This is a genomic window from Pseudoalteromonas sp. PA2MD11 (genome assembly GCF_017808125.1).
Taxonomy (GTDB): Bacteria; Pseudomonadota; Gammaproteobacteria; order Enterobacterales; family Alteromonadaceae; genus Pseudoalteromonas; species Pseudoalteromonas simplex.
This window is the reverse complement of the sequence record NZ_JADKNF010000023.1, coordinates 1-57,671: the sequence shown is the minus strand read 5'-3', so window position 1 is coordinate 57,671 and position 57,671 is coordinate 1. Positions and strand designations below refer to the sequence as shown.

Sequence of the window (57,671 nt, the reverse complement as noted above, 5' to 3'; positions counted from 1 at the left end):
TTTAGGCACAAAAAAGCCCACATTAAGTGGGCTTTTCGAAAACCGAGTAGGCTTACTTTTTACGTAATTGTTGAATTACGCGAAGTTGAGCGATTGCTTCAGCAAGTTGCACTGCAGCTTGTTGATAATCTAACTCAGCAGTTGACGTATTCGCCATTTGCTCTTCAGCATCACGTTTAGCTTTTTCAGCCGCTTGCTCGTCTAGGTCTTCACCACGTACTGCAGTATCTGCAAGAATCGTGATGCGATCCGGTTGAACTTCTAGCGTGCCGCCAGCAATATACATCACGTCTTCGTGACCAAATTGCTTAACTAAACGTACCATACCAGGTTTTAGGGCAGTTAATAATGGAGCGTGACCATAGTTAACACCAAGGTCACCTTCACTACCACTCACTTGAATCGATTCAACCAGACCAGAGAACAAGCTCTCTTCTGCGCTTACTACGTCAAGATGTACAGTCATAGCCGCCATACTACCCTCCTAATTACATGCTTTTGGCTTTTTCTTGAGCTTCTTCAATAGAGCCAACCATGTAGAACGCTTGCTCTGGCATATCATCAAACTCACCGTTTAAGATACCTTTGAAGCCAGCAATTGTGTCTTTAAGTGACACGTATTTACCAGGCGCGCCTGTGAATACTTCAGCAACGAAGAACGGCTGAGATAGGAAACGCTGGATTTTACGTGCACGAGATACAACTTGCTTATCTTCGTCAGAAAGCTCGTCCATACCTAGGATTGCGATGATGTCTTTAAGTTCTTTATAACGTTGAAGAACTGTTTGAACGCCACGCGCAGTATCGTAGTGCTCTTGACCGATTACTAGTGGGTCAAGTTGACGTGAAGATGAATCAAGTGGGTCTACCGCAGGGTAGATACCAAGTGAAGCGATATCACGAGAAAGTACTACTGTTGCATCTAAGTGAGCAAACGTTGTTGCTGGAGATGGGTCAGTTAAGTCATCCGCAGGTACGTATACCGCTTGGATTGAAGTGATTGAACCCGTCTTAGTAGATGCGATACGCTCTTGAAGTACACCCATTTCTTCAGCAAGAGTTGGTTGGTAACCTACTGCTGAAGGCATACGACCTAGAAGTGCTGATACCTCTGTACCCGCTAGAGTATAACGGTAGATGTTATCAACGAAGAAAAGTACGTCACGACCTTCGTCACGGAACTTCTCAGCCATAGTAAGACCAGTTAACGCTACGCGTAAACGGTTACCCGGTGGCTCATTCATTTGACCGTATACTAGAGATACTTTATCTAGTACGTTTGAGTCGTTCATCTCATGGTAGAAGTCATTACCCTCACGAGTACGCTCACCAACACCTGCGAATACTGAGTAACCGCTGTGCTCGATTGCGATGTTACGGATAAGTTCCATCATGTTTACGGTTTTACCAACACCGGCACCACCGAATAGACCAACTTTACCACCTTTAGCGAATGGACATACAAGGTCGATTACCTTGATACCAGTCTCTAAAAGTTCTACTGAACTTGATTGTTCTTCATAAGAAGGTGCTGCACGGTGAATAGACATACGCTCTTCTTCACCAATTGGACCAGCTTCATCAATAGGGTTACCTAATACGTCCATGATACGACCTAGTGTCTTCGTACCTACTGGAACGTGGATTGGCTGACCTGTACCTTCTACTGCAGTACCACGACGTAAACCGTCAGTAGTACCAAGTGCGATACCACGTACCACACCGCCACCTAGCTGTTGTTGAACTTCTAAAGTTAAACCAGCTAAGTCGCCATCTGTTACTTTTAGTGCGTCATATACGGCTGGCACGTTGTCTTGTGGAAATTCGATATCCACAACGGCGCCGATAATTTGGACGACCTTACCTAAACTCATGTCTATTCCTCTCATTAAACTTTGCCGAAGCGTTAAACTGCTGCCGAACCGCCAACAATCTCACTAATTTCTTGTGTGATTGCAGCTTGACGAGCCTTGTTATAAACAAGCTGTAACTCATCCATAAGGTCGCCAGCGTTGTCAGTTGCAGCTTTCATTGCAACCATACGGGCAGCCTGTTCAGAGGCAGCGTTCTCAACTACACCTTGGTATACTTGAGACTCAATAAAGCGTACTAACAGAGCTTCTAAAATCGCTTCTGGGTTTGGCTCATATAAGTAATCCCAAGAATGTTGAGATACTTCTTCTTCAGCTTTTGGCAAAGGGAGTAACTGATCGATTGTTGGCTCTTGCTTCATAGTATTAACGAACTTGTTAAATACTACGTATAAGCGGTCAATTTTACCTTCAGAGTATGCATCTAGCATTGTCTTTACAGGACCAATAACGTCTTGTAGTGAAGGTGTATCTCCTAAGTTCGCTTTTTTAGCGACTAACTTACCGCCAAAACGTTGGAAAAAGCCAGCTGCTTTGCTACCTAAAGTAGTAAATTCAGCTTCAACGCCTTTTTCTTTCCACGCTTTAACATCTAGGGCAACTTTTTTGAACTCGTTTGAGTTCAAGCCACCACATAGACCACGGTCAGTAGAGATAACAATATAACCAACTCGTTTTACTTCACGCTCTTCTAAGAAAGGGTGAGTAAAATCAAGATTCGCTTGAGCAACACGACCAATCACTTGGCGTAAGTTTTCAGCGTATGGACGGCTTGACGCCACACGTTCCTGCGCTTTTTTCATTTTAGACGCAGCAACCATTTCCATTGCGCTGGTGATCTTTTGAGTATTCTTGATACTCCCGATCTTGCTTTTAATCTCTTTTCCGCTGGCCATGACTCTCTCTCCGAATCAGGTGGGCTTTAGTTGCCTAAAGCTCACCATTCATAACTAAATTACCAAGTTTGCGTCGACTTGAACTTCTCTAGAAGTTCTTTAAGTTGAGCTTCAATCTCAGCGTTGTAGTTACCAGTTTCATTGATTTGAGCCATTAGCTCTGCGTATGTGCTGTTTGCATAAGAAATTAGGCCAGCTTCGAAATCCATGATTTTCGCGATTTCGATGTCTTTTAGGTAGCCTTTTTCAGCAGCAAATAGCGACAGAGACATTTCAGCAACAGACATTGGTGCGTACTGTTTCTGCTTCATTAGCTCTGTTACGCGCTCACCATGCTCTAATTGAGCACGTGTTGCATCGTCAAGGTCAGACGCGAACTGCGAGAACGCAGCTAATTCACGGTACTGAGCTAACGCTAGACGGATACCACCACCTAGTTTCTTAACGATTTTAGTTTGCGCTGCACCACCAACACGAGATACCGAGATACCAGCGTTAACAGCTGGACGGATACCTGAGTTGAATAAGTCAGTTTCTAAGAAGATCTGACCATCGGTGATAGAGATAACGTTTGTCGGTACGAACGCAGAAACGTCGCCGCCTTGAGTTTCAATGATTGGCAATGCCGTCAATGAACCTGTTTTACCTTTCACTTCACCATTAGTGAACTTCTCAACGTAATCAGCGTTTACACGTGATGCACGCTCTAGAAGACGTGAGTGAAGGTAGAATACGTCACCTGGGTATGCTTCACGGCCTGGTGGACGCTTAAGTAGTAATGAGATTTGACGGTAAGCAACAGCTTGCTTAGATAAATCATCATATACGATTAGCGCGTCTTCACCACGGTCACGGAAGTATTCACCCATAGTACAACCAGAGAATGGTGCTAGGTACTGAAGTGCCGCAGATTCAGAAGCAGATGCAACAACAACAATCGTGTTTTCTAATGCACCGTGCTCTTCTAATTTACGTACTACGTTAGCGATAGTAGATGCTTTTTGACCAACTGCAACGTACACACACTTAACGCCTGTACCTTTTTGGTTGATGATAGCATCGATTGCTAATGCAGTTTTACCAGTTTGGCGGTCACCGATCACAAGCTCACGTTGACCACGACCTACTGGGATCATCGCATCGATAGATTTATAACCAGTTTGTACTGGCTCATCTACTGATTGACGTTCGATAACGCCTGGTGCGATTTTCTCAACAGGTTCAAAACCGTCGTTATCTAAAGCGCCTTTACCGTCGATAGGTGCACCTAGTGTGTTAACAACACGACCAAGTAGACCACGACCAACAGGAACCTCTAGGATACGACCAGTTGATTTAACTTTTACGCCTTCTTTAAGGTCAGCGTAAGGACCCATTACTACAGCACCTACTGAGTCACGCTCAAGGTTTAGTGCGATAGCATAACGGTTGCCAGGAAGCTCAATCATCTCACCTTGCATACAGTCAGCAAGACCGTGGATGCGGATGATACCGTCAGTAACAGATACGATAGTACCTTCGTTACGAGCTTCACTTACAACTTCGAACTGCTCAATACGTTGTTTGATCAGATCTGAAATTTCAGTGGAATTAAGTTGCATGCTCTTTTTCCCAATTACGATTGTAGTGATGTAGCTAAGCGGGCTAATTTGCCACGTACTGAGCCGTCGATTACAGTGTCACCCGCCTTAATGATAAGACCGCCAACAACTGTAGTATCTTCACTACAATTCAGCTTAACTTTGCGTGCGAAACGTTTTTCAAGTGCCGCTACCAATGTTGCTTGCTGCTCAGCAGCAAGCGGTGTTGCAGAAATCACGTCAACGTCGATTTCTTTGTCGTAGTCCGCTTTAAATTCAGCGAATAACTCAGCAACAGCAGGCAGTGCAACTAAACGTCCATTTTCAGCCATCACCTTGATTAGGTTCTGACCTTGTTCGTTGAGCTGCTCTGCACAGATCTTGATAAACAGATCTGCTTGTTCAGTAGCAGTAGGCAATCCAGCTAGCGCGGCAGCGGCTTGCTCGTTGCTGGCAACATGGCCAGCAAAGAACAGCATGTCGTTCCAACTTTCAACAGTGCCTTTTTCAACGGCAAGTTCAAAAGCCGCTTTAGCGTATGGGCGAGCGATAGTAGCCAATTCAGACATGCTCATACCCTCCTAATTACAGCTCAGCGACAAGTTTTTCAACGATGTCACTGTGTGCGGCTTGATTGATTTCGCGCTCTAAAATTTTCTCAGCACCAACCACTGCCAGCGTCGCTACTTGTTTACGTAGTTCTTCTGTTACACGGTTACGCTCTGCTTCGATTTCAGAGTGCCCTTGAGCAATAATTTTTTCACGCTCTTGTTGACCACGAACAGTTTCTTCGTCAACGATTAGCGTGGCACGCTTTTTAGCTTGTTCAATGATATCAGCCGCTTGAGCTTTTGCCTCTTTAAGCTGCTCAGCAGCTTTCTTTTGCGCAAGTTCTAAGTCTTTTTCGGCTCTATCAGAGGCAGCTAAACCATCTTCGATTTTCTTCTGGCGAGCTTCAATTGCACCATTTAGTGGTGGCCATACGTATTTCATACAGAAAAGTACGAAAACCGTAAATGCAATTAATTCACCGATAAGAGTGGCTGTTAAGTTCACGACCGCTCCTCCTTAAAATAGTAAGCTGTTCAAAAAATAATATTAAAGTACGAACAACAATACCATTGCGATACCAACACCGATCATAGCTACGGCATCGATTAGACCAGCAAGGATGAACATCTTAACTTGTAATGAAGGTGCAAGTTCAGGTTGACGAGCACAAGCTTCTAGGAATTTACCACCCATGTTACCGAAGCCGATAGCAGTACCGATTGCACCGAAGCCGATAAGTAGAGCAACAGCGATATACTTAAGACCTAATACTAGTTCCATTTTTTTCTCCAAAGTTTCAATTGTAAATTAAAATTAAATTTTAAAAGTGTAAAAAATTAGTGATTATCTGAGCTTGCCATGCTTAGGTATACGATTGTAAGCATCATGAATACGAATGCTTGCAGTACGATTACTAAGATGTGGAATACAGCCCAAATAAAGTGCAACGGTAGTTGCATTAAACCAACTGCGCCGATCAAGATGAAAATCAACTCACCAGCATATAAGTTACCGAATAAACGCAGTGCTAACGAGAACGGCTTAGCAACTAAAGCGATTGTTTCTAGTAATAAGTTACATGGGATTAAGAACACCATCGCTAGCTTGTTATTAGAGCTGAACGGGTGAAGCGTTAATTCAGCTAAGAATCCGCCAATCCCTTTGATTTTGATTGCGTAACCGATCATCAGAATGAATACACCAATAGCAAGTGCAGCAGTCATGTTGATGTCTGTGGTAGGTACAATCTTCATGTAAACGTCGTGAGAATCCATACCAAATGCTTGCTCGCCAACGAAGCCAGCGAATGCAGGTAGGAAATCAACCGGAATCAAGTCCATTAAGTTCATTAAGAACACCCAAACGAAAATCGTTAGAGCTAATGGAGCGATTAATGCGCTTTTACCGTGGTATGTGTCACGTACGTTGTCGCCAACGAACTCAACGATCATTTCAATGAAACACTGAAATTTACCAGGTACACCGGTATTTGCTTTCTTAGCGGCACTACGGAAGATCCATAAAAATACAAGACCTAGACCGATTGACCATGCGAGGGTATCTATATTCCATGTCCAGAAACCACTGTCTGCACACGCTTTGTTGAAGGCAAGACCAGCGTCGGTCGAGCACATCTTAGCGTTAGTTAAGTGGTGCTGAATATGGCTTGATAGAGTTACTTCTTCTGCAGCCATGTTATATCCCAAAAGTTAATGATTAAAAAAAACGGGCGCAAACAATCCGCTAAATAACACCAATACATAAACACAGAAAAACGGTAATAAAACGACCGTGTAAGACTTCAGTATCAGTGCAAACAAAACGATTGTTAGCATAAATTTTAATCCGTTGCCGCGCTTTAGCGAGGCATACACTTGATTTACTCGACTTGCACCCATATAACGGAATGCATAGACAGCAAATACAAAATTAGGGAGTAGTGCAACAGCTCCGCCAGCAAGCGCTGACTGGCCGGCATTGACTCCCCAACCTATAAAAACAATTACTGCAGCGATTAATGCTACGATACCCTGAAGACAAATTAATTTAAATGCGGCAAGCCTATACGGCCTTGCTAACCTATTAGTCACGTTTTGTTAACCTTTAGAACGTTAAATTGTCAGGGTATGAAAACTGGCGAAATTATACTGATTCCTACCAGTTTTGCAACTTGAGTCGACCCTTTGTAGTGCAAAAACACCACAAATGTCTCTTTTTGGACATGTTATTAATTAATGACGGGAATAGTCTTAATTTATACGGCTTAAAATGCCATCTAGCTCATCAAGTGTTGTATACGAAATAACCAGCTTTCCCTTACCTTTTTTATTGTAGTTTATTTCTACTTTGGCGCCTAAATTTTCAGCAAGTTTTTGTTCTAACTGTTTGACATCAGGATCTTTTTCTTGCACTTCTTTTTTTGGCGCTGGTTCTAAAATAGAACGCACTAGCTTTTCGGTTTCGCGAACAGTTAACGCTTTAGCTACTGCTAGTCGTGCTGCATCTGATTGCGCTTCACCTTCAAGGCCTAATAAACAGCGTGCATGGCCCATTTCAATATCACCATGCTCTAACAAAATTTTTACATCTTCATTTAAATTATTTAAGCGAAGCAAATTTGTTACTGTTGTACGAGACTTGCCAACCGCTTCGGCGACCTGTTGATGGGTAAGTTCAAACTCATTTAGCAAACGATTTAATGCAATCGCTTCTTCCATCGCATTTAAGTCTTCACGTTGAATATTTTCAATCAATGCGATTGCAACGGCTGCTTCATCTGGTACATCTTTGATGATACATGGAACAGCATCTAATTTTGCAAGTTGAGCAGCACGCCAACGACGTTCACCAGCAATAATTTCATATTTGTCTGCACCAATTTGGCGCACAACAATTGGCTGAATGATGCCTTGAGCACGAATTGAGCTGGCTAACTCTTCTAGCGCTTCTTCAGACATGTCTTTACGCGGTTGATATTTACCCGATTGTAAAAACTCAATCGCTAATTTTTGCAGCTCACCTTTGCTTTGCTCTGCAACAACTTCAGAAACTTGCTCTGGTGTTGCTGTCGCTTGTTGCTGATTATTTGCACTTGGGGCAGGTTTTGATGAACTTAATAAAGCGTCGAGTCCTCGGCCTAAACCGCGTTTTTTAGCAGACATGTTATTTTTTTACCTCGAAGTTAGGCTACTGCTGAAGATGTTTTCTCTTTTCTACGTAACATTTCGCCGGCTAGGGCTAAGTAAGCTTTAGCACCACTTGATGCACGGTCATAATACATGGCAGGGGCACCAAAACTCGGCGCTTCTGCTAAACGGACATTACGTGGGATAACGGTACGATATACTTTATCGCCAAAATGTTGTTTGAGTTGTTCTGATACATCATTTGCAAGGCGATTGCGCGGATCATACATGGTGCGCAAAATCCCTTCAATTGTTAACGCAGGATTTACTAGCTTAGATAGCTGAGTAATGGTATCCATTAATGCCGTTAAACCTTCAAGGGCATAATACTCACATTGCATCGGAACTAAAATCGAATCTGCGGCAGCCATTGCATTAACAGTAAGCATGTTAAGTGAAGGCGGGCAGTCGATAAAAATGAAATCGTATTGATCTTGAATTTGTTCAAGCGCATTACGTAAACGCACTTCACGCGCAAACAATTCCATTAGTTTAACTTCAGCGGCAGTCACATCGCCATTAGCAGCAATTAAGTGATACTCACCTGAGGTTTCTTTATTGATCACTTCATCGATTGGTGTTTCTTCAATCAATAAATCGTAAATAGTCGCAACATCACCGTATTTATCGACACCACTACCCATGGTAGCGTTTCCTTGCGGATCAAGATCGATTAATAACACTTTACGCTTCGTCGCGGCCATCGATGCCGCGAGATTCACAGCGGTGGTTGTTTTACCAACACCACCTTTTTGGTTTGCTAATGCGATGACTTTTGCCACAGTGCTCTGATCCCTAGTCTTTAGATAGAATGATTAGATGTCTTTGCGCATCTAACTCAGGTACTTCCAAGCTGATTTTTTCATCAAACTTAATACCTTTAGGTAATGAGTCTAGTTCTTCGCTCGGAAATACGCCTTTTAAGGCGATAAATTTACCTGAATGATCAATCAAGTGCGCACACCAGTCAACCATATCTTGTAAAGAGGCGAATGCACGACTTAATACACCATCTAATTTAACACTTGGTTGATATTCTTCAACTCTAGACTGCACTGGGGTTACATTTTCAAGGCCAAGTGCATGTTTTACCTGCATCAAAAAGCGTACGCGTTTACCTAAACTATCTAACAATACAAATTGTGTTTCAGGTAAAGCGATGGCTAATACGATACCCGGTAAACCAGGACCCGTACCTACATCAATGTAATGTTTGCCTTTAAGGTGTGGTGCAACAACTAAGCTATCCATAATATGTTTAACCATCATTTCTTCAGGTAAACGAACAGAGGTTAAGTTATACGCTTTGTTCCACTTGTCTAATAATTCAACATATTGCACAAGTTGTTGTTGCTGTTTTTCTGTTAGCGCAATATCAGTTTGCGCTAACAGCGAAGTTAATTGTTGTTGTAACACTGTATTCCTCACCAACTACGCAGTCTTGCGCAGTAAGCCTTGCTTTTTCAGATAGACTAATAATAGCGAAATAGCAGCAGGGGTGATACCTGAAATACGTGACGCTTGGCCAATTGTATCTGGACGACTATCAGTAAGCTTTGCGATAACCTCATTTGATAAACCAGAAACAGTTGAATAATCAAAGTCTTTTGGTAATACAGTTTGTTCATGACGTAGCTGCTTATTGATCTCATCTTGCTGACGAGCAATATAGCCTGCGTACTTAGTATGGATCTCAACTTGCTCAAGTGCAGCTTGATTATCAAACTCAGAACCTAAACCATCAATTGCCATTAAATCGTTATAACGAATTTCAGGACGACGGATCAGATCTTCAAGGCTCGCTTCACGAGTCAGTGGTGTTTTTAATAACGCGTTTACTTGATCAACAGCAACGTGATCTTTGTGGATCCATGTTTCTTTTAAACGTTGCGTTTCTTTTTCGATGATTTCCATTTTTTCGTTAAAGGCAGCCCAACGAGCATCGTCAACTAAGCCAAGTTCACGGCCTTTCTCTGTTAAACGAATGTCGGCATTATCTTCACGAAGTAATAAACGGTATTCAGCACGGCTAGTAAACATACGGTACGGTTCTTTAGTACCTAATGTTGCTAGGTCGTCAATGAGTACACCTGTGTATGCTTCATCACGACGAGGTGTCCAAGACTCTTTGCCTTGTACTTGTAATGCGGCGTTCATACCCGCAATTAAACCTTGTGCGCCTGCTTCTTCGTAACCGGTTGTACCATTGATTTGGCCTGCGAAGAATAAACCATTAATAAACTTAGTTTCTAATGATTGCTTTAAGTCGCGCGGATCAAAGAAGTCATACTCAATCGCATAACCAGGACGACAAATATGTGCATTTTCAAAACCAGTGATTGATTGCACAATTTCAAGCTGTACATCAAACGGTAAGCTCGTTGAAATACCATTTGGATATAATTCGTATGATGTTAAACCTTCAGGCTCAACAAAGATTTGATGTTTGTCTTTATCAGCAAAACGTACGATCTTATCTTCGATTGAAGGGCAGTAACGTGGACCAATACCTTCAATTACACCTGAATACATAGGTGAGCGATGTAAGTTATTGCGGATCACTTCATGTGTTTTTTCATTTGTATAAGTGATGTAACACGGGATCTGCTGTGGGTGATCCGATTGTTTACCCATAAATGAGAATACAGGCGTAGGGGTATCACCAGGCTGTTCTTGCATCTTGCTAAAATCAACAGTTCGCGCATCAATACGAGGAGGCGTGCCTGTTTTTAAGCGATCAACACGGAAAGGTAGTTCACGTAATCGCTCTGCAAGTGCAATTGAAGGTGGATCACCGGCACGACCACCTTTGAAGTTCTCTAAACCAATATGGATCTGACCACCTAAGAAAGTACCTACGGTAAGAACCACAGAAGGCGCACTAAAACGAAGACCCATTTGCGTTACAACACCGATTACTCGATCACCTTCAACGATTAGATCGTCACATGATTGTTGGAAGATCTTTAAGTTTTCTTGATGTTGTAAAGTGTGTTGAATAGCTGCTTTATACAAAGCACGGTCAGCTTGAGCACGTGTAGCACGTACTGCAGGGCCTTTAGATGAGTTTAAAGTACGAAATTGAATACCGCCTTTATCAATAGCCTGAGCCATTGCACCACCAAGTGCATCGATCTCTTTAACTAAATGGCCTTTACCAATACCGCCAATTGCCGGATTACAAGACATTTGACCAAGGGTATCCATATTATGAGTTAGCAATAGGGTATTCATGCCCATGCGAGCAGATGCTAATGCAGCTTCAGTACCTGCATGTCCACCACCTACAACAATAACATCAAAACGTTCGTGAAAAATCATTTATGGGATCCTACTTAATCGACCAGCAAAACTTTGTAAAGGGAGCGTATTCTACCTAGAAATTTAGAGAAGATAAATGATTAAACAGTGCTCAAGATCTAAGTGGGTGATCTCTAATAATATAAAGGATCTTTTAAAGAGATCTTTTATTACTCTTACTACTAGTAACGGCTAGATCTGTTGATAATGTTCGCTTTACCATTTAAAACATGATCTTAACGCAGATCTAAAGGTGTTAATATGATCGGATCTTCCCGCGTAAAAGCTTTGATCAAAAGGGCTATTTATACACAGGGCAATATCGATTGGATCTTATCCAATGGATAAACTAGGTTAAAATCGCAGTTAGATCAGTGTTTATCCACAATCCGATCTAAATTATCAGTAAATTGTGGGTAACTTTTATAACAACGATCAACACCGATCGGCTTAATTGAGCCCTGCTGATTCGATCCAGCTTGGTAACCAGGCTAATGCCGTGTCTTCTGGCAATGCTTCATCAAGAATATTTAGCTCTAAGCGATCTGCCACGCGGTTTGCGCCTTTATTAGCTAATAACTCATCTAGATTACGACCTGCATAGTTATAGGTGTCGTAACTAGTGTCACCTAATCCGATCACACTGTAGTTTAATCCTTTAAGATCAGTCTGTTGGTTAATAGACTCAACAAATGGCAGTAGGTTCTCTGGGTAGTCTCCCGCGCCGTATGTAGAAGTACATAACAACCAAATAGTATCTTGCTGATCAATATCATCAAATACAGGCTGTTCATGAAGCTGCATTTGGATCCCTTGTTGTTCAAGGGCTTCTGCTAGTTGCTCTGCCACGTATTCTGCAGATCCCATTTGGCTGCCAACGATGATATTTACTGATTGCATGTGATTGATCATGTATAGAAATAAGTGGCCACATGATAACTAAGTTAGGGTGTGAGTAAAGCGTTGAATTACGATCTGAATAAGTTTTTCTGCTTAAAATGACAGCTTTAATTTAATACTTTTTATAATCTACTGTTTTTAATGGTTTTTTATATTTATTCATAAATTAAACCCTTTGATCAAGCTGTTAATAAATTTGGGGAAAGTTCTGATCAAGCTAAATATTGGAAACTGTATAACTTTGCTAAGTTGTTGATCTTTAATTATGTGTAAGCGCTTAATTTTTCAGATCTGATAAAAATAGTGAGTATGATCGTTTTGTGGATAGATCGCTTGTTGATAACGATCGGTTTGCAATTTGCGATCAATAAAATAGATCGAAAAAAACTTAAATAAGCGCTAATAAAGGCTGTTTTTAAGAAAATTAGTTATCAAAAAGGGCTGTTGTATGAAAATAAATTCAAATTTCCGCGTTTTTTTATGATCAAATCAGCCTTTAGATCTAAAAAAGCCCCAAATGTGGATAACATTTTTAGCTAAATTCGATCTTAAAAGCTGTTTTGATCTGATTTTTTAGCTCGATAAGTTAGTTTTCGATCTGAGTTAAACTGGTTTTTATCGTATTACCGACTAGATCATAGAGTGAATTACCCAATGAAAACCGTTTTGCACCACCAGCGAAAGCCGCTTTTGCTGAGTTAAAATTGTTCATTGCCATCACATTTAATGGCATATCTATTGTGTTAGCTAAGCTGGTTATGTGCTCCATGCTTGTTAAGCCGGGCACAAACAGACCGTCTGCACCTGCATCTTGATACGCTTTTGCTCGCTTTAATGTTGCTTGAAAAGGGGAGTCACTAACAAAGTAGGTATCGGTTCTGGCGTTTATAAATAAACCACCGAAGCCATTTTCGTTAAGTACTTTCTTTATTTCACTAATAATAGTGCATTGCTGCTCGGTAGATCTCAGTGCGTTAGTGTCTTTGTCTGAGTCTTCTATGTTGATGCCTACAACTCCTAATCTTGCTAACGCTAAAACGTTTTGGCTAATTTGCAGCGGATCGTTACTGTAGCCTGACTCTATATCCACAGAGAGTGGAATATGAATGTGTTCGGTTAAGCTTTTAACCAGCGCTAACTGAGTTTGAAAAGAGATGTTTTCACCATCAGCTAATCCTAAACTGGCAGCAATTCCCCAGCTGGTTGTTGCTACTGCTTTAGCTCCCGCAGCTTGGATGAATTGTGCTGAACTAAGATCCCACGCATTAGCAAGTATAAAGCCGCTTTGCTGGTGGTGTAATTGGTGAAAGAGTTGATATTTGTCCATGATGTCCTCCGTTTAACGACATCGCTAGACTAATTGATATGAGGTTAATTACTGGCTGGTTTCGGCCCTGAACCGATAATTGCTTACTGGACTAAAAACAAAAAAGAGTCTTGCGACTCTTTTTTATAATATTGATGACCGGAATTTATTTACCGATACAGAACGAACTAAAGATTTTCCCAAGCAAGTCATCAGAGGTAAATTCACCCGTTATCTCATTTAAGAACTGTTGCGTTAGGCGTAACTCTTCAGCCAATATCTCACCAGCAATATGCATCTCTAGTTGCTCTTTACCTGTGTTTAAATGATAGGCTGCGTGATCGAGTGCATCTAAGTGACGACGGCGTGCCATAAATCCACCTTCTGTGGCACCTTGGAAACCTATACATGCCTTTAAGTGAGTACGAACTAACTCTATACCCTCTGCATTTTTAGCACTTAAGCGGATCACTGGATATTGATCATGTTCATCCATACCGACATTTTCACCGGAAATATCGGCTTTATTTCGGATCACAGTAACACCCATACCCTCTGGTAACTTGGCCATAAACTCTGGCCAAATATCATGAGGGTCAGTGGCTGATGTGTCTGTGCCGTCTAACATAAATAGTACGCGATCGGCTTGGTTAATTTCATCCCATGCGCGTTCAATACCAATTTGCTCTACTTTATCTGGGCTTTCACGCAGGCCAGCGGTATCAATAATATGTAGTGGCATACCATCAATGTGGATATGTTCGCGTAATACGTCACGTGTTGTACCCGCTATTTCGGTAACGATGGCTGCATCACGGCCAGCTAACGCATTAAGTAGGCTTGATTTACCAGCGTTAGGGCGACCCGCAATAACAACACGCATACCTTCACGCATGATGCTACCTTGTTTAGCTTGCTGAGTTACATTCTCTAATTGAGCAATAATGGCATTGAGATCTGCGGATACTTTACCGTCTGATAAAAAGTCGATTTCTTCATCAGGAAAATCAATTGCGGCTTCAACATACATACGTAGGTGAATGACTTTCTCCACCAGCGTTTCGATGTGCTTAGAGAATTCACCTTGCAGTGATTGGAGGGCGCTTTTTGCTGCCTGTTCACTGGTTGCATTAATTAGATCAGCAATTGCCTCAGCTTGAGTTAAATCAAGCTTATCATTCATAAATGCGCGCTCAGAGAACTCACCTGGTTTTGCTAAACGTACACCGTCAATTTGGCTAATTTCTTTTAATAGCATATCTAATACGACAGGGCCGCCGTGACCTTGTAGTTCTAGTACGTCTTCGCCGGTAAATGAATTTGGCCCTTGAAAGTAAATAGCAATACCTTGGTCAAGCTGTTCACCGCTCAAGCTCTTAAATGGTACATAGTCTGCGTAACGTGTTTTAGGACAACGGCCAATAATCTGTTCTGCCACTGTTTTAGCTAAGCTGCCAGAGACGCGAATAATACCAACCCCACCACGTCCTGGTGCGGTCGCTTGTGCTGCAATTGTGTCTTGATTAATCATGCGATGAAATAATGCCAATAAAAGAATGAATGCTGGCTCTATTGTAACCTATGGCTTAATTTCATGCGAATAGCTGTTTAACGAATGAAGTAGTAGTTAGCTGATATTAGTAATACTTTATTTAGCTTTAATTAATAATAAACGACCATTGCAAATGATAATTATATTCATTACCATGTTGCGCATTCTAAATTTTATCGTTTTTTATTATGCGTCTTTCTGCTGTTTTTATTGCACTTGCTGCTGGTTTTTCGGGCGTTGCCCATGCTCAAACTGAAGTGACTACTTCGGATCAAAGTGATTCTAAAGAACTCGAAAAAATAGAAGTTGTTGGCCGTGCGTTCTCTTTATATCGCCCAACCGAGTCTAGCTTTGCTACTCGTACCAATACACCTTTAGAGAAAATTCCTCAGTCAATTCAAATTTTGCCGCAGGAGCTGATCAGTGATCAGGCTGCTCGCCAAATTACCGACCTTTATAGCACTATTGCTGGCGTTAATGCCTTTAGTTATTCGGGCGTTACATTTCGTGGCTTTCGCCAAGATGAGATTTTATATGATGGTGTAAAGGGCGACCCTTTCAATGGCTTTGCTGTACCGCAATTATTTAATATTGAACAAGTTGCGGTTTTAAAAGGACCTGCTGGCGCTATATACGGTAGTGGTAATCCGGGTGGTATTATTAACTATGTAACTAAGAAGCCTAAATTCACCAGTGAACACAGTATTGAAGTTGAAGTAGGTAATGATGACTTCTTCAGTGGTGCATTAGAAAGCACTGGAACATTGAGTGAATCACTTGATAATCATGCTTACCGTGTTGGTCTTTACCGTGATACTGAAAAGCCATTCCGTGCTAATACTAGCAGCGATAATACCATTGTTGATCTTGGTTATACGTGGCTTATCAACAGTGCAACCGAATTGACCACTCAGTATACCTATATAGAGCAAGAGTTGGGTGGGGCACGTTTACGTGGTGTGCCTGCTGATGATAATGGCAATTTTCTAACTGATATTAGCTGGAATCATAACGAGGCGACAGACTTTCAAAATGTTGAAGCCCATGTTTATCAGGCAACTTTAAAACATGAGTTTAATGATGTTTGGCGCACAGATGTCACAGCACGTTACTTTGATAACAAAGAAGTGCAAAACTACCATGAACCAAGAGGCCTCGTAGATACAGATGACGACGGTATTGTTGATTGGAGTCATCGTGAATTTCGTGATCAAGTACGTGAGAACGAAGGTTTTAGCTTAACAGCTAATGCGATTGCAGAATTTATAGTTGCAGACATGCAGCATCAAGTGTTGTTTGGTAGTGATTGGTATGAACATGATTTTGAAAGCGTTTACCGTACAGCTACGCAACAAAGTAAAGGTGGCCCAGTACCAGGACTTGATCTTAACAACCCTGAGTATGGTTTAACCTCTGCTGATGATTATAACCTTGATAGTATTACCCCACGGCTTGGTAAAACGAATAGCACCCGCTTTGGTGCCTACTTGCAAGATCAACTAGATATCACTGCTAATTGGAGTGTGACAGCTGGCTTAAGGTATGATCGTTTTGAAGATAAAGATCTGTTAAATCAAACCGAGTTTTCTGATAGCGACTTAACCTACCGTATTGGTACCAGCTATAACATTAATAATATGTTCTTCCCTTATGCGCTACATGGCACTGGCTTTGTGCCGCAAAGTGCGAGTAATCAAGAAACAGCAAAGGGCGGTCCGTTCTCGCCGGAGACTAGCCGCATTAACGAGTTAGGTTTAAGAACCAAGCTATTAGCAGACACACTTGCTGTTAATATGGCTGTGTACGATATTGTCCGCGAAAACATCCTGCAGCCTAGCTTATTAGGTGATGTTGCAGGTGACGGCGTTGATGACTTAGTTGCTGTTGGTGAAGTACAAAGTAAGGGCTTTGAACTTGAAGTGGTTGGTGACATCACTGAGCGCTGGGTAGTTACTGCAAGCTACGCTTATAATGATACCCGTATTACTAAAGCCAACGACAGTATTCGTAACCAAATTCCAGATAGCGATAAATTTGCTAACGCGCCGCAAAATACCCTAGGTATATGGACACGCTATGAGCTACCTAGCTTATCGTCATCTATTTCTGCTGGCTTAGATTATGTTGATGAACAGCTTAGTTTAGGTGGTCAACGTGTTAAACCTTACACTGTTTACAACATGGCGTGGCAAACAACCGTTGATAACTGGCAATGGCAGCTATCAGTTAAGAACCTATTTGATAAAGAATACGCAAGCAGTGGCTTTATCGAGCGAACAGGGCACTTTCCTGGTGAGCCACGCCGTGTCTATTTAAGTGCTAAATACAGTTTTTAATGGTGGCGTGTGAACGCTAAAAGTTGGTTTAACTTACATTCTTGGGCAGGACTCTTTGTTGGAGTCCTGCTTTTTGTTACCTGCGTATCGGGAACACTCGCTACGTTAAGTCATGAACTCGAGTACTTAACAGACGCTAAGTACCGTGCTTTAACTTCTTCTGCTTCGACTAACTACCCAGCTCTCGAAAACACCCTTAATAAGCATTATCCGCAAGCTCAGTTACTTTATATCCAACGTCATAAGCAAGATTACCTTGCCATTGAAGCGGCTCTTAAAGTCGGTGATTCATTTCGCTTTGTTTATTTAGATGCTGCAACGGGTCGCTTACTCGGTGAAGGAGAGTGGGCGCGGATATCGCGGTTTTTACGTAACTGGCATATGAACTTGTCGATGGGCTGGATGGGTAAACTAATCGTCACCAGTTTGAGTATTTTACTCGTTATTTTATTGGTCTCGAGTTTTTATGTGTATCGGCGCTGGTGGCAAGGCTTTATGAAAAAGCCTGCTGCGCTAAGCCTTGATAAACGTAGTAGTTGGTCTGATTGGCATAAGCTGTTAGGGCTTTGGAGTTTATGGTTTATTGCTGTGATGGCCATCACAGGGATTTGGTATCTGGTAGAACATGGGCTGCAAACTGCGAATGTACCTCACTATGTCTCTAGTCCACCAGCCGTGAGTGAGTTTAAGAAACAAAGCCCTCACAAAGATCTATCGCCAATTAGTTTAGCAGCTGCTTATGAAGCTGCTCAACAGGCATTTCCTAGCCTTGATATTCGCTATATTCGTTATCCTAATAAAGCGGATCAGCCTATTGAAGTACGTGGTTATAACGATGATATTTTACTGCGCCTACGTGCTAACCGAGTTTATTTAAAACCAAGTTCCGGTGAAGTTCTTGGTGTACAAAAAGGGGCAGAACTAAACCTGCTTCCACGAATTAAAGACACCGCTGATCCGCTTCACTTTGGTAACTTTTCAGGCATTGGTACCAAGCTTATTTGGGGGCTATTTGGTGCATTGATGAGCTTTGTAAGCGCTGCTGGCATCTATATGAGTTGGCTTAGGGTTAAGCGTAAATCAATGGCTGTAAAGTGGCTTGGTTTATCTGGGATGATTGCAATCGGTTTGGTAGTTGCTTCGTTATTAACAACGAGTTTGAGCTTTACTGAACGCAGTGTGCCCAATCAAGTTTATTCTCCTATTCTCGGTTAGCTATTTATTTTTAGGCATTAAAAAAGGCGCAGTTAGCGCCTTTTTTATTGGGTTAAGAGTTTAGCCTCTTACCTTAATACCTTTTTTCTCCATACCGCGGTAGATGATTAGCATCTGTGCGATTGAGATAAGGTTCGATACTAACCAGTAAAGTACTAGGCCAGATGGGAACCATAAGAAGAAAATAGAGAATACAACTGGCATAAAGGTCATCATTTTTTGCTGCATAGGGTCAGTAACCGTCATAGGTTGCAGCTTTTGAGTGATGAACATACTTAAACCAAATAAAACAGGTAATACGTAGTATGGGTCCATTGCTGATAAGTCATTTAACCATAAAACGAATTCAGCATGACGTAGCTCAGTTGATTCTAAGAATACGTAGAATAACGCTAAGAAGATTGGCATTTGTAGTAACAGTGGGAAACAGCCACCCATAGGGTTCACTTTTTCTTTGCGGTACATTTCCATCATAGCTTGACCGAATTTTTGACGGTCATCACCATACTTCTCTTTTAGGGCAGCCATTTTAGGCTGTAAGGCACGCATCTTAGCCATTGACGTGTATTGTGCTTTAGTAAGCGGGTACATTGCCGTTTTAACGATAACCGTGATTGCAATGATAGCTAGACCCCAGTTACCTAGGATGCTGTGTAACCACTTAAGTAGTACGAATAATGGTTGTGAGATAAACCATAACCAACCATAGTCTACAGTTAGGTCTAAGTCTGGGTGGATTGCTTCTAGTACGTCAGACTCTTTCGGGCCCATGTAATAAGTTGAGCTAAGTGTTGCTTGCGTACCAGCTTGTACGTTAACTGCTTCACCTTTAGTACCAATAATTGCCGCATTACCAGCAACTAATTTGCTGTAAAGGGTATTTTGTTGGTCTTGCTTTGGTACCCACGCACTTACAAAGTAGTGTTGGATAAATGCAATGTAGCCGCCAGCTGTAGTGATGTTAAGGTTTTTATCAGCCATGTCTGAGAAGCTGTACTTTTCGTATGGCTCTTCTTCAGTACCAAATGCTGCGCCTAAGTAGTTTTGATCTACTAAGCTACCTTTTTCTTGTACTGTGCGTTTTACTTGCGTGTATAACTGAACTTGAATTGGATCAGCTGTTACGTTGTTTACTGTGTACTCTAAATCTACAGCGTAGTCGCCTTTTCTGAAGATATAAGTTTTAGTAAACGTCACACCTTTACTGTCAGTAAACTCAAGTGGTACACGTAGCTCATCACCCGCTAAAGTGAATGCTTTTTGTGTGGTTTTATAAACAGGACGGCCAGCAACAGTTGCGTCAGGACCATTTAAACCAATTAAGCCACTTTGCGAGAAGTATTGCTTACCATCGAACTCACCTAATAGCATGTAAGGTGTGTTACTGCCTTTTTCTTCTTCGTACTGAAGTAAGTCTGTTTCAATGATGTCACCACCACGGGTGTCAATTTTAACAGTGAATACGTCAGTTGTTACATCGATAACTGAGCGCTTTGCTGTCGTTACAGCTGGAACTTCACCGTCAGATGATGCAGGAATAAAGTCATCAGATTCTGGTGTTGTTGCGCCTAGTGTTTGTGTTGTGGCACTTGGATCAGCCTTTGGTGCGTTGTAGTCGTTATTCCATTCTTGAAATAATAAAAACGACACAAGCATCAAGCCGATTAATAAAAACGTGCGTTGCGATTCCATAACAGCTCTTATTTCTCGTGTTGGTGGTTAATATGATTTTTTGCCGGTACGGGATCATCCCCACCAGCATGTAAAGGGTGGCATTTTAATATGCGTTTAACAGCTAACCAACTGCCTTTTACACTTCCATGCAAATTAATTGCTTGAATAGCGTAACTAGAGCAGGTTGGATTAAAACGACAATGCGGGCCTAATAGTGGGCTTATCCATTTTTGATAGCCGCGTATTAGCATGACTAAACAGCGCTTTGGAATAGCAACAAGTGGTTTAAGTAACCTCATGATGTGTCTGCCCCTGCGTTAATTTAGTCAATGGATACCATGAATTTAAATTCCCATCGTTGAATTTTAAATGCATGATTAAAAGGTGAGCTAAAGATACCTTAATTAAGCCTGTAATTCTATTGCTATCAGGCTTGTTTATTAGATTTAGCTGATTTATTCGGGCGTTTTTTAAATGGTGGTGGTTTAGGTGCACCGGGCTTGCAGCGTTCGTTAATTTTTCGCCACAATTTATTTAGTTGCTTTGTTAGCTCTTCGTTTGACTGTTCATCAATACCACTTTTAACCATAAGCACAATATCAATGTTATCGAGTTTATGTTGATTTAAACGGAAACTTTCGCGAGCAAGTCGTTTAATTCGATTACGTTGACAGGCTTTTTTAACGCGTTTTTTTGCGACCGTGAGACCTAATCGAGGATTAGTTTGGTCATTACGTTTAGCTAATAGGGTAAAGAAAGGAGTCGCAGCGCGTGCTGGTTCATTAAAGATTCGAGAGTAATGCGAGGGAGTTAACAGACGTAACTCCCTGCTGAAGCTAAAGTCTTCCACTTATATATTAAGCAGAAAGAACTTTACGGCCTTTAGCACGACGACGAGCTAATACTTTACGGCCATTTGCTGTTGCCATACGAGCACGGAAACCGTGTGTACGTTTGCGTTTTAAAACGCTAGGTTGAAAAGTTCTTTTCATAACAATTCCATCCGATCGGTTAAGGTTAAAACATCCTATGCAGGTCGCGATCCTGGCACAGGTGCCATTGCGAGCGCGAGATATTATAGATGAAGACAACAAAAGTCAATCATTAAAACGCTGCAGAGGCCGTAATTATAAAGGATCCTTTTAGCTGATCATATAGGATCATCATAAATAAGAAGTTTTCCACAGCCTCTGTATAAAAAGTGAATAAAAGCTTGGGAAAAGCCAATTCGATCGTAGAATTTGATCGCGATCTGGCTGCAGATTTGTTATGATCACTGTTCGAGCTTAAAAAATAATTTTCTTAAAAATCAGTGTTTTATTGTTTTATGTTGCTGAGATCATATTTTTCATAAAAATCAATCTTGTACTTGTGGATAAAGTACCTTCATAATAGTCGGTCTGGGCCAAGAAAGTTGGTCAAAGATTAGCAATAAATGTTTGATTTTCCATCATTAAAGATGAACGGGAATAAAAATTAAATCTCTGGGAGTTTAACTGTGTATCTGTCGGTTTGGCAAAGTTGTTTATATGTATTGCAAGATGAATTGCCTTCACAGCAATTCAGTATGTGGGTAAGACCACTTCAAGCAGAAAGTACCGAAGATACGTTGACTATATATGCACCTAACCGTTTTGTTTTGGATTGGGTGAGAGAAAAGTATTTAAACCGTATTAATGAACTACTCGTTGAAATTTGTGGTGATGAAGCACCTGAATTACGTTTTGATGTTGGTAGTAAACCTATTTTAAATGCCCAAGTGGCATCTGCACCGGCTGCAGCAGAAACAAGCGCATCTGTTCCACAACAAACTGCTGAAAAGCAACAGCCAAAACCTGAAAAAGCAGCGGTCGAACCTGCACCAAAATCAGGCTATAAATCAAACATTAAAGAAAATTACACCTTTGATAGCTTTGTTGAAGGTAAATCAAATCAATTAGCAAAAGCTGCAGCAACTCAAGTTGCAGATAACCCAGGTTCAGCATTTAACCCTGTATTTATATATGGTGGTACGGGCTTAGGTAAAACTCACTTATTACATGCTGTTGGTAACGGTATTATGGCTAATAAGCCAGACGCGAAAATTGTTTATATGCACTCAGAGCGATTTGTGCAAGACATGGTTAAAGCGCTACAAAATAATGCCATAGAAGAATTTAAACGTTATTACCGAAGTGTTGATGCATTGATGATCGATGACATTCAATTTTTCGCTAATAAAGAACGCTCACAAGAAGAGTTTTTTCATACCTTCAACGCTTTACTTGAAGGAAATCAACAGATTATCTTAACTTCAGACCGCTATCCTAAAGAGATAGAAGGGGTTGAAGATCGCCTTAAATCACGTTTTGGCTGGGGCTTAACCATTGCTATTGAGCCACCAGAACTTGAAACCCGCGTTGCTATTTTGATGAAAAAAGCGCAGCAAAGTAAAATCAATTTACCTCACGAAGTTGCCTTTTTTATCGCGAAAAAATTACGCTCAAATGTGCGTGAATTAGAAGGGGCGTTAAACCGCGTTATTGCTAATGCAAACTTTACTGGTCGTCCGATTTCAATCGACTTTGTAAAAGAAGCGCTACGTGACTTACTTGCGCTGCAAGATAAACTGGTAACGATAGATAATATTCAACGCACTGTTGCTGAGTATTACCGTATTCGTGTGTCAGATTTACTCTCTAAACGTCGTAGCCGTTCAGTAGCAAGACCACGTCAAGTGGCCATGGCATTATCAAAAGAACTTACAAATCACAGTTTACCTGAGATTGGCGACGCCTTTGGTGGTCGTGATCACACAACTGTATTACACGCTTGTCGTAAAGTTAAATCACTCCGTGACGAAAGCCACGAAGTGAAAGAAGATTATCAAAACTTAATAAGAACCTTGTCATCTTAAGGCCGACTTTATTATGCAAATAACAATATCAAGAGAGCAATTTTTAAAACCTTTAGTTCAAGTGTCTGGTGCGATTGAGCGTAAGCACACCTTACCGATTTTATCGAACGTACTGTTAGTTGTTGAAAACGGACAACTTTCGATGACGGGTACTGATCTTGAAATTGAGTTAGTGGCGAGTGTGTTTGTCGGTGAAGATACCACAGATACGCAACTCACTTTACCAGCTAAAAAGTTACTCGATATTTGTAAAAGTTTACCTGATGGCTCAGACCTTACGTTAAGTAGCCAAGATCATCAGTTACTATTAACAAGTGGTAAAAGCCGTTTTTCTTTAACTACGCTGGCCGCTGAAGATTTTCCGAATCTTGAGCAGTGGGATGGTGAAGTTGAATTTCAACTAACGCGTTTAGAACTGCGTAAGCTTTTAGAAAGCACGCATTTTTCTATGGCGAATCAAGACGTCCGTTATTACTTAAACGGTATGTCATTTGAAGTTGATAACGCAGATATCAAAACAGTGGCTACAGATGGTCACCGTTTGGCAATTGCACAAAAGCAATTACCACAGTCTTTAAATACACAACGTCAGTTAATTATTCCACGTAAAGGTGTACAAGAAATTATGCGCCTAATGGTGGCTGATGATGAACTAGTAACCATTCAATTTGGTGCTAACCATATTCGTATTATTGATACTGAGTTTACATTTACTAGTAAACTAGTTGATGGTCGTTTCCCTGATTATCGTCGAGTATTGCCACGTGGTGGTGATAAAGTGATTACTGCTAACCGTGAATGGTTGCGCAGTGCTTTCCAACGTGTGTCTATTTTATCGAATGAAAAATTCCGTGGTGTACGTTTAAATCTGTCTGAAGGTTTATTAAAAATTACAGCAAACAACCCTGAGCAAGAACAAGCTGAAGAGGTGGTTGAAGTAATGTACCAAGGCGGCGAACTTGAAATTGGCTTTAACGTTTCTTATGTGCTTGATGTACTTAATACATTAAAAACAGAAGATGTAACCTTTACGCTTGCAGACTCTAATAGCAGTGCGCTAATTGAAGGTGCAGGTGACGAAGAAGCTATGTACGTTGTAATGCCGATGCGCCTATAAGCTTATATGAGTTTAAGTCATTTAAGCCTCAATAATTTTCGGAATATTGAGGCGCTGACACTTGAGCCGGTTAATGGCATAAACATTATCTATGGCGAAAATGGCAGCGGAAAAACCAGTCTCCTTGAGGCGATATATTTCCTTTCTCACGGTAAATCATTTCGTACCGCCAAACATAAAAATATCATTCAGCATCAACAAGACAAGTTTGTGATTCATGGGCGCAAAGCGTTGCATGATTTGTCTATTCCGATTGGTATAAGCAAAAACCAAGCGGGTGAAACGTCTTTAAAGATTCAGGGAAAAACGAGCCGTAAAATCTCTGAATTAGCTCAACTAGTGCCGGTGCAAGTTATTACTCCAGAAAGCTATTCGTTGTTTTTTGGTGGCCCAAAAGAGCGTAGAAAATTTCTCGATTTAGGATTGTTCCACGTGGAACATGACTTTTTTTACTTGTGGCAGTCTTTTAATAAAGTACTGAAACAACGTAATGCTTTATTAAAAAGTAAACCTCGAGATTATTTCGAACAGATCAAGTTTTGGGATAAAGAATTTGTTAGACTAGCTGAACAAATAAATAATCTAAGAATCGCGTATATAAGTAGGTTTAAGCAGCAGTTTTTTGATAAAATGTGTGCAGAATTAACGCTTGTAAGCGATTTAGAAATTAACTTTCATGCGGGCTGGAAAGAGAGTGAAACGCTCTCAGAGGCGCTTGAGCAAAGCTTTGAACGTGATGCCAAACAAGGTTTCACAAGTAAAGGTCCGCATAAAGCTGATTTTAGTTTTAGTGTTTCTGGTAACAGTGTAGAAAATACATTTTCTCGCGGTCAATTGAAGCTCTTGCTTTATGCGTTAAAAGTAACGCAAAATAGCTTAATTGAGTCAGAAACAGATAAGCAATCTATATTGCTAATAGATGACTTACCTTCAGAACTGGGTGAAGATACAAAAGAAAAAGTGGGTCAGCTTTTGACTCATTGCGATTCGCAACTTTTTATCTCATCAATTTTATCTGAAAGTATTTCTGCTGTGGTGGAACCCATGCAACGAGAACTAAAAATGTTCCACGTGAAACATGGCAACCTAATAACAAGATAAGTGGGATTAACCATGTCTGAGAATTACGATTCGTCGAGTATTAAAGTACTTAAAGGATTAGACGCAGTAAGAAAGCGTCCAGGAATGTATATAGGGGACACCGATGACGGTACAGGCCTACACCACATGGTGTTTGAGGTTGTTGATAACTCTATCGATGAAGCCTTAGCTGGTCATTGTGATGATATTTTTGTAACGATTCACTTAGACGGTTCAGTCTCTGTAAGAGATAACGGTCGTGGTATTCCTACATCTATTCACGAAGAAGAAGGTGTTTCAGCGGCTGAAGTTATCATGACGGTACTTCACGCTGGTGGTAAGTTCGATGATAACTCATATAAAGTATCAGGTGGCTTACACGGTGTAGGTGTTTCGGTAGTAAATGCACTATCTGAAAAGCTACAACTAACCATTCGTCGTGAAGGAAAAATTCACCAACAAACATATACTATGGGTGTACCAGATGCGCCATTAGCAATAATTGGTGACGCAACAGACACAGGTACTGAATTACGTTTCTGGCCAAGTGGTGAAACATTCACTGACCTTAACTTCCACTACGATATTTTAGCAAAACGTTTGCGTGAGCTTTCGTTCTTAAACTCTGGTGTAAGTATTATTCTTACTGATGAGCGCGAAGAATCTAAGAATGACCACTTCAAATATGACGGTGGTATCCAAGCATTCGTAGAATATCTAAACCGTAACAAAACACCTGTACATAAAAGTGTTTTCCACTTTACCCATGAGCGTGAAGAAGACGGTATTAGTGTAGAAGTTTCAATGCAGTGGAACGATGGTTTCCAAGAAAGCATTTACTGTTTCACAAACAACATTCCACAACGTGATGGTGGTACGCACTTAGCTGGCTTTAGAGCAGCATTAACACGTACGCTAAATAACTACATGGAAAAAGAAGGCTTTAACAAAAAAGCGAAAACAACAAGCAATGCAACGGGTGATGATGCTCGTGAAGGCTTAACTGCGGTTGTAAGTGTTAAAGTTCCTGATCCTAAGTTCTCATCACAAACTAAAGACAAACTAGTATCAAGTGAAGTTAAGTCTGCTGTAGAACAAGCAATGGCAGAAAAACTAACAGAGTTCTTATTAGAAAACCCTGTTGATGCTAAAACAGTTGTTGGCAAAATTATTGATGCAGCACGAGCTCGTGAAGCAGCACGTAAAGCACGTGAAATGACACGCCGTAAAGGTGCAATGGATTTAGCTGGTTTACCAGGTAAATTGGCAGACTGCCAAGAAAAAGATCCAGCACTTTCTGAACTATACATAGTGGAGGGTGACTCTGCAGGTGGTTCAGCTAAGCAGGGTCGTAACCGTAAAAACCAAGCTATCTTGCCACTTAAAGGTAAGATTCTTAACGTAGAAAAAGCACGCTTTGATAAGATGCTTTCTTCTCAAGAAGTCGCAACTCTAATCACTGCATTAGGCTGTGGTATTGGTCGTGATGAATATGACCCAGAAAAGCTACGTTATCATCGTATCATTATCATGACCGATGCGGACGTGGATGGTTCTCACATTCGTACCTTACTACTGACTTTCTTCTACCGTCAAATGCCAGAGATTGTAGAAAAAGGCTTTATCTATATTGCGCAACCACCACTTTATAAAGTGAAAAAAGGTAAGCAAGAACGCTACATTAAAGATGACCCAGCGCTTGTTGATTACTTAACATCATTAGCATTAAACAATGCTGCACTTTATACAAGCGAAGGTGCATCTGCACTTGAAGGTGAAGAGCTAGAAAGAATCGTTCACGACTATCAAAATACAGTTAAAGTGATTGAGCGCTTAAAACGTAAATATCCAAACTCGGTTATGGAACGTTTAATTTATCAAAGCGAAATTACCGAAGCTGATTTAGCAGATGAAGCAAAAGTTAAAGAGTGGACTAATACTCTAGTTGACGACTTAATTGCACGTGATGAAGATGCAACTATCTTCCATGCGGGCACTGAGCACGATACTGAGCGCAACATGTATTATCCTGTTGTGAACATTCGTCAACATGGTGTGGATAAAGCTCATGTACTAAACCATGACTTCATCACATCGCGTGACTACAAACGCATTGCAGCGACAGGCGTAAACATTGCTAACTTACTTGAGGAAGGGGCATATGTTCAACGCGGTGAGAAAACTCTTGCTGTTGATAACTTTGTGGATGCATTAGAGTGGTTAATCAATGAATCGAAGCGTGGCCTTTATATTCAACGCTATAAAGGACTCGGTGAGATGAACCCTGATCAGCTTTGGGAAACCACTATGGACCCAGATGCTCGTCGTATGTTGAAAGTAACAATTGAAGATGCAGTAGCGGCAGACCAATTGTTTGCGACTCTAATGGGTGACCAAGTTGAGCCGCGTCGTGACTTCATCGAAACGAATGCGCTACGTGTAGTTAACCTAGACGTATAACGCGAAATTAAGAATTTAAAAGGAGCCAACTGGCTCCTTTTTTTATTGCTGAAAAAGCACAAACTGCTTAAAACCTTACTGCACACAAGGTATACTGAGAGCAATTTTCAGACTAAACGCACCAGATACTATAAGCCAAATATGCAAAAATATGACGTTAAAACCTTTCAAGGTTTGATCCTGGCTTTACAGGACTATTGGGCACAGCAAGGCTGTGTGATTGCTCAACCACTCGATATGGAAGTGGGAGCAGGGACATTTCATCCGTTAACTTTCTTAAAGTCAATTGGCCCAGAGCCAATGTCGAGCGCGTATGTTCAACCATGCCGCCGTCCAACTGATGGTCGTTATGGTGAAAACCCGAACCGTTTACAGCATTACTACCAATTCCAAGTAGTATTAAAGCCATCACCAGAAAACATCCAGGAGCTTTATTTAGGCTCTTTAGCTGCCGTTGGTATCGATACACTAACTGATGAAGTTCGCTTCGTAGAAGACAACTGGGAGTCTCCTACATTAGGTGCATGGGGCCTAGGTTGGGAGATCTGGTTAAACGGCATGGAAGTAACTCAGTTCACTTACTTCCAGCAAGTAGGTGGCTTAGAGTGCTCACCAGTAACCGGTGAAATCACTTATGGTCTTGAGCGTTTAGCTATGTATATTCAGGGCGTAGATAGTATCTATGACCTAGTATGGGCAGACGGTCCTATGGGTCGTGTGACATACGGTGATGTATTCCATCAAAACGAAGTAGAGCAGTCAGCTTATAACTTCGAACAAGCGGATGTTGAGTTCTTATTTGCACAGTTCGATCACTGTGAAAAAGAAAGCGAAAAGCTAATTGAAGCAGGCTTACCATTACCAGCTTATGAGCAAGTAATGAAAGCATCACATGCGTTTAACTTATTAGACGCTCGTCACGCTATCTCAGTAACAGAACGTCAACGTTATATCTTACGTGTTCGTGCTTTATCTAAAGCATGTGCGCAAAGTTACTATGATGCCCGTGAAGCTCTTGGTTTCCCGCTTTGTAAGGATTAAGAATTAGCATGTCAGCAGAAAATTTATTAGTAGAAATTGGCACAGAAGAGTTGCCACCAAAAGCACTTCGTAAACTTGCTGAGTCGTTTGCTGAGAACTTAGCAACTGAGCTTGCAAGCTTAGAATTAAATCACCAAGGCGTTAACTGGTACGCATCACCACGTCGTTTAGGCTTACGTGTTAGTGCACTTGAAGCAAAACAAAGTGACAAGGTTGTAGAAAAGCGTGGTCCTGCAGTTGCAGCAGCTTTTGATGCCGATGGTAATCCAACTAAAGCAGCAATGGGTTGGGCGCGTGGTTGTGGTATCGATGTAAGCGATGCACAAACACTTGAGACAGATAAAGGCGCTTGGTTATTACATAAAGCACAGGTTGAAGGCCAAGCAACTACATCGCTTATGAGTAATGCTGTGAACAAAGCACTTGCTAAATTACCTATCCCTAAACCAATGCGTTGGGGGGCAAATAAAACACAATTTATTCGCCCTGTGCACACAGCGACTATCTTATTTGGTAGCACGCTAATTGAAGGCGAAATCCTTGGTAAGCAAGTTGGCAACCAATTACAAGGTCACCGTTTCCATCATCCAGAAAAAGTAACAATCAACCACGCTGATGATGTGTTTGATGTGCTGAAATCTGCTTACGTTGTCGCAGACTTCGAAGCGCGTAAAGCACAAATTCGTGAACAGATTGAAGCAGCAGCTAGCGCTGTAAATGCAAAAGTAGCGATGGATGAAGACTTACTTGAAGAAGTAACATCCTTGGTTGAATGGCCAGTAACGCTGACTGCAACATTCGAAGAAGCATTCTTAGATGTTCCTTCAGAAGCGCTTATCTATACCATGAAGGACGACCAAAAGTACTTCCCGTTATTAGACCAAGATGGCAACTTACTTAACAAGTTCCTATTTGTTTCTAATATCGAAAGTAAAGATCCAAGCGTGGTCATAGCCGGTAACGAAAAAGTTGTTCGTCCTCGTTTAGCGGATGCGCAGTTCTTCTACGAAACAGATAAGAAGAAAACGCTAGAGAGTCGCTTAGAATCGCTAGATACCGTTTTATTCCAAAAGCAACTTGGTACGCTGAAAGATAAATCTGAGCGTATTAGTGAACTTGCCGGTTACATTGCTGAGCAATTAGGAGCCGATGCCGAGCTGGCTAAGCGAGCAGGTTTATTAAGTAAAACAGACCTAATGACCGAAATGGTTATGGAGTTTACCGACGTACAAGGTGTAATGGGTATGCATTACGCTCGTCACGACGGTGAAGCTGAAGAAGTTGCACTCGCGCAAAATGAACAATATATGCCTCGCTTCGCGGGCGATAACTTACCAACAAATGTGATCAGCTGTGCGGTCGCAATTGCTGATAAGTTTGATACGCTGGTGGGTATTTTTGGTATTGGTCAAGCGCCAAAAGGCGACAAAGACCCATTTGCACTTCGCCGTGCAGCAATTGGTGCATTACGCATCATGGTTGAAAAATCATTACCGCTAGATATCTTAGACCTTGTTGCTAAGTCACAAACATTATTCGGTGAAAAGCTAACAAACCTAAACGTATCAACAGATGTGTTTGAGTTTATGCTAGGTCGTTTCCGCGCATGGTATCAAGATGAAGGTATCGAAGTTGATGTCATTCAAGCTGTGCTAGCTCGTCGTCCAACTAAACCAGTTGATTTCGACCGCCGTGTTAAAGCGGTAAGTCACTTCCGTACATTAGACGCAGCAGAAGCGCTTGCAGCAGCAAATAAACGTGTAAGCAATATCTTGGCTAAAAATGACATCACAACACAAGGTGATGTAAATGAGAGCCTATTAAGCGATGATGCAGAGAAAGTATTAGCATCACACGTTGCTAAGTTTGCAACTGAGCTTGCACCTCTGTATGCAAATGGCGATTACCAAGAAGCATTATCACAACTTGCGGGTATCCGTGAGAGTGTTGATAACTTCTTCGATAACGTCATGGTAATGGCAGATGACGAAGCGGTTAAACAAAACCGTTTAGCATTGTTAAGCCAACTAAGCCGTCTGTTTTTAGATATTGCTGATATTTCTGTACTTCAGAAGTAAGCAGTAGCCAATTAATAAAAGCCAGCTCTGTGCTGGCTTTTTTGTAGCATAAGGAACAGTAATGAAACGTGTAATTACTTTAGCATTAGCAGGCTTATTAACAGCCTGTTCTAGCCAAATGCAAATGCCAAGCATTGACGATATTCTGCCAAGCAAAGAGCTTGACCGTACTATGTATTTACGTGGTGATTTCACCTTGTGGGATGCGGAGCCGCAGTATCAATTAGAGCAAGTTGCACCGGGCATATTCCAAACCGACGTTAAGTTTTCAACACCTGGTAAGGTTTATGAATTCAAAGTAGCGGATGCTGATTTTAGTGAAGGCTATAACTGTGGTTACAGTGATATGGACCCTGCAGGTCAATCATTGGTTCTAGGCCAAGCCGCCAATGCAGACTGTAATACCATCTACAATTATTTCAGCTTTAAACCCGCTGCAAAAGGCGTATATGTAGTGAGCTTTGATTACCGCAATAGTAATCAACCAAAAGTGACAGTAACTCGAAAGTAAAGCTCTGTGCTGGTAGGTTGGGTAGAGCGGAGCGAAATCCAACGCATACACTCACCTTGAAGGTTAGCTGGGGTATCTAGCTCTGCAACGGATTAGCTATCGGGAGTGTTCGATATATCGCAGAAAATAAGTACCTCTAACACGTTGGGTTTCGTTGCTCTAAACTCAGCCTAAACTGATTAGGTTAGATCAAAGCGAAACCCAACCTCTCATCAATCTTCATATAGATTAAATGCGATATCTAACTCATCATCTGACAAATTAAAAGCAGATGACTTACTCAATTTCCTATAAGATGAAAATGGCCAGTCTTCAACTTGATTCACGTATTTATGTTTAACAGGGTTGAAGTAAATATAATTAATATGGTTCACTAGGTCTTGCTCGTCCTTTATATAATGCTCCCAATACCGTCTCTGCCAAATACCTCGTTCACATTTCTGAATACGGCTAGGCGATTTATGCTCGCAATTATTTAGTTGTCTAGAAAAATTAGACTTAATTAACCGCCACCGTTTTGCATAATCACAATCCCCAGCAGGTAGTTGCCAAATAGCGTGTAAGTGATCTGGAAGAATGACAATGGCAAGCGTTTTAAAAGGATGTGACTTAGCCACACTTTTATAAGCTGAACGTAGCAAAGTGATGTTTGAAGTTAAAAGTGCTGAGTTTCTTTGCGCAATCGCTAGAGTAAAGAAATAGGTGCCACCGGGGATTAATACTCTTCTGTATCGCATACATTCATCCTTGAATGTTAAATGATAAGAGTAGCTTAATTTCGATTAAAAGTTGAATTTCACGAACTTTAATTTGTTGCCATCATCTTGCGATAACGTTGGGTTTCGCTTCGCTCTAACCAACCTACGAGCTCGTTATAAACCTTTCTTCACCAAGTATCGATACGGTGCTTGTTCTACATCTTTAGCTACAAGTGTGTGATCCATAAAAGTACAAAAGCTTGGGATATCGCGGGTGGTTGATGGGTCGTCGGCGATGATAAGTAAGGTTTCGCCATCTTTCATTTTTCGTACTGCACCACGCACCATCATGACAGGTTCTGGACATCGAAGGCCAAGTGCATCTAATTGGTGATCGGGATTATCAAAACTCATGGCTGACCTTTTAGGTGAAAGAGACGATTAATAAGCGGCTATTTTAACTTTCTATTGCCGCCAGTTTCAATAACCGAAAGCAAAGCAAATAAAAAAGGCGCACTGAGCAAGTCAGTGCGCCTTTTTATCACCAAGATGTTTGGTGTGAGCTTGTTATTCTACGCGCTCAAATACAGTTGCAATACCTTGGCCTAAACCAATACACATAGTTGCTAGGCCGTATTTAGCGTTCTTGTCTTCCATTAGGTGAACAAGCGTTGTGCTAATACGTGAACCAGAACAACCAAGTGGGTGACCAAGTGCAATTGCACCACCATTTAGGTTAACTTTTTCATCTACCACATCCATCAGACCTAGGTCTTTTAATACTGGTAGAGATTGTGCTGCAAAGGCTTCGTTAAGCTCTGCAACATCGATATCGTCAATACTGATACCTGCTTGTTGAAGTGCTTTTTGCGATGCAGGAACAGGGCCGTAACCCATGATTGATGGATCGCAACCTGCAACAGCCATTGATTTAATACGTGCACGAATTGGTAAACCAAGTTCTTTTGCTTTTTCTTCGCTCATTACAAGCATTGCTGATGCGCCGTCAGAAAGTGCAGAAGAAGTACCTGCGGTTACGCTACCTGATGCTGGATTGAATACAGGGCGAAGTTGCGATAAACCTTCAACAGTTGTCTCAGGACGGATTACTTCATCGTCTTCAACTAAGATTAAAGAACCATCTGCATCGTGACCTTCCATTGGCAGGATTTCACGACGGAAACGACCTTCAACAGTTGCTGCGTGTGCACGTTGGTGTGAACGGTAAGCAAATTCGTCTTGTTGCTCGCGGCTAATGCCGTGCAGCGTAGCAAGGTATTCTGCAGTTAAACCCATTACGCCAGCAGCTTGTGCTACAGACGTTGATAAACCTGGGTGAAAATCATTACCGTGAGTCATAGGTACGTGACCCATGTGCTCAACACCACCAATGATGTAGGTATCACCAGCGCCAGTCATAATAGCGCGTGCTGCATCGTGTAATGCTTGCATTGATGAACCACATAAACGGTTAACTGTGACAGCTGGTACTGAGTGAGGGATACCGGCTAGTAGTGCTGCGTTACGAGCAATGTTAAAACCTTGCTCTAAAGTTTGTTGTACACAGCCCCAGTAAATATCATCAATTGATGCTGGATCAACGGCTGGGTTACGGTCTAACAAACCTTTCATTAAGTGAGCACTTAAATCTTCCGCACGCTTGTTTTTGAATACGCCGTTCTTTGAACGACCCATTGGTGTGCGGATACAATCTACGATTACTGGATTATTCATGTTTCTTATCCTTCCACCTTATAGAATACACGGCCTTCTTCGGCCCACTTGCGAGTTTCATCTGATACTTGGTAAATCGCACCTAAGTGAGCGTATTTATCTGCTGTTGCAACAAAGTTCGCTAAACCAGTTTGATCTAAGTAACGGAATGCACCGCCTCTAAATGGAGGGAAACCAATGCCGTAAATTAGCGCCATGTCAGCTTCTTGTGGTGACGCTACGATACCTTCTTGTAAACAAAGTAGTACTTCGTTGATCATCGGGATCATACAACGGTCAATGATTTCTTGTTTATCGAAGTCTTTAGGTGCATCAGTGATAGCACTGAGTAACTCTGTTGCTGTAGCATCTTTTGCTTTTTTCAAGCGACCACGACGGTCTGGCGCGTATTGGTAGAAACCAGCACCATTTTTCTGACCAAAGCGTTTTTCGTTTGCAAATACAGTAACAGGGTCTTTATCTTGGCGAGCCATACGCTCAGGGAAACCGTCAGCCATTACACCAGTACAGTGGTAAGCTGTATCGATACCTACAACATCAAGAAGATAAGCAGGGCCCATTGGCCAGCCAAATACATTTTCCATTACTTTATCTACTTTACTGAAGTCAGCACCTTCAACAACAAGCTTGCTAAAACCTGCAAAGTAAGGGAATAGTACGCGGTTTACAAAGAAACCAGGACAGTCGTTTACAACGATTGGTGATTTACCAAGCTTTAATGCGTAATCAACAACGGCATTAATTGTTGCTTCTGATGTTTTTTCACCACGAATGATTTCTACTAATGGCATTTTTGGCACTGGGTTAAAGAAGTGCATACCACAGAAGTTTTCTGGTTTCTCAAGCGCCGATGCTAACTCGTCAATACGAATTGTTGAGGTATTTGAAGTTAGGATAGTGCCCGCTGGTAAGTCTTTTTCAAGGCCCGCAAGAACAGCTTGCTTCACTTTAGGGTTTTCAACCACGGCTTCAACAACGATGTCTGCGCTTTGTAGGTCCGCATCGTTTAGCGTTGGTTTGATCTTGCCTAAGGTAGCAACCATCTTATCCATCGCCATATGGCCACGTTGTACTTTTTTGCCAAGTAGCTTAGATGCTTCGCCCATACCTAAATCAAGTGCATCTTGGTTGATGTCTTTCATGATAATAGGTGTGCCTTTATAAGCAGACTGGTATGCAATACCACCGCCCATAATACCTGCACCTAATACAGCAGCTTGTTTGATCTCAAGCTCACTGTGTTTAGCTTGCTTCTTCGCTTTACCTTTAATGTATTGGTCAGCTAAGAAAATACCTGTTTGCGCAGCAGCTTCGCTTGTTGCTGCTAATTTAGCAAAGTTAGCGTTTTCAATCGCCATTGCTTCAGCGCGTTCACAGTTTGCTGCAGCTTTGATTGTTTTTACAGCCATAACAGGTGCTGGGTAGTGACCTTTTGTCTGACCCATTACCATGCCTTCCGCCATCGCAAAGCTCATACCTTGCTCAACACGGTTCATTTTCAGTGGCTGTAATTTTACTTGTCGTTTTGCTTGCCAATCTAGCTTGCCAGCAATTGCTTGCTCAAGTGTTGCAATACTTGACTCTAAAAGTTTGTCAGCACTAACTACTGCGTCAAATGCACCTACCTTTAGGGCATCAGCGGCGCGGTTTTCTTTACCTGTAGTGATCCATGTCATCGCATTATCAGCGCCAATAAGGCGTGGAAGGCGAACTGTACCACCAAAACCAGGCATAATACCTAGTTTAACTTCAGGTAGGCCAATTTTAGCGTTAGAGCTAGCAACGCGGTAATCGGTAGCAAGTGCCCACTCACATCCACCACCAAGCGCCATGCCGTTTACAGCACTTAGCGTTGGGAAAGGTAAATCTTCAATTGCATCAAAAACGTCAGTTGCATTTTTGATCCATGCAACAAGTTCTTCTTGAGGCTTAGTGAAGGTAGGTAAAAATTCGAAAATGTCGGCACCGATAATGAAATGATCTTTATCGCTGGTGAACACCATGCCTTTGATATCTGAGTTTGTTGCCAATTCTTTTAATGCTAAAGCGCAATCTTGCAAGGTTTGCTGCGAAAGTTTATTTACTGAGCCGTCTGCACAGAACTTAAACTCGGCGATGTTGTCCTTGATGAAAGCAACTTCAAATGAATCGCTTTTATATAACATTATTATTCTCCCTAGTTTATTAACTAAGACTGGTACGATGAGTTTGCATTTCAATCAGTGTGCTTGCTTTAAAATGAAAATGCAACGAAAAATTTACTACGCTTTATCGTGATTGGTTAAAATATAGCTGGTTTGGTGCTAAGGTGTAGCAGAAGTTTTTTGTTATTAATTCTTTAATTTTTGTTAAAGGTCATCATGAAAAAACAACTCCTTGGTTGGACAGCTGCCGCATTACTTTTTCCTTTTTTTGCAGCTGAAGCCAACGATAAACATGACGCTTTTTTAAAAGCAGAAAAAAAGGCGCGTTACGGTGATTATCAAGACATGAAAGAGGCGGCAAATGGGCTTGATCACCCATTGAAACCTTATGTCGAAAAGGCTTATTGGCAACGAAATCCAAGCCTTAAACACCAGACCGAAATCGAGGACTACCTCAATGTTTACCAAAACACGCCATTAGAGTGGCCTGTGCGTAAGGCATGGCTTAATTATTTAAAAAAGTATAATAAAAAAGCGGCTTATATTCGTAACTACCGCGAAACAAGCAATAACGAATTAACTTGTCCTTATTTAAGTTTTCAATTGGACTTAGGTGCCCCTGAAAAAGCCATCATGAACCAAGTAACAGATTTATGGGTGGTAGGAAAATCTCAGCCAAAAGAATGTGATGAGTTGTTCTCACTTTGGAAGAAAAAAGGCTACCAGACCGAAGAGCGAGTTTGGCAGCGTATTAGCTTAGCTGCTGAAGGAGGCTCATCGAGTTTAATTCCATATTTAAAGACATTATTGCCTCGTGCTGATCAATATTTAGCTGATTTATATTTAAAGGTACGCAAAGACCCAAGTGCTTCGGCGGGTCTTTATCGTTATAAGAAAAAGTCTGCTAAAGAAGGGCAAATCGCGATTTATGGTGTGAAGCGCTTAGTATGGCGAGATAAAGACCTTGCATTACGTGCATGGGAAAAACTCGAAACCATGTTTAATTACACTGACGAGCAAAAAGCAGACGTTTACTACAGCTTTGCGTTATCGCTTGCCTCAAGCGGTCATCAACAAGCACGCTTTTGGTTAAATAAGGTGCCTAAAGAACGCCAAACTCAAAAGTTAATGCAATGGCAACTTGGTAATATGCTAGAGAGGCAAGATTGGTCTGGCATAGTGGCGTTTTTCACAGGTAAAGAAAACTTGAGCCTTGGTCAGCAATATTGGCTGGCGTATAGCTTAAATCAACGTGGTGAAGTCGAACGTGCTCGTGAGATTTGGCAAACAGTGGCTAAAGAGCGTGACTATTACGGCTTTTTAGCGTCTGCACGCTTAGGTGTTCCGGTTAGCTTAAATAATAAAGAAATTAATATAAGTAACAAGTTAAAGCTTGAGGTGGCCAATGCCCCTGGCTTTAAGCGCGCTCGCGCTTTGTATGAGCTTGAGCGTTTTACTTCTGCGCGTCGTGAATGGAATTATTTAACGGATACATCAACCAAAGAAGAAAAGCTCGCCGCGTCTTTGCTTGCTGCTGAACTTGATTGGTATGACAGTACCATCTACACCTTAGCGCAAATAAAAGAGTGGGACTATGTCGACTTACGTTTCCCATTTGCATTTAAGAATGTGTTTGCCACTTATAGTAGTCGTAGCCATATTGATGTCGCTTGGAGCATTGCAATTTCACGCCGTGAAAGCTCTTTTGCACCGGATGCGCGTTCTCATGCCAATGCCCATGGTTTGATGCAGTTGTTACCAAGCACTGCTAAATATATGAATAAGAGCTCGGTATCACGAAAACAGTTATATCAGCCTCGTACTAATATTCGTCTTGGTAGTGAGTATTTGCAGTATTTGAAAAAGAAAAATCATGGCAACGAAATCCTAGCAACGGCTTCTTATAATGCGGGCTACCATCGTATTAAACGTTGGATCCCAGAGCAAGCTATGCCAGCAGAGCTGTGGATTGAGTTAATTCCTTACACAGAAACACGAAACTACGTTAAAAACGTGTTTGCTTACAGACAGGTTTATCACACTCGATTAGGACGCGATGGCAATGTTCTAGCGCCAATCCTTGATATGTCGATGGGTGGTTAAACTCGATTTGCCACACTATCCTCCCTTAGTTGGGGGATAGTGCTGGCTATGATAGACTTCTAACAAGTTAAATTTACTAAAGATGGGTTTACTATGGATAAATTAGCGGTGCTATACGCCGAACATATTGCAACCTTGCAACAACGCACTCGTACAATTACAGAGCGTGAAGGTTTAGAAGGGTTAGTAATTCACTCAGGTCAGGCTAAACGTCAGTTTTTAGATGACATGTATTATCCGTTTAAGGTGAATCCGCAATTTAAAGCTTGGTTACCAGTGATCGACAACCCACATTGCTGGATTGTGGTTGATGGGGCATCTAAGCCGAAACTAATTTTTTATCGTCCTGTCGACTTTTGGCATAAAGTGCCTGACGAACCACGTGATTTTTGGGCTGAGTATTTTGATATTGAATTATTAGTACAGCCAGATCAGGTAGAAAAACTGCTTCCTTATGATAAAGCTAAATATGCTTATATCGGTGAATATTTAGAAGTAGCGCAAGCACTGGGCTTTAGCATTATGAATCCAGAGCCAGTGATGAACTACTTGCATTTTCATCGTGCTTATAAAACACAATACGAGCTTGAGTGTTTACGACAAGCTAACCGTATCGCAGTAGATGGCCACAAAGCAGCACGTGATACGTTTTTTGCTGGTGGTTCAGAGTTTGATATTCAGCAAGCTTACCTCATGGCTACCCGCCAGAGTGAAAACGAAATGCCTTACGGTAATATCGTTGCACTAAATGAGAACTGTGCAATTTTACATTACACGCATTTTGAACCTAAAGCGCCGCAAACGCATCACTCTTTCCTTATTGACGCTGGTGCAAACTTTAATGGTTATGCTGCTGATATCACACGTACTTATGACTTTAAAAAGTCAGGTGAATTTAGCGACTTAATTAAAGTAATGACTGAGCATCAAATCGCTTTAGGTAAAGCATTAAAGCCAGGTCTGTTATACGGTGAATTGCATTTAGAATGTCACCAGCGTGTAGCGCAAGTACTAAGCGACTTTAATATTGTGAAATTACCAGCCGCTGAAATTGTGGAACGTGGTATTACGTCGACGTTCTTCCCGCATGGTCTTGGTCACCACCTTGGTTTACAAGTTCACGATATGGGTGGCTTTATGGCTGATGATACAGGTGCGCACCAAGCACCGCCGGAAGGTCATCCTTTCCTACGTTGCACTCGCTTAATCGAAAAGAACCAAGTATTTACTATTGAACCTGGTTTATACTTTATCGACTCGTTACTAGGTGACCTTGCGCAAACTGACAACAAGCAGTTTATTAACTGGGAAAAAGTTGAAGCGCTTAAGCCATTTGGCGGTATCCGTATTGAAGATAATATTATCGTTCATGAAGATAGCCTAGAAAACATGACGCGTGATCTACACTTAGATTAACGATAAAGGTTCGTGAATATCGGGGCCAGTAGGCCCCATTTTTTTTAGATAAGCAATTATGTCTGAATACCAATATCCGGCTGAGCCGGTTTTTTACCAAGAAGAAATCAAAAAAAGCACCTTTATTGTGCATATTGCCCACACCCCAGATCTTGCGGCAGCAAAAGCCTTTATAAAAGAAATTCAAGATAAATACAGCGATGCTCGTCATAATTGCTGGGCACATGTTGCGGGTAACCCCGGTGGCAGTCATGTGTATGGCTTTTCTGATGATGGTGAACCCAATGGCACAGCAGGTAAACCAATGCTCAATGTATTAACTGGCTCTGGTATTGGTGAAATTACAGCGGTGGTAACCCGTTATTTCGGGGGCATCAAGCTTGGTACAGGTGGGCTTGTGCGTGCTTACGGCGGTAGTTTAAATAATGCCATGCGTGAGCTTAAAACCATTACCAAGGTACCGAGTATTGAGCTGATAGGTCAAAGTGATTACAGCGTACAAGGTGCAATCGAGCAGTTATTAAAAAATCAGTATCAGGTGCTTAATATCGAAAAACAATTTGCAGAGAACATCACTTGGCAAATTGAAATCGATAGCCGTCTGGCAGAGCAAGCGATTGCTGATATCCATGAATTGACTCATGGCGGAGTGAGCCTAAAAGTCAGAAAAGTTTGAAATGTAAAAATAATACATTCCGTTTACTTACAATTAAGCCTGTAAGACAATAAACTGTATTAGCTAAACATTTAATAAGAAAGCGATACGCCTAGATGCAATTTCGTACCATAATAAAAATTCTCGGCCAGCTGGTGGCGTTATTTAGTATCACTATGGTGCCACCGGCACTGGTGTCTTTGATCTACAAAGACGGTGGTGGTGTGCCATTCGTTCTCGCTTTTATCTTTAGTGTTGTAATTGGTTTAGCGGCTTATTATCCAAACCGTCATGAACATGGTGATCTTAAAGCCCGTGAAGGCTTCTTGATTGTGGTCTTGTTCTGGTTAGTACTAGGTACCTTCGCTGCGGTGCCTTTAGTGTTCTTACAAGAACCTAACCTCTCCTTAGCTGACTCTGTATTTGAGGCCTTTTCTGGGCTGACAACGACAGGGGCTACCGTACTTACGGGCATAGAATACCTACCTAAATCAGTGCTCTTTTATCGCCAGCAACTGCAATGGCTAGGTGGTATGGGGATCATCGTACTCGCGGTCGCGGTACTGCCTATGCTAGGGGTCGGTGGCATGCAGCTATACCGTGCAGAAACACCTGGTCCGGTTAAAGATTCAAAAATGACGCCGCGTATTGCCGATACTGCAAAGCATCTTTGGTATATCTATGTATCGCTGACCATTGCCTGTACGCTTGCATACTGGGCTGCAGGGATGGATTGGTTTGATGCGATCTGTCATGCGTTCTCTACGATTGCGATTGGCGGCTTCTCTACCTACGACGCATCAATGGGGCAGTTTGATAGCCCATTAATTAACTTTATCTGTGTCGTGTTTTTGCTGATTGCAGCCATTAACTTTTCGCTGCACTATGCAGCTGTATCTTCACGCAATATTCGTGTTTATTTACGCGACCCTGAATTCAAAGTGTTTTTATTGATTCAATTAGCCTTAGTTATTGTCTGCTTTACTGTGCTGTCATCAAATAATATTTATGCCGATGGTGATGAGACTCTCGACCAAGCCATGTTCCAAGCGGTTTCAATGAGTACAACCGCGGGCTTTGCGACTGATAACTTCTCAGCATGGCCGCTGTTCCTACCTATTTTACTTATCTTTTCAAGTTTTATTGGCGGCTGTGCCGGATCTACCGGTGGTGGTATGAAGGTCGTGCGGGTGTTCTTACTTTACTTGCAAGGTATTCGTGAACTTAATCGTCTAGTGCACCCGAGGGCTATTTATTCAATTAAATTAGGCCGAAAAGCACTCCCAGATAAAGTTGTAGAAGCCGTTTGGGGCTTTTTCTCTGCCTATGCGTTAGTGTTCGTCATTATTATGTTGGCGCTGATGGGCACCGGTATGGATAACATCAGTGCATTCTCAGCAACCGCTGCTTGCTTAAATAACTTAGGCCCTGGTTTAGGTGAAGTCGCTGCTCATTACGGCGCGATTTCTGATACGGCAAAATGGCTACTTACTATTGCGATGGTATTTGGTCGTTTAGAAATATTTACTTTATTAGTGTTATTTACCCCAACGTTTTGGCGAGGGTAAACGGTGGATAACTCTCTAGGAATGGAGATCAAAAAGTGCCAAAAACCCAAAAACAATTAAATTTAGAAAAGTTAACCTGTATTCCTGCTGGTAGCTTAGTTGATGTGGAAATTATCACACCAACAAATAGTAAGCGTGTGAAAACAGAGTTTATTGGCTTGATGAATGAGCAATACATCATCTTAAATTACCCTTCCTCAAAGCGATTGGCGAACGGCAGTGATTTCATCAAAGACGGTGTGATGGTGATTATACGGGCTGTGCTCGAAGCGGGCGGTGGGCAAGTGATTGCTTTTCGTCAGCAAATAAACGCCTTGGCATCTCACCCTCATCGCTTAATTTTTCTCGACTTTCCGCAGCAAGTACAGCTTTATAGCTTACGAAGTGAAGCGCGTATTCCTACGTTATTCCCTGCAAACTTAGTGATTTCGGAGCAAAAATTGGCAGGGCTTATTAAAGATATTTCTCTCACAGGCGTGCAGTTTGATCTTAATAGTAAGGAGGACTTAAGCGCTTTGAAAGGGCAAAGCTGCCAAATCACACTCAGTAAACGAGAGTTTAATGGCACAATATGCAGCGTACGTAAAAGAGCGGGTGGTTTTATGCTCGGTGTGCAACTTGATACCAGTGAAGATGAAATGAAAGCGTTTATGAAAGAGCACTTAATTGACCTTTCAGTGTTGGATAACTAATACCGATTCGCCATTTTGCAACAAAATGGCTATTTTCCTCAATTTAACCCTATAGATATTAAAATTACTTTATAAATAAATTCAAATAACCAATTAAATCAATGTTTTACTAATTAAATTAATTTCGATTTTTTTCTTTAAGTTTTGTTGTTCAGATAGAGTTTATTTTCAAATTTCTAATTTTTCTGTTTTCTAATCCGAATTAATCACTATTGTCTCCATTTTAATCTTTGTAACTTATTGATTTTAAAGGTGACAAAAAACCAACCACCGAGCTTGTTGCAAAACAGCAACAAATAAATCGCGTTATTTCCCCCCTAATTCTCGGTATTTTAATTTAATACACTGATTTTATTGTTCTTTTTAACTTTGGCATCGAAGTTGAAATAGTCTTAGCGAACACAGAGAAAAACTGATTCAGGAACATATCCTTTATCACATTTGAGACAACATTGAAGGAATAGTGATTATGAAAACGTTACACAAAACTTTAGCACTTGTAGCTCTTGCAACTTCATCTGCAGCATTTGCCGCTGACTTTGACACATTAGATGTTAATGGTGATGGCGCAATCAGCAAAAGCGAAGCATCAGTAAGCGAAGCATTAATGAGCCAATTTAAAGAGCTTGATACAGATGGCAACGGTGAGCTGTCAAAACAAGAGTACTCAAAAGCTTAATTTCATTGTAAGGACGCACTGAAAAGGATTTCTAACTCAAGACAACACATTTTGAAGGAATGACATTATGAACACAGTAAATAAAACACTAGCACTTATGGCACTTGTATCTTCATCTGCAGCATTTGCGATGAGTGACTTCGATACCTTAGATGTTGATGGCAATGGTGTTATCAGCCAAAGCGAAGCATCGGTAGATGCAGAGCTTATGAGCAAATTCAGTGAACTAGACACTGACGGTAACGGTGAGTTATCGAAACAAGAATTTTCAAAAGCTTAATGTGATTAAGCAAAACCAGTTTATTTAGCTGATTAGTTCTGAGCTGCCAAAGACAGCCTAAATGGATAAGGGAATCCATGACAAAGGACAACACTGGAAGTGTGATCAGCTAACACTCTTAATATTGAAGGAATATGATTATGAAAACAGTAAACAAAACATTAGCTTTAATCGCACTTGCAGCATCATCAGCAGCTTTTGCAGCATCTGACTTTGACACTCTAGACGTTGACGGTAATGGCGTGGTTAGCAAAAGTGAAGCAGCCGTTGACGCAAAAATTATGTCGCAGTTTAAAACACTAGATGTGAATGGCGACGGCGTTCTTACTGAAGCCGAGTTCTCTGAAGCCGAATAACTGAATTAATACATAGTTATACCAGTTTCCACTTAGCAAGGATCTCAGAAACGGATTTCACTCTTTTAAAATTTAAGGTAGTTATTATGAAACAGTTAAGCACAACAATCGCAATTTTAGCACTAGCAACATCATCAGCAGCCTTTGCACAAGGCGTAAGCTTTGCAACGTTCGATACCGACGGTGATGGTGTGATCAGCAAAGAAGAAGCATCTGCAAATATGCAGCTTGAAAAGTTATTTCCAGAACTAGATAGCGATGGTAATGGCGAACTTTCAAAAGAAGAGTTTGCTCAAATTCAGTAGAATCTTTTAGAAAAGTTAGGTACTTTCACTTCAAGAGTCGTAAAGCAGCTGTCATGGCTGCTTTTTTCGTTTATAAGTTTTTTTACAAGAAGATAGCACTTACTTGGAACAGCTTTTCAACAACTGTAATGTGCTTTTTATCAATCAAGAACATGATGACATGGTCACCCGACTGAATAACCGTATCGTCATGGGCAATCAGTACATCATCGTTACGCACAATTGCACCAATGGTTGTTCCAGCTGGTAGCTTAATATCAGCAATAGCTCGGCCAACAACTTTAGAAGTATGCTCATCACCATGAGCAACAGCTTCAATGGCTTCTGCTGCGCCCTTACGTAATGAATAAACGTTAACAATGTCACCACGACGTACGTGTGTTAGTAGCGCCGAGATAGTGGCTTGCTGAGGTGAAATAGCAATATCAATTTCACCGCCTTGTACTAGGTCAACATATGCGCCACGCTGAATAAGCACCATGGTTTTTTGTGCGCCCATACGCTTTGCCAGCATCGCAGACATAATGTTTGCTTCATCGTCATTGGTAACAGCAATGAAAACATCTACTTGTTCAATATGTTCTTCAGATAACAGTTCTTGATCAGAGGCATCGCCACAAAATACGACGGTGTTATCAAGCATTTCAGAAAGCTGTGCTGCACGCTCTTTATTGCGCTCAAGTAGCTTAACGCTGTGGTTTTTCTCAAGTGAACGCGCAAGGCCCGCACCGATATTACCACCACCGGCGATCATGATCTTTTTGTATGAACGTTCGAGCTTTTGCAGCTCATTCATGACTGCGCGAATATGCTTTGTTGCAGCGATAAAGAACACTTCATCGTCCGCTTCGATAACCGTTGTGCCAAGCGGTTTAATCGCTTTACCTTGACGATAAATAGCCGCTACACGGGTTTCGACATTCGGAATGTGTTCTTTCAAGGCTGAAAGGGCATAACCCACCAGCAAACCACCGTAATAGGCTTTCACCGCAACCAGCGATAACATGCCATCGGCAAATTGTAATACCTGTAAAGCCCCTGGATAGTCGATTAAGCGACGAATATACTTAGTTACCAGCGCTTCTGGAGCAATGTAGTGGTCAACAGGTAAGTCATCGTTATGGAATAGCTTTTCACGGTACTTTAAGTATTGCTCTGAGCGAATACGGGCAATTTTGGTTGGTGTATTAAAAATACTATAAGCAACTTGGCAAGCAACCATGTTCACTTCATCTGAACTGGTTACGGCAATAATCATATCGGCGTCTTCTGCGCCTGCGCGACGCAATACATCGGGATGCGCACTGTGACCGGTAACACCTTGTAAGTCGTACTTATCTTGTAGCTCACGCAAACGGTTACCGTCGATATCGACAACGGTGATCTCATTTTGCTCACCTACGAGGTTTTCTGCCAGTGTGCCACCAACTTGTCCGGCACCGAGTATGATTATTTTCATAGCTTGTTCTTATTAGTGTTTTTTAACTAGCTTTGCGTAATAGAAACCGTCACTTTCACCAGGCAGTAATTGCAGACCAGGTAACGTAGGGGTGTCGTTTTCATGCAAAGGTATGTGTTCAGCACTTTGATTATTGGCAAGGAATTTAGCAACTTGTTGTTGGTTCTCTTGCGGTAATACAGAGCAGGTCGCATAAACTAACGTACCACCAGGCTTAAGTAGAGGCCAAATGCTATTTAGGATATCGCCTTGTAAGTTAGCTAGATCTTCAATATCAGATGCACGACGTAACCACTTAATATCAGGGTGACGACGGATCACGCCAGTTGCTGAACAAGGCACATCAAGCAAAATACGGTCAAATTGCTGCTCATCCCACCAGATGTGAGGTTGTGAAGCATCGGCACATTGTAGATCGGCAGCCAAGCCAATACGCACTAAGTTTTGCTTAACACGTTCTAGGCGCTCGCTGTCGCTATCTAGCGCTAATACGTCAGCGTCGGCAAGTTCTAGGATATGGCACGTTTTACCACCTGGCGCTGCACACGCATCTAAAATGACATCATCATTTTGTGGATCTAAAAAGCGTGCTGCTAATTGTGCCGCTGCATCTTGAACTGAGCAGGCACCGGTATCAAACTCTGGTAATGCGTATACATCACACGGTTTAGCTAGTTTAATACCATCAGGAAAATCAGCATTAAGGGTATGCTCAATATCATTTGCTTTCAGCATCTCGCTGTATTCTTGGGTGCTGTACTGCGCTTGGTTTACACGTAACCACATAGGTGCTTGCAACTGATTCGCTTCAAGAATTTCTTGCCAGTTATCAGGATAAGCTGCAGTAACTTGTTTGATAAACCAACCTGGGTGGTTAAATTTGCAAACAGGAATTTGCTTTGCTTTTTCTTCAAGCTCAGCTTGCTCACGTTGGAAACTGCGTAAAATCGCGTTAATCAGACCTTTTAAACCCAGTGCGCGCATTTGCTGAAGCGCATTAACCGTTTCGCTGATTGCTGCATGAGGCGGTACACGCATATGTTGAAGTTGGTAAATACCCACATACAACAAGAACTGGAAAATACGGCGCTTACCTTTTAGTGGTTGATCTAAAAGTTGCTGGCAATAATTTTCTAGGCTAGGTAAATAGCGCAGCACACCGTAGCAAATTTGTTGTAGTAAGGCTTTATCTTTCGGCGATAAACCCTGGCTTGCAAAAGGCAGCTCTTGATTCAACGACGCGCCTTTATCGACTACGTTGTAAAGGGTTTCAGCAGCAAGTGCTCTTACATTACTCATTGCTTTGACCTAATACTGAGCCAGGTTCAACCCAATCACTGCGACCATTTAAAAAGTCACTCACAGCCATTGGTTTTTTACCTTGCGGTTGAAGAAGGGTGATTTTAAGTGCATCTTGCCCACAGCCAACAGTAATACCTTGCTTATCAGAAGCAATGATTTTACCGGCTTGTGCAGTTTGCGATACAACTTCGGCTTGCCAAATTTTTACTGTTTGTCCTGCCATTTCGGTAAAACAAACAGGCCATGGATTAAAAGCGCGGATGTTACGCTCAATTTGCGCAGCATCCATTGACCAATCAATATTGGCTTCGTCTTTTGATAACTTTTTAGCGTAATTAGCTTGTGCGTCATCTTGCTTTTCTGGAGTGATTTCACCTGCAGCAAGACGATTGATTGTACTGATCAGTGCATCAGGACCGAGTGCAGCTAGCTTATCGTATAAAGAGCTACTGGTTTCTGTGCTATCAATTGGGCAACGGCTGATATGCAGCATGTCGCCTGTATCTAAGCCTTCATCCATTTGCATTATTGTTACACCGGTTTCGTTGTCACCAGCCCAAATAGCACGTTGGATCGGTGCAGCACCACGCCAGCGCGGTAAAATAGAGCCATGCACGTTTAAGCAGCCTAAGCGCGGTGCATCTAAAATCGCTTTTGGTAACAGTAAGCCGTACGCCACTACAATCATAATATCGGCGTTCAGGCTGGTAAGCTCTGCAAGTGCTTCATCTGATTTGAGTGATTGCGGTTGAAATACAGGTAAATCATGAGCAAGTGCCAGCTCTTTAACTTCACTGGCTTTTAGCTTTTTACCTCGGCCCGCTGGGCGATCAGGTTGGCTATATACACCAACAATGTCGTGCTCTGAGTCAATCAGTGCTTGTAAATGGCGCGCAGCAAAATCCGGCGTACCAGCAAAAATAATGCGTAATGGTTGTGTCACAGATATTCCTATTGATTAACTTATGATTTAGCTGCCAGCTTAGCTTCTTTCTCAAGCTTTTTACGGATTCGTTGGCGCTTTAAAGGCGATAGATAATCAATAAATAGGGTGCCTTTAAGGTGATCAAGCTCATGCTGAATACAAATCGCTAATAGCTCGTCAGCGTCTAGGCTGAATTCTTCACCGTTTTCATTTAGCGCTTTAACAGTGACTGTTTCTGCGCGGTCAACTTTTGCATATGAATAAGGAACTGATAAACAGCCTTCTTCACTCACCGTTGAACCATCTTTTTTGGTGATTTCTGGGTTGATTAACACTAACGGTTGGTCGCGCTCTTCAGATACATCGATCACCACAATGCGCTGGTGGATATCTACTTGCGTTGCTGCTAAGCCGATACCGTTTTCGTCATACATAGTTTCAAGCATGTCTTTGACGATTTGACGAACTTCATCGTTTACTTCTGGCACTTCTTTCGCGATTGTACGTAAACGCTCATCCGGAAATCTTAAAACTTCTAACCTAGCCATAGTTACCTTTTACACTTGTGATTCATTTAGGGTATTGTATGCTCTTATTTTAGCCATTCGTGTTCACCTTTAACAGGTTTTGGTTGATAATAATCGAAAAACAACACAAGGAAGCCAAATGAGATACCCACTAGTTGCGGCTTTGCTAGCCTTTAGCAGTGCTTTTCCTGCAATTGCTGATGTGTTAACAATAAAAAAAGATGCGCCAAAACAATACGTTGTAAAAAAGGGCGACACACTTTGGGATATTTCTGGTGTGTATTTAGATGAGCCTTGGCAATGGCCTGACTTATGGCAAATGAATCCACAAATTGCGAATCCACATTTAATATACCCGGGTGATGCGCTCACTTTAATTTACGATAAAGACGGAAATCCTCGTTTAGTTAAAAATGCGCGTTATAAAAAACTCTCTCCAGAAGGGCGAATCACTCCAAAAGGCAAAAATGCAGTGCCTACCTTACCATTGGAATTATTACGCCCATATTTAAGCTATGAGCAAGCGATTAGCGCCGAAATTATTGCTGATAAGCCCTATATTTTAGGCGCTAGTGTTAATACTAAAATGAACACCTTGGGGCATACACTCTATGTTAAAGGCGACCTGCATTTAAATGAAGCGTATGGGGTTTATCGAAAAGGAAATGACCTTGTTGATCCAAAGACTAATGAAGTATTGGCGAATAAAGCTGAGCTTGTGGCGATTGTTCGCTCATTTAGAAGCGGTGATGTAGCAAATGGCGTTCCTGCCTCAGTTAAGGTTGAGCTAGTAAAACAAGAAATTAAGCCGCATGACTTTTTAATGCCAGCAATGGAAGGGCAGATGTTGCCTGCCTATTTCACAATGAAACGTCCAGACACGGCTTTAGATGGCACGATAATCGCGTCAGCTAATGAAATGCGTGAATTTAGTACCATGGATATTGTTGTACTAAACTTAGGCTCGGACCAAGTGAAACCGGGTTTCGTCCTCGATATTCAACGTCAATCACCAGAAGTGTATGACGGCCGCAATGGTCCTCGCTACCGCGAAGACTCTAACAGCCTTGAGAAATTCATGACTGACGCAAATGAGCTGTTCGGTATCGAAAGTGACGAAGACAGTAGTGTATGGCATATGCCAAAGGAAAAAGTCGGTGAACTAATGGTGTTTAAGGTATATGACAACGTTAGCTACGCATTGATTGTGAAAAATCAGCACCCGATCCGAGTTGGAGATTATGCAGTTATAAACTAACTCACAATTTGGGCGCTCTAAGGAGGGAGCATGGCACAGGTTTCAGGCAAGCTATCCCATTGGCTTGCCTTTTATTTATGTAAAGGGCTTGGGATAAAAAGCCTTATTGCATTAAGTCAAAAGCAGCCACTGGATGAGCTATTTAAGTTATCTAGTTTAGAGCTTCAGCAGCTGGGCTTATCACAAAGCCAAGCCGATAACTTAGTTAATACCGATTGGCAATTAGTCGCCCACTATCAAGAGCAGATATCAACGCTTAAAATCAAAGTGATCAGTTATTTTGATAGTAACTATCCGCCCTTACTCAAACAAATAGCCAGTGCACCTATCTTATTATTTTGTTTAGGTAACACTGAGCTATTACGGTCACCACAAATAGCAATTGTCGGTAGCCGTAATGCCACACCAACAGGGCTTGAAATAGCCGCTGAATTTGCTCATCAATTATCATCTGTTGGCATGACGGTGACATCTGGTATGGCTTTGGGCATTGATGGCGCAGCCCATAAAGGTGCATTAGCAGGAACAGGAAACACCATTGCTGTACTTGGTACGGGTATCGATATTGCCTATCCCAAACGCCATAGTTTGCTTATTAAACAAGTTGCAGAGCGGGGCTTATTGGTTTCTGAGTTCTTACCAGGCACTGCTGCTAATGCCGCTAATTTTCCGCGCCGAAACCGTATTATCTCTGGATTATCATTAGGTGTGTTGATTGTCGAAGCGCAGATTAAAAGTGGCTCTTTGGTTACCGTACGCTATGCACTTGAGCAGAATAAAGACGTGTTTGCAGTGCCGGGTTCTATAAAAAGCCCACTTTCAGAGGCGAGTCATTTTTTAATTAAGCAAGGCGCTAAATTGACAGAAAATATTAGTGATATTCTTGATGAAGTGAGCTTTTTCTGTGAAAACAGTCTATATAGTATAGAACAGCCCATAGCAGATGAACCCGACTGCCCAGTGTTCAAAAGTATAGGGTATGAGGTAACAAGTGTTGATCAAATAACACAGCGCAGCCAATTACCTGTAGACGAAGTACAAGCTCGGTTACTCGACCTAGAGCTCGCAGATAAAATCGAACGAGTACTAGATGGTTATATAAGACTGGGAGGACATAAACATGTTTGACATCCTCATGTATCTTTTTGAAAACTATATCCATAGTGAAGCTGAAATCTTTACTGAAGAGAACGAACTTACCGATGAGTTAGTTCGTGCTGGCTTCAACAAACCTGAAATCTACAAAGCCCTTGATTGGCTAGAGCAACTTGCAGACTTACAACAAAGCGATATCTACCCGTACCTTAATGCCCAACCACAACATGCCATGCGTATTTACACAGATAGTGAATGCCAAATGTTAAGTGTTGAGTGTCGCGGCTTTTTAATGTTTATCGAGCAAATTGGCGTGATTAACACCGTAACCCGCGAAATGGTGATAGATAGGCTTTGCGCTTTAGATAAACCATTTATTTCTTTGGAAGATCTAAAGTGGGTAGTGCTGATGGTGTTATTTAATGTACCTGGGTCAGAGCAAGCTTACGCACAAATGGAAGACTTAATATTTGACGAACCAACCGATGTATTACATTAATTCGACTTTGCTTGTATCTTTGTTGAGTTTGGGTATATTAGGCGAAAATTAGCCAACCCCACAGGAATCTTATGAGTAAAATCGACCATTCTCTTTTTTCTGCAGATAAACATGCACTCGAAAAAGAGTATGAGGTTTGCCCTAAATGCGGTTCTGAATTGGTTATGCGCAACTCAAAGTCAGGGCCATTTTTAGGCTGTGCCAGTTACCCTAAATGTGACTACATCCGCCCATTAGCTCATCACGATAGCCAACAAATAAAAGTACTTGAAGGCAGTGCCTGCCCAGAATGTGGCAAGCCATTGGTAATTAAAAATGGCCGCTACGGCATGTTTATTGGGTGTACGGGCTATCCCGAGTGCCACTATATTGCACATGATGAAGAGCCTGACGGTGCCCCTCAATTACCTGCTTGCCCAAAATGCAAAAAAGGCCAGCTGGTTGCGCGTAGTAATAAGTTTGGCAAAACCTTTTATTCTTGTGATGGCTATCCGCGCTGTAAATATACGCTTAATCATAAACCTGTGGCGACCGAGTGTCCTGCCTGTCATTGGCCAATTATGACCGAAAAGAAAACTGCCTCAGGTGTTGTGTTACAATGCCCGCAGAAGTCGTGTATGCATAAGTTAGTCGAATCTTAATGCACTTGTAATTTGTTTATTTAGGAGAGTTTCTTTGTCTGATCCTGTTGCACAACCAGCCAATGCAATTGACGCTTTGCAGCAAGGCGGTGTGATTGTTTACCCAACCGAAGCTGTTTTTGGTCTTGGTTGCGATCCTGATAACCAATCTGCGGTTGAAAAGCTTTTAGCCATCAAACAACGCCCTGTAGAAAAAGGCTTAATTTTAATTGCTGACAATTATGGCCAGTTATTAAAGTATGTAGATGATGCCAAAATCCCCATGGATAAACGTGCTGATATCTTTTCACAATGGCCAGGTGCTATCACTTGGGTGATGCCGGCAGCAAAAGAAACGCCAAAGTGGTTAACGGGTCAGTTTGATACTATTGCTGTACGTGTAACTGATCACCCAACAGTAAAAGCCCTGTGTCAGCAATTTGGTAAACCGTTAGTTTCAACAAGTGCAAACTTAACCGGTCAAGAAACGGTAATGACTATCGCACAAGCGAAAAGCGAATTTGCAGACACAGTAGATTTTTATGTTGATGAGCCGTTAGGTGGCAACAGCCAACCAAGTGTGATCAAAGACGCTGCGACCGGCAAAGTATTTAGAGGATAAACATGCAAAGCGAGCTACTCGAACAAGTTAAAACCTATTTAATGGCCTTACAAGATACAATTTGTCAGGGTCTTGAAAGTGCCGATGGCAAAGCAAAATTTGTTGAAGATAATTGGCAACGTGCAGAAGGCGGCGGTGGTCGTACTCGTGTTATCCAAGGTGGTAATGTTATCGAACAGGGTGGGGTAAACTACTCGCATGTATTTGGCGCGTCAATGCCAGCATCTGCGACAGCGCATCGCCCAGAGCTCGCAGGTCGTAGTTTTCATGCATGTGGTGTGTCATTAGTGATCCATCCTAATAATCCACATATTCCAACGAGTCACGCCAATGTGCGTTTCTTCATTGCCGAAAAAGAAGGTGAAGATCCAATTTGGTGGTTTGGCGGTGGTTTTGATTTAACACCTTATTACCCTGTATTTGAAGATGTACAACATTGGCATCAGGTGGCAAGCGATTTATGTCAGCCATTCGGTGCAGCAGTTTACGACAAATATAAAAACTGGTGTGATGATTACTTTTATCTAAAACACCGTAGCGAAACACGTGGTGTTGGTGGCTTATTCTTTGATGATTTAAATGAGCTTGGCTTTGAACAAAGCTTTGCCTTTATGCAGGCGGTAGGAAATGGCTATTTAGATGCTTACCTTCCTATTATTGAACGCCGTAAAAACACGCCGACAACCGAACAGCAACGCGATTTCCAACTGTATCGTCGTGGTCGTTATGTTGAATTTAATCTTGTTTGGGACCGCGGTACATTATTTGGCTTACAAACAGGCGGACGTACTGAGTCAATTCTAATGTCGATGCCACCATTAGCACGTTGGGAGTATAACTATGTACCTGCTGCAGATAGCCCAGAAGCTAAGCTGTATCAGTACTATTTACGTCCGCAAGATTGGTTAAACAGCAAAGAATCAGATTTAGTTGCACGTCAGTGGCAGCTTTAATCAAAAGATAACTCAATTCAGTGTTACTATCTCCTAGCCTAGTGGTAACACTCTTTCTATTTAGTATTTACGTGAAAGTGACGCTTTTAGCTTAATTTGAAGCGTCTTACTTGTTCATCCAGTGACCGTGCTAACGACAACAGCTCTTCACTGACTTTTTGGTTTTCATGGGCATCAACCAATGAGTGCTCGGCATTGTCACTAATTGCTATAACGCTTTGGTTAATTTCTTCAGCTGCTAGATTTTGCTGTTCAGTGGCATCAGCGATTTGCACGTTAAGTTGATTTATTTCGCTCATCTGCGAAGAAATATCACGTAGAGCTTTAGCAACTTGCTTAACTTGAACTGCTCTTTCGTCTGCTTCTTCGCAAGAGTTATTCATGGTATTAACGGTTTGTGCTGCTTCAGCTTGTAGTTTATCGATAGTGCGGCGAATTTCGTCGGTTGAGTCATGGGTACGGGTTGCTAAAGTACGTACTTCATCGGCTACCACAGCAAAGCCTCGGCCAGCTTCACCAGCACGAGCGGCCTCAATGGCAGCATTAAGTGCAAGTAAGTTAGTTTGCTCGGCAATGCTACTGATCACCTCGAGTACTTTGCCAACGTCTAACGTTTGCGTTTGTAGTTGACTTACTTGCTCAGCTGCTGCTCTAACATCTGCCGCAAGTTGATTAATACTTTGCTCAGTGTGCTCAGCAACATGTAAGCTTTGCTGCGCAAGTTGATTACTATGCTCAGATTTCTCAGACGCAAAATGGGTGGTGTTTTTAACTTCGCTTGATGAGCTTTCTAATTCGTTGATAGCGGCAGCGACCGAATCTGTCCCTTGCTTTTGCTTTAAAATCGCTTGCTCGGTGGCATCCGCTGAGGCATAAATGCTTTCGGCAGAGTGGATCAATACCTTAGAAGAATGGGAGACTTGGGCAATATTATCTTTAAACGCGCCTATCATGTGATTAAAGCTGGTGGCGAGAGAGCTAAGCTCGTCATTATTACTGTCATTTACCGTGAGGCTTAAATCTTTATTGGTGGTTGCCAAGTGCATGGTGTGGCTAATGACTTTTAAGCGTTTGATGAATATTTTTCTAAACATCACGGCCAGTAGTGAAAATGCAGTAATGAAAATAGTCGTTAGTAGTAGCGTATTCGTTAAGGTGTTTTGCGATACTTCTTGCTCAATATCAGCCAACGAATAACTAATTTTTACTACACCTAACACATCTCCTTCTTGTGCTTGATGGCAGCCTAAGCAGTTTGTTCCTTTATAATCACTGCGAGCAAACATAGGCTTAAGATAAGTCATCGTACTATTTTGATTATCAATAAATAGTGCTTCAGTGCCTGTTAGTGCTTTTCGTTCAGCATCATTTGTCGCAACTTGGTTGGCATTTCCTGGCCCATAAATTTTATTAACGATTGGACTACGAATGATATGGGCGTCTGCAATATTAGGATGGCTTCTTAATTTAGTACTTAGAATTTCGCGATTAGCCATGGTGCCAGTTAGCATCATGGTGTTAATAGAATCAAAATAATTATCGGCAAGCAGTTTAATGTTACTTTCAACAGTGTCTTGTGCTAATGCATGCTGTTGCTGAGCGCTGCTGAATATACTGGCAAATAATACCAATACGCCTGTTAGTGCTAACAAGGCATAAATTTTAAATTGTATAGACTTCATTTGACGACGCTTTTTCTAAATTAAGGAAAATTTATTATCTTTATTTAGAAAAAGCGTACATTGATATAGCGCAAAGCTTCGTTAGTTTTGATTGATCATATGGCTGGCGAGTTGCGATAACGATTGTCTTAACCCTTCACGCAGGAGTGGGTTATCAATCTCGATATCAAGCGTTTTATTCATACAATGCATCCATTGGTCACGTAGGTCTTGATCAATAGGGAAAGGCATGTGACGCTTTCTTAGCATTGGGTGACCATATTTTTCAACGAATAGGTCAGGGCCGCCCAGCCAGCCAGATAAAAACTCAAAGAATACTTGGCGAATTCTATCTAAAGGCTGAGGATGCATATCATATAATGGTTTGGCGTATTCATCTGTGGCCATTATGTCGTAAAATCGATTTGCAATTGCTCGAGCTCCTGCTTCACCGCCAATAATTTCGTAAGGTGTTTTTTCTGGGGTAGGCGTTTCAGGCGTTGGTTTCGATTTAGAAAAAAGTCGTTTAATCATAATATTAATAAAGCTCTACAGGGCGAAGAGGTTGCTTCACTATGGACAAATACGCGGTTTTTGGAAATCCAATAAAACATTCGAAATCACCCGCAATACACGCACAATTTGCTGCATCATTAAACGAGCAAATACAATACAGCGCCATTTTAGCACCAACAGATGCATTTGAAAAAACTGTCGCTGAGTTTTTCGCTGCGGGTGGTAAAGGGGCTAATGTCACCTTGCCATTTAAAGAGCAAGCATTTGCCATGGTCGATGAACTTACAGAGCAAGCGAAAATAGCCGGAGCAGTAAACACGATTAAACAACTCGAAGATGGTAGCCTACTGGGGGATAACACCGATGGTGTAGGGCTTGTTAAAGATCTTTTAGCCAATAATGTCACCTTAAAAGGGCAGCGAGTACTTCTTATTGGCGCCGGTGGTGCGGCGCGAGGCGTCATTCAGCCATTATTGAATGAGCAAATCGAAAGTTTAACAATAGCCAACCGTACCGCCGAAAAAGCAAAGGCGCTAGCAAGTCATTTTAATGGTGAAATTGATGTGCAGGGCTTTGCTTTAAATGATATCCCAGCAAACAACTATGATGTGGTAATTAATTCAACCTCAAGTAGCGTAACGAGAGACCTGCCTGGTATAGCTGAAGAGCACGTTGCTAAGTGTCAGTGCGCTTACGATATGTTTTACGCAAATGACGATACCGCATTTATCAGTTGGGTAAAGTTGATTAACCCAACATGTTTAACACTTGATGGTTGTGGCATGCTAGTTGGTCAAGCAGCGCAAGCTTATTTTGTATGGCGCAATAAAATGCCAGAAATCATTCCCGTTGTTAGCGCGCTTAAAGCAGGAGAAATTGCGTGAATCAAGCTATCCAATTTATAGACAGACTCGAATTTAAGCCAGAAGAAAAGCAGTTGGTGTTTTTTGCCCAAGTAAGTGGCTTGATGGTGGAGTGTGTTATTGATACCAGCAAATATGATTTTGCTGATCAAAGCAGTGCGGTTAATTACTTTGAATCTTATCGTTTCGATTACGAAGAACTCGCCGAGCAACTGATCGAAGATGAGCAGTATAACTCGGCAGGACAAGTCGAATTAACCGAGGTGTTTTAGCCCTCAGCTAAGTATTCATCTTTAAGCTGAACATAATTATCAGCAGAGACTTTTAAAAAGGCGCGCTCTTGCTCTGTTAAAGGGCGAGCCTGTTTAACAGGGCTACCGACATAAAGGTAACCAGACTCTAAACGCTTGTTAGGTGGTACTAATGAACCACCACCAATGATCACATCATCTTCAACAATTGCGTTGTCCATCACAATCGCACCCATCCCAACAAGTATACGATTACCAAGTTGACAGCCGTGTAACATAACTTTATGACCGACAGTGACGTCATCACCAATAATAAGAGGGTAACCATCGGGGTTTGACTTAGAAGCTCGGGTTAAATGTAAAACACTGCCGTCTTGAATGTTTGTACGTTCACCAATACGTATATAGTTAACATCACCTCGCGCAGCAACAAGAGGCCATACACTTGAATCTTTACCAAGCGTAATATCACCGACTAAAACCGATGACTCATCAATATAAACACTATTATCGTATGTCGGAGTGATCCCTTTATAAGAACGGATAGTCATAAATTCACCTTTTAATTTAAAAATGCGCTCAGTCTAGTGTAACAGCGAAGCAAATAAATACACCAAAACAGAGCTAAATTGACTGCTAAACAGCCAGTTTTAGGGTGTTTAGTTCAAAAGCTGAGCGAACAGTACGTTTTTTTAAATTTTATTGAAAAAAGTGCTTGCGTAAAAAATCCATCTCCCTATAATGCGACCCCACTGACACGGCGGGCAGCAACGAAAGGCGCTAACAACGTAGCAGAGAGTTAAGTGAAACTTCGGTTTCAAATAATCGAAAGAAAGTTTGAAATTAAGTGTTGACTCGAAAATTTAAGGATGTATTATACGCATCCCTAGCGACAACGTCGCAACGTTCTTTAACAATATAAAGCAATCATCTGTGTGGG

Annotated in this window: 57 protein-coding genes; 26 read left to right on the top strand and 31 right to left on the bottom strand. The window is 41.7% G+C overall.

What is annotated here, in order from left to right; all coding sequences use genetic code 11:
- Positions 1–52 precede the first annotated feature (52 nt).
- From ISP07_RS19215 to mnmE, 16 genes are all read right to left on the bottom strand, one after another.
- A complete protein-coding gene (locus ISP07_RS19215; RefSeq protein ID WP_054554812.1) occupies positions 53–475 on the bottom strand; it encodes a F0F1 ATP synthase subunit epsilon in 423 nt (140 codons plus the stop codon).
- 13 nt (positions 476–488) lie between these two features.
- Entirely contained in the window at positions 489–1,874 is a 1,386-nt protein-coding gene (gene atpD / locus ISP07_RS19210; protein WP_054554811.1) for a F0F1 ATP synthase subunit beta, read from the bottom strand.
- A 32-nt stretch (positions 1,875–1,906) separates the two neighbouring features.
- Positions 1,907–2,767 (bottom strand): F0F1 ATP synthase subunit gamma, encoded by an 861-nt coding sequence (gene atpG / locus ISP07_RS19205; RefSeq protein WP_054554810.1) that lies wholly within the window; start codon positions 2,765–2,767, stop codon positions 1,907–1,909.
- 59 nt (positions 2,768–2,826) lie between these two features.
- On the bottom strand, positions 2,827–4,368 hold the full coding sequence (gene atpA / locus ISP07_RS19200) for a F0F1 ATP synthase subunit alpha (protein WP_054554809.1): 1,542 nt from the start codon (positions 4,366–4,368) through the stop codon (positions 2,827–2,829).
- 14 nt (positions 4,369–4,382) lie between these two features.
- Positions 4,383–4,916, bottom strand: coding sequence for a F0F1 ATP synthase subunit delta (atpH, locus tag ISP07_RS19195; protein ID WP_054554808.1), 534 nt, complete (start codon positions 4,914–4,916; stop codon positions 4,383–4,385).
- 16 nt (positions 4,917–4,932) lie between these two features.
- On the bottom strand, positions 4,933–5,403 hold the full coding sequence (gene atpF / locus ISP07_RS19190) for a F0F1 ATP synthase subunit B (protein WP_054554807.1): 471 nt from the start codon (positions 5,401–5,403) through the stop codon (positions 4,933–4,935).
- 42 nt (positions 5,404–5,445) lie between these two features.
- A complete protein-coding gene (atpE, locus tag ISP07_RS19185) occupies positions 5,446–5,679 on the bottom strand; it encodes a F0F1 ATP synthase subunit C (RefSeq protein WP_004335261.1) in 234 nt (77 codons plus the stop codon).
- 56 nt (positions 5,680–5,735) lie between these two features.
- Positions 5,736–6,593 (bottom strand): F0F1 ATP synthase subunit A, encoded by an 858-nt coding sequence (atpB, locus tag ISP07_RS19180; protein WP_054554806.1) that lies wholly within the window; start codon positions 6,591–6,593, stop codon positions 5,736–5,738.
- Between the two features lie 15 nt (positions 6,594–6,608).
- Complete coding sequence (locus ISP07_RS19175) at positions 6,609–6,989, bottom strand: ATP synthase subunit I (protein ID WP_054554805.1); 381 nt, start codon at positions 6,987–6,989, stop codon at positions 6,609–6,611.
- Positions 6,990–7,148: 159 nt separating this feature from the next.
- Entirely contained in the window at positions 7,149–8,060 is a 912-nt protein-coding gene (locus tag ISP07_RS19170) for a ParB/RepB/Spo0J family partition protein (protein WP_209328584.1), read from the bottom strand.
- Between the two features lie 20 nt (positions 8,061–8,080).
- Positions 8,081–8,866, bottom strand: a complete 786-nt coding sequence (locus ISP07_RS19165; protein ID WP_054554803.1) for a ParA family protein — start codon at positions 8,864–8,866, stop codon at positions 8,081–8,083.
- A 13-nt stretch (positions 8,867–8,879) separates the two neighbouring features.
- Positions 8,880–9,500 carry a 16S rRNA (guanine(527)-N(7))-methyltransferase RsmG gene (rsmG, locus tag ISP07_RS19160; protein WP_209328583.1) on the bottom strand — a complete coding sequence of 207 codons (621 nt, stop codon included), beginning with the start codon at positions 9,498–9,500 and terminating at the stop codon, positions 8,880–8,882.
- Between the two features lie 15 nt (positions 9,501–9,515).
- Positions 9,516–11,405 carry a tRNA uridine-5-carboxymethylaminomethyl(34) synthesis enzyme MnmG gene (gene mnmG, locus ISP07_RS19155; RefSeq protein ID WP_209328582.1) on the bottom strand — a complete coding sequence of 630 codons (1,890 nt, stop codon included), beginning with the start codon at positions 11,403–11,405 and terminating at the stop codon, positions 9,516–9,518.
- A 429-nt stretch (positions 11,406–11,834) separates the two neighbouring features.
- Positions 11,835–12,284 carry an FMN-binding protein MioC gene (gene mioC / locus ISP07_RS19150; protein WP_209328581.1) on the bottom strand — a complete coding sequence of 150 codons (450 nt, stop codon included), beginning with the start codon at positions 12,282–12,284 and terminating at the stop codon, positions 11,835–11,837.
- Positions 12,285–12,870: 586 nt separating this feature from the next.
- Positions 12,871–13,611: an isocitrate lyase/PEP mutase family protein gene (locus tag ISP07_RS19145; protein ID WP_209328580.1), complete on the bottom strand. Its 741-nt coding sequence runs from the start codon at positions 13,609–13,611 to the stop codon at positions 12,871–12,873.
- A 145-nt stretch (positions 13,612–13,756) separates the two neighbouring features.
- Positions 13,757–15,121: a tRNA uridine-5-carboxymethylaminomethyl(34) synthesis GTPase MnmE gene (mnmE, locus tag ISP07_RS19140; RefSeq protein ID WP_209328579.1), complete on the bottom strand. Its 1,365-nt coding sequence runs from the start codon at positions 15,119–15,121 to the stop codon at positions 13,757–13,759.
- Positions 15,122–15,330: 209 nt separating this feature from the next.
- On the opposite strand from mnmE, the gene ISP07_RS19135 reads away from it, so the two are divergent.
- Together ISP07_RS19135 and ISP07_RS19130 are read left to right on the top strand one after the other, a co-directional pair.
- Entirely contained in the window at positions 15,331–17,478 is a 2,148-nt protein-coding gene (locus tag ISP07_RS19135) for a TonB-dependent siderophore receptor (protein WP_209328578.1), read from the top strand.
- A 9-nt stretch (positions 17,479–17,487) separates the two neighbouring features.
- The gene (locus ISP07_RS19130) at positions 17,488–18,693 is read left to right on the top strand and encodes a PepSY-associated TM helix domain-containing protein (RefSeq protein ID WP_209328577.1); all 1,206 of its coding nucleotides are present in this window, start codon (positions 17,488–17,490) and stop codon (positions 18,691–18,693) included.
- A gap of 60 nt (positions 18,694–18,753) precedes the next feature.
- Here ISP07_RS19130 and yidC read toward each other — a convergent pair whose 3' ends face one another.
- From yidC to rpmH, 4 genes are all read right to left on the bottom strand, one after another.
- The gene (gene yidC / locus ISP07_RS19125; protein WP_209328576.1) at positions 18,754–20,385 is read right to left on the bottom strand and encodes a membrane protein insertase YidC; all 1,632 of its coding nucleotides are present in this window, start codon (positions 20,383–20,385) and stop codon (positions 18,754–18,756) included.
- An 8-nt stretch (positions 20,386–20,393) separates the two neighbouring features.
- On the bottom strand, positions 20,394–20,666 hold the full coding sequence (yidD, locus tag ISP07_RS19120) for a membrane protein insertion efficiency factor YidD (protein ID WP_054563758.1): 273 nt from the start codon (positions 20,664–20,666) through the stop codon (positions 20,394–20,396).
- Between the two features lie 128 nt (positions 20,667–20,794).
- Entirely contained in the window at positions 20,795–21,217 is a 423-nt protein-coding gene (gene rnpA, locus ISP07_RS19115) for a ribonuclease P protein component (protein ID WP_058583673.1), read from the bottom strand.
- 7 nt (positions 21,218–21,224) lie between these two features.
- Positions 21,225–21,359 carry a 50S ribosomal protein L34 gene (gene rpmH, locus ISP07_RS19110; RefSeq protein ID WP_008488847.1) on the bottom strand — a complete coding sequence of 45 codons (135 nt, stop codon included), beginning with the start codon at positions 21,357–21,359 and terminating at the stop codon, positions 21,225–21,227.
- 506 nt (positions 21,360–21,865) lie between these two features.
- On the opposite strand from rpmH, the gene dnaA reads away from it, so the two are divergent.
- From dnaA to ISP07_RS19075, 7 genes are all read left to right on the top strand, one after another.
- A complete protein-coding gene (gene dnaA / locus ISP07_RS19105; protein WP_058583674.1) occupies positions 21,866–23,263 on the top strand; it encodes a chromosomal replication initiator protein DnaA in 1,398 nt (465 codons plus the stop codon).
- Between the two features lie 13 nt (positions 23,264–23,276).
- Entirely contained in the window at positions 23,277–24,380 is a 1,104-nt protein-coding gene (gene dnaN, locus ISP07_RS19100) for a DNA polymerase III subunit beta (protein ID WP_054563760.1), read from the top strand.
- Positions 24,381–24,386: 6 nt separating this feature from the next.
- On the top strand, positions 24,387–25,481 hold the full coding sequence (gene recF / locus ISP07_RS19095) for a DNA replication/repair protein RecF (protein ID WP_054563761.1): 1,095 nt from the start codon (positions 24,387–24,389) through the stop codon (positions 25,479–25,481).
- Positions 25,482–25,493: 12 nt separating this feature from the next.
- A complete protein-coding gene (gene gyrB, locus ISP07_RS19090; protein WP_054563762.1) occupies positions 25,494–27,920 on the top strand; it encodes a DNA topoisomerase (ATP-hydrolyzing) subunit B in 2,427 nt (808 codons plus the stop codon).
- A gap of 141 nt (positions 27,921–28,061) precedes the next feature.
- Positions 28,062–28,961, top strand: a complete 900-nt coding sequence (gene glyQ, locus ISP07_RS19085) for a glycine--tRNA ligase subunit alpha (protein WP_054554789.1) — start codon at positions 28,062–28,064, stop codon at positions 28,959–28,961.
- A gap of 8 nt (positions 28,962–28,969) precedes the next feature.
- The gene (gene glyS / locus ISP07_RS19080; protein ID WP_209328575.1) at positions 28,970–31,039 is read left to right on the top strand and encodes a glycine--tRNA ligase subunit beta; all 2,070 of its coding nucleotides are present in this window, start codon (positions 28,970–28,972) and stop codon (positions 31,037–31,039) included.
- Between the two features lie 61 nt (positions 31,040–31,100).
- On the top strand, positions 31,101–31,550 hold the full coding sequence (locus ISP07_RS19075; RefSeq protein ID WP_054554787.1) for a hypothetical protein: 450 nt from the start codon (positions 31,101–31,103) through the stop codon (positions 31,548–31,550).
- 212 nt (positions 31,551–31,762) lie between these two features.
- Here the strand turns inward: ISP07_RS19075 and ISP07_RS19070 are convergent, their stop codons facing one another.
- From ISP07_RS19070 to fadB, 4 genes are all read right to left on the bottom strand, one after another.
- Positions 31,763–32,287: an REP-associated tyrosine transposase gene (locus ISP07_RS19070; RefSeq protein ID WP_209328574.1), complete on the bottom strand. Its 525-nt coding sequence runs from the start codon at positions 32,285–32,287 to the stop codon at positions 31,763–31,765.
- Positions 32,288–32,422: 135 nt separating this feature from the next.
- The gene (gene tusA / locus ISP07_RS19065) at positions 32,423–32,662 is read right to left on the bottom strand and encodes a sulfurtransferase TusA (RefSeq protein WP_054554785.1); all 240 of its coding nucleotides are present in this window, start codon (positions 32,660–32,662) and stop codon (positions 32,423–32,425) included.
- A 153-nt stretch (positions 32,663–32,815) separates the two neighbouring features.
- Entirely contained in the window at positions 32,816–33,982 is a 1,167-nt protein-coding gene (gene fadA / locus ISP07_RS19060; RefSeq protein WP_209328573.1) for an acetyl-CoA C-acyltransferase FadA, read from the bottom strand.
- 5 nt (positions 33,983–33,987) lie between these two features.
- Positions 33,988–36,147, bottom strand: coding sequence for a fatty acid oxidation complex subunit alpha FadB (gene fadB, locus ISP07_RS19055; RefSeq protein ID WP_209328572.1), 2,160 nt, complete (start codon positions 36,145–36,147; stop codon positions 33,988–33,990).
- 195 nt (positions 36,148–36,342) lie between these two features.
- Here fadB and ISP07_RS19050 point away from each other — a divergent pair, with 195 nt between their 5' ends.
- From ISP07_RS19050 to ISP07_RS19010, 9 genes are all read left to right on the top strand, one after another.
- Positions 36,343–38,229, top strand: a complete 1,887-nt coding sequence (locus tag ISP07_RS19050; RefSeq protein ID WP_054554782.1) for a transglycosylase SLT domain-containing protein — start codon at positions 36,343–36,345, stop codon at positions 38,227–38,229.
- Positions 38,230–38,322: 93 nt separating this feature from the next.
- Positions 38,323–39,645 carry a Xaa-Pro dipeptidase gene (pepQ, locus tag ISP07_RS19045; RefSeq protein ID WP_209328571.1) on the top strand — a complete coding sequence of 441 codons (1,323 nt, stop codon included), beginning with the start codon at positions 38,323–38,325 and terminating at the stop codon, positions 39,643–39,645.
- A 58-nt stretch (positions 39,646–39,703) separates the two neighbouring features.
- Complete coding sequence (locus ISP07_RS19040; RefSeq protein WP_209328570.1) at positions 39,704–40,321, top strand: YigZ family protein; 618 nt, start codon at positions 39,704–39,706, stop codon at positions 40,319–40,321.
- A 95-nt stretch (positions 40,322–40,416) separates the two neighbouring features.
- On the top strand, positions 40,417–41,868 hold the full coding sequence (locus ISP07_RS19035; protein WP_054554779.1) for a TrkH family potassium uptake protein: 1,452 nt from the start codon (positions 40,417–40,419) through the stop codon (positions 41,866–41,868).
- Positions 41,869–41,903: 35 nt separating this feature from the next.
- On the top strand, positions 41,904–42,560 hold the full coding sequence (locus ISP07_RS19030) for a flagellar brake domain-containing protein (RefSeq protein WP_209328569.1): 657 nt from the start codon (positions 41,904–41,906) through the stop codon (positions 42,558–42,560).
- A gap of 469 nt (positions 42,561–43,029) precedes the next feature.
- Complete coding sequence (locus tag ISP07_RS19025; protein WP_054554777.1) at positions 43,030–43,239, top strand: calmodulin; 210 nt, start codon at positions 43,030–43,032, stop codon at positions 43,237–43,239.
- Between the two features lie 67 nt (positions 43,240–43,306).
- A complete protein-coding gene (locus tag ISP07_RS19020; protein ID WP_054554776.1) occupies positions 43,307–43,519 on the top strand; it encodes a calmodulin in 213 nt (70 codons plus the stop codon).
- A gap of 140 nt (positions 43,520–43,659) precedes the next feature.
- Positions 43,660–43,875 carry a calmodulin gene (locus ISP07_RS19015; RefSeq protein WP_209328568.1) on the top strand — a complete coding sequence of 72 codons (216 nt, stop codon included), beginning with the start codon at positions 43,660–43,662 and terminating at the stop codon, positions 43,873–43,875.
- An 86-nt stretch (positions 43,876–43,961) separates the two neighbouring features.
- Positions 43,962–44,180 carry an EF-hand domain-containing protein gene (locus tag ISP07_RS19010; RefSeq protein WP_054554774.1) on the top strand — a complete coding sequence of 73 codons (219 nt, stop codon included), beginning with the start codon at positions 43,962–43,964 and terminating at the stop codon, positions 44,178–44,180.
- Between the two features lie 82 nt (positions 44,181–44,262).
- Here ISP07_RS19010 and trkA read toward each other — a convergent pair whose 3' ends face one another.
- From trkA to def, 4 genes are read right to left on the bottom strand one after another with little or no spacing between them, the layout of a single operon-like run.
- Positions 44,263–45,639 carry a Trk system potassium transporter TrkA gene (gene trkA, locus ISP07_RS19005; RefSeq protein ID WP_054563775.1) on the bottom strand — a complete coding sequence of 459 codons (1,377 nt, stop codon included), beginning with the start codon at positions 45,637–45,639 and terminating at the stop codon, positions 44,263–44,265.
- Between the two features lie 12 nt (positions 45,640–45,651).
- Positions 45,652–46,938, bottom strand: a complete 1,287-nt coding sequence (rsmB, locus tag ISP07_RS19000) for a 16S rRNA (cytosine(967)-C(5))-methyltransferase RsmB (RefSeq protein WP_054554772.1) — start codon at positions 46,936–46,938, stop codon at positions 45,652–45,654.
- The gene (fmt, locus tag ISP07_RS18995) at positions 46,931–47,884 is read right to left on the bottom strand and encodes a methionyl-tRNA formyltransferase (RefSeq protein WP_209328567.1); all 954 of its coding nucleotides are present in this window, start codon (positions 47,882–47,884) and stop codon (positions 46,931–46,933) included. Before fmt ends, rsmB begins: the two co-directional genes overlap by 8 nt.
- 20 nt (positions 47,885–47,904) lie before the next feature.
- Positions 47,905–48,414, bottom strand: a complete 510-nt coding sequence (gene def, locus ISP07_RS18990; protein WP_054554770.1) for a peptide deformylase — start codon at positions 48,412–48,414, stop codon at positions 47,905–47,907.
- Between the two features lie 118 nt (positions 48,415–48,532).
- On the opposite strand from def, the gene ISP07_RS18985 reads away from it, so the two are divergent.
- From ISP07_RS18985 to hemF, 6 genes are all read left to right on the top strand, one after another.
- Entirely contained in the window at positions 48,533–49,651 is a 1,119-nt protein-coding gene (locus ISP07_RS18985; protein ID WP_054554769.1) for a LysM peptidoglycan-binding domain-containing protein, read from the top strand.
- Between the two features lie 30 nt (positions 49,652–49,681).
- On the top strand, positions 49,682–50,779 hold the full coding sequence (gene dprA, locus ISP07_RS18980; protein WP_209328566.1) for a DNA-processing protein DprA: 1,098 nt from the start codon (positions 49,682–49,684) through the stop codon (positions 50,777–50,779).
- Positions 50,772–51,245, top strand: a complete 474-nt coding sequence (locus tag ISP07_RS18975; protein ID WP_054554767.1) for a DUF494 family protein — start codon at positions 50,772–50,774, stop codon at positions 51,243–51,245. The genes dprA and ISP07_RS18975 overlap by 8 nt, the downstream gene beginning before the upstream one ends.
- A gap of 71 nt (positions 51,246–51,316) precedes the next feature.
- Positions 51,317–51,886, top strand: a complete 570-nt coding sequence (locus ISP07_RS18970) for a type I DNA topoisomerase (RefSeq protein ID WP_209328565.1) — start codon at positions 51,317–51,319, stop codon at positions 51,884–51,886.
- 34 nt (positions 51,887–51,920) lie between these two features.
- Positions 51,921–52,487, top strand: a complete 567-nt coding sequence (locus ISP07_RS18965) for an L-threonylcarbamoyladenylate synthase (protein WP_138617971.1) — start codon at positions 51,921–51,923, stop codon at positions 52,485–52,487.
- Between the two features lie 2 nt (positions 52,488–52,489).
- Positions 52,490–53,440 (top strand): oxygen-dependent coproporphyrinogen oxidase, encoded by a 951-nt coding sequence (gene hemF / locus ISP07_RS18960; protein WP_209328564.1) that lies wholly within the window; start codon positions 52,490–52,492, stop codon positions 53,438–53,440.
- A gap of 86 nt (positions 53,441–53,526) precedes the next feature.
- Here hemF and ISP07_RS18955 read toward each other — a convergent pair whose 3' ends face one another.
- On the bottom strand, positions 53,527–55,122 hold the full coding sequence (locus ISP07_RS18955) for a methyl-accepting chemotaxis protein (RefSeq protein WP_209328563.1): 1,596 nt from the start codon (positions 55,120–55,122) through the stop codon (positions 53,527–53,529).
- 81 nt (positions 55,123–55,203) lie between these two features.
- Positions 55,204–55,635 carry a group II truncated hemoglobin gene (locus ISP07_RS18950; protein ID WP_054554758.1) on the bottom strand — a complete coding sequence of 144 codons (432 nt, stop codon included), beginning with the start codon at positions 55,633–55,635 and terminating at the stop codon, positions 55,204–55,206.
- 41 nt (positions 55,636–55,676) lie between these two features.
- Here ISP07_RS18950 and aroE point away from each other — a divergent pair, with 41 nt between their 5' ends.
- A complete protein-coding gene (gene aroE, locus ISP07_RS18945; RefSeq protein ID WP_209328562.1) occupies positions 55,677–56,501 on the top strand; it encodes a shikimate dehydrogenase in 825 nt (274 codons plus the stop codon).
- Complete coding sequence (locus ISP07_RS18940; protein ID WP_105180736.1) at positions 56,498–56,752, top strand: DUF1488 domain-containing protein; 255 nt, start codon at positions 56,498–56,500, stop codon at positions 56,750–56,752. Before aroE ends, ISP07_RS18940 begins: the two co-directional genes overlap by 4 nt.
- Here the strand turns inward: ISP07_RS18940 and ISP07_RS18935 are convergent.
- Positions 56,749–57,282 (bottom strand): gamma carbonic anhydrase family protein, encoded by a 534-nt coding sequence (locus ISP07_RS18935; RefSeq protein WP_063701482.1) that lies wholly within the window; start codon positions 57,280–57,282, stop codon positions 56,749–56,751. The two genes, ISP07_RS18940 and ISP07_RS18935, sit on opposite strands and share 4 nt — an antisense overlap.
- Between the last annotated feature and the right edge of the window lie 389 nt (positions 57,283–57,671).

Coding starts and splice junctions, on each gene's coding strand:
- dnaN (WP_054563760.1), top strand. CDS start 23,277: ATGCAAATAACAATATCAAGAGAGCAATTTTTAAAACCTTTAGTTCAA.
- ISP07_RS19040 (WP_209328570.1), top strand. CDS start 39,704: ATGTCTGAATACCAATATCCGGCTGAGCCGGTTTTTTACCAAGAAGAA.
- dprA (WP_209328566.1), top strand. CDS start 49,682: ATGGCACAGGTTTCAGGCAAGCTATCCCATTGGCTTGCCTTTTATTTA.
- atpG (WP_054554810.1), bottom strand. CDS start 2,767: ATGGCCAGCGGAAAAGAGATTAAAAGCAAGATCGGGAGTATCAAGAAT.
- yidC (WP_209328576.1), bottom strand. CDS start 20,385: ATGGAATCGCAACGCACGTTTTTATTAATCGGCTTGATGCTTGTGTCG.
- ISP07_RS19145 (WP_209328580.1), bottom strand. CDS start 13,611: ATGGACAAATATCAACTCTTTCACCAATTACACCACCAGCAAAGCGGC.
- ISP07_RS18950 (WP_054554758.1), bottom strand. CDS start 55,635: ATGATTAAACGACTTTTTTCTAAATCGAAACCAACGCCTGAAACGCCT.
- atpD (WP_054554811.1), bottom strand. CDS start 1,874: ATGAGTTTAGGTAAGGTCGTCCAAATTATCGGCGCCGTTGTGGATATC.
- tusA (WP_054554785.1), bottom strand. CDS start 32,662: ATGAGTTTTGATAATCCCGATCACCAATTAGATGCACTTGGCCTTCGA.
- atpA (WP_054554809.1), bottom strand. CDS start 4,368: ATGCAACTTAATTCCACTGAAATTTCAGATCTGATCAAACAACGTATT.
- ISP07_RS19070 (WP_209328574.1), bottom strand. CDS start 32,287: ATGCGATACAGAAGAGTATTAATCCCCGGTGGCACCTATTTCTTTACT.
- def (WP_054554770.1), bottom strand. CDS start 48,414: ATGGCTAGGTTAGAAGTTTTAAGATTTCCGGATGAGCGTTTACGTACA.
- atpH (WP_054554808.1), bottom strand. CDS start 4,916: ATGTCTGAATTGGCTACTATCGCTCGCCCATACGCTAAAGCGGCTTTT.
- ISP07_RS19050 (WP_054554782.1), top strand. CDS start 36,343: ATGAAAAAACAACTCCTTGGTTGGACAGCTGCCGCATTACTTTTTCCT.
- trkA (WP_054563775.1), bottom strand. CDS start 45,639: ATGAAAATAATCATACTCGGTGCCGGACAAGTTGGTGGCACACTGGCA.
- pepQ (WP_209328571.1), top strand. CDS start 38,323: ATGGATAAATTAGCGGTGCTATACGCCGAACATATTGCAACCTTGCAA.
- ISP07_RS18985 (WP_054554769.1), top strand. CDS start 48,533: ATGAGATACCCACTAGTTGCGGCTTTGCTAGCCTTTAGCAGTGCTTTT.
- yidD (WP_054563758.1), bottom strand. CDS start 20,666: ATGAGGTTACTTAAACCACTTGTTGCTATTCCAAAGCGCTGTTTAGTC.
- ISP07_RS18935 (WP_063701482.1), bottom strand. CDS start 57,282: ATGACTATCCGTTCTTATAAAGGGATCACTCCGACATACGATAATAGT.
- ISP07_RS18975 (WP_054554767.1), top strand. CDS start 50,772: ATGTTTGACATCCTCATGTATCTTTTTGAAAACTATATCCATAGTGAA.
- recF (WP_054563761.1), top strand. CDS start 24,387: ATGAGTTTAAGTCATTTAAGCCTCAATAATTTTCGGAATATTGAGGCG.
- ISP07_RS19025 (WP_054554777.1), top strand. CDS start 43,030: ATGAAAACGTTACACAAAACTTTAGCACTTGTAGCTCTTGCAACTTCA.
- aroE (WP_209328562.1), top strand. CDS start 55,677: ATGGACAAATACGCGGTTTTTGGAAATCCAATAAAACATTCGAAATCA.
- ISP07_RS19215 (WP_054554812.1), bottom strand. CDS start 475: ATGGCGGCTATGACTGTACATCTTGACGTAGTAAGCGCAGAAGAGAGC.
- mioC (WP_209328581.1), bottom strand. CDS start 12,284: ATGCAATCAGTAAATATCATCGTTGGCAGCCAAATGGGATCTGCAGAA.
- ISP07_RS19020 (WP_054554776.1), top strand. CDS start 43,307: ATGAACACAGTAAATAAAACACTAGCACTTATGGCACTTGTATCTTCA.
- fadA (WP_209328573.1), bottom strand. CDS start 33,982: ATGAATAATCCAGTAATCGTAGATTGTATCCGCACACCAATGGGTCGT.
- ISP07_RS18955 (WP_209328563.1), bottom strand. CDS start 55,122: ATGAAGTCTATACAATTTAAAATTTATGCCTTGTTAGCACTAACAGGC.
- gyrB (WP_054563762.1), top strand. CDS start 25,494: ATGTCTGAGAATTACGATTCGTCGAGTATTAAAGTACTTAAAGGATTA.
- rsmB (WP_054554772.1), bottom strand. CDS start 46,938: ATGAGTAATGTAAGAGCACTTGCTGCTGAAACCCTTTACAACGTAGTC.
- ISP07_RS19075 (WP_054554787.1), top strand. CDS start 31,101: ATGAAACGTGTAATTACTTTAGCATTAGCAGGCTTATTAACAGCCTGT.
- hemF (WP_209328564.1), top strand. CDS start 52,490: ATGCAAAGCGAGCTACTCGAACAAGTTAAAACCTATTTAATGGCCTTA.
- ISP07_RS18970 (WP_209328565.1), top strand. CDS start 51,317: ATGAGTAAAATCGACCATTCTCTTTTTTCTGCAGATAAACATGCACTC.
- rpmH (WP_008488847.1), bottom strand. CDS start 21,359: ATGAAAAGAACTTTTCAACCTAGCGTTTTAAAACGCAAACGTACACAC.
- ISP07_RS19170 (WP_209328584.1), bottom strand. CDS start 8,060: ATGTCTGCTAAAAAACGCGGTTTAGGCCGAGGACTCGACGCTTTATTA.
- ISP07_RS19015 (WP_209328568.1), top strand. CDS start 43,660: ATGAAAACAGTAAACAAAACATTAGCTTTAATCGCACTTGCAGCATCA.
- ISP07_RS19135 (WP_209328578.1), top strand. CDS start 15,331: ATGCGTCTTTCTGCTGTTTTTATTGCACTTGCTGCTGGTTTTTCGGGC.
- mnmE (WP_209328579.1), bottom strand. CDS start 15,121: ATGATTAATCAAGACACAATTGCAGCACAAGCGACCGCACCAGGACGT.
- fadB (WP_209328572.1), bottom strand. CDS start 36,147: ATGTTATATAAAAGCGATTCATTTGAAGTTGCTTTCATCAAGGACAAC.
- glyS (WP_209328575.1), top strand. CDS start 28,970: ATGTCAGCAGAAAATTTATTAGTAGAAATTGGCACAGAAGAGTTGCCA.
- ISP07_RS19010 (WP_054554774.1), top strand. CDS start 43,962: ATGAAACAGTTAAGCACAACAATCGCAATTTTAGCACTAGCAACATCA.
- atpE (WP_004335261.1), bottom strand. CDS start 5,679: ATGGAACTAGTATTAGGTCTTAAGTATATCGCTGTTGCTCTACTTATC.
- ISP07_RS19035 (WP_054554779.1), top strand. CDS start 40,417: ATGCAATTTCGTACCATAATAAAAATTCTCGGCCAGCTGGTGGCGTTA.
- atpB (WP_054554806.1), bottom strand. CDS start 6,593: ATGGCTGCAGAAGAAGTAACTCTATCAAGCCATATTCAGCACCACTTA.
- mnmG (WP_209328582.1), bottom strand. CDS start 11,405: ATGATTTTTCACGAACGTTTTGATGTTATTGTTGTAGGTGGTGGACAT.
- glyQ (WP_054554789.1), top strand. CDS start 28,062: ATGCAAAAATATGACGTTAAAACCTTTCAAGGTTTGATCCTGGCTTTA.